General features: G+C 68.7%; 48 protein-coding genes (2 of these 48 running past the window's edge). 23 read left to right on the forward strand and 25 right to left on the reverse strand.

The annotated features are described in order from the left end of the window. Window positions 1–1,478, forward strand: the 3' portion of a protein-coding gene (gene sppA, locus EV138_RS35295; protein ID WP_133984884.1) for a signal peptide peptidase SppA. Its footprint begins 181 nt before the window's first position; 1,478 of the gene's 1,659 nt are visible here — the last part of the coding sequence; its start codon lies beyond the left edge, outside the window; it ends in the stop codon at window positions 1,476–1,478. A gap of 10 nt (window positions 1,479–1,488) precedes the next feature. Here sppA and EV138_RS35300 read toward each other — a convergent pair whose 3' ends face one another. Further along, window positions 1,489–2,226, reverse strand: coding sequence for a phytanoyl-CoA dioxygenase family protein (locus EV138_RS35300; RefSeq protein ID WP_238158592.1), 738 nt, complete (start codon window positions 2,224–2,226; stop codon window positions 1,489–1,491). A gap of 70 nt (window positions 2,227–2,296) precedes the next feature. Here EV138_RS35300 and EV138_RS35305 point away from each other — a divergent pair, with 70 nt between their 5' ends. After that, window positions 2,297–3,148 carry an AraC family transcriptional regulator gene (locus tag EV138_RS35305; RefSeq protein ID WP_133984888.1) on the forward strand — a complete coding sequence of 284 codons (852 nt, stop codon included), beginning with the start codon at window positions 2,297–2,299 and terminating at the stop codon, window positions 3,146–3,148. Here EV138_RS35305 and EV138_RS35310 read toward each other — a convergent pair. Next, window positions 3,143–3,727 (reverse strand): cob(I)yrinic acid a,c-diamide adenosyltransferase, encoded by a 585-nt coding sequence (locus EV138_RS35310; protein ID WP_133984890.1) that lies wholly within the window; start codon window positions 3,725–3,727, stop codon window positions 3,143–3,145. The genes EV138_RS35305 and EV138_RS35310 overlap by 6 nt on opposite strands. 50 nt (window positions 3,728–3,777) lie before the next feature. On the opposite strand from EV138_RS35310, the gene murA reads away from it, so the two are divergent. Together murA and fabV are read left to right on the forward strand one after the other, a co-directional pair. Then, window positions 3,778–5,064: a UDP-N-acetylglucosamine 1-carboxyvinyltransferase gene (gene murA, locus EV138_RS35315; protein WP_112239533.1), complete on the forward strand. Its 1,287-nt coding sequence runs from the start codon at window positions 3,778–3,780 to the stop codon at window positions 5,062–5,064. Between the two features lie 56 nt (window positions 5,065–5,120). Next, on the forward strand, window positions 5,121–6,299 hold the full coding sequence (gene fabV, locus EV138_RS35320; protein WP_133984893.1) for an enoyl-[acyl-carrier-protein] reductase FabV: 1,179 nt from the start codon (window positions 5,121–5,123) through the stop codon (window positions 6,297–6,299). 13 nt (window positions 6,300–6,312) lie between these two features. Here the strand turns inward: fabV and EV138_RS35325 are convergent, their stop codons facing one another. From EV138_RS35325 to EV138_RS35335, 3 genes are read right to left on the reverse strand one after another with little or no spacing between them, the layout of a single operon-like run. Continuing rightward, a complete protein-coding gene (locus EV138_RS35325) occupies window positions 6,313–8,814 on the reverse strand; it encodes a DEAD/DEAH box helicase (RefSeq protein ID WP_133984895.1) in 2,502 nt (833 codons plus the stop codon). 60 nt (window positions 8,815–8,874) lie between these two features. After that, a complete protein-coding gene (locus EV138_RS35330) occupies window positions 8,875–10,875 on the reverse strand; it encodes an RCC1 domain-containing protein (protein ID WP_133984897.1) in 2,001 nt (666 codons plus the stop codon). A 27-nt stretch (window positions 10,876–10,902) separates the two neighbouring features. Beyond that, window positions 10,903–11,517, reverse strand: a complete 615-nt coding sequence (locus EV138_RS35335) for a maleylpyruvate isomerase family mycothiol-dependent enzyme (RefSeq protein WP_133984899.1) — start codon at window positions 11,515–11,517, stop codon at window positions 10,903–10,905. 73 nt (window positions 11,518–11,590) lie between these two features. Here EV138_RS35335 and EV138_RS35340 point away from each other — a divergent pair, with 73 nt between their 5' ends. Further along, window positions 11,591–12,040, forward strand: a complete 450-nt coding sequence (locus EV138_RS35340; protein ID WP_133984901.1) for a MarR family winged helix-turn-helix transcriptional regulator — start codon at window positions 11,591–11,593, stop codon at window positions 12,038–12,040. Window positions 12,041–12,070: 30 nt separating this feature from the next. Here the strand turns inward: EV138_RS35340 and rox are convergent, their stop codons facing one another. The 4 genes from rox to EV138_RS35360 form a co-directional block, all read right to left on the reverse strand. After that, entirely contained in the window at window positions 12,071–13,507 is a 1,437-nt protein-coding gene (rox, locus tag EV138_RS35345) for a rifampin monooxygenase (RefSeq protein WP_238158624.1), read from the reverse strand. Window positions 13,508–13,801: 294 nt separating this feature from the next. Next, window positions 13,802–14,974, reverse strand: a complete 1,173-nt coding sequence (locus EV138_RS35350; protein WP_133984905.1) for a CU044_5270 family protein — start codon at window positions 14,972–14,974, stop codon at window positions 13,802–13,804. A 20-nt stretch (window positions 14,975–14,994) separates the two neighbouring features. Next, a complete protein-coding gene (locus EV138_RS35355; RefSeq protein ID WP_133984907.1) occupies window positions 14,995–15,663 on the reverse strand; it encodes an RNA polymerase sigma factor in 669 nt (222 codons plus the stop codon). A 261-nt stretch (window positions 15,664–15,924) separates the two neighbouring features. Further along, complete coding sequence (locus EV138_RS35360) at window positions 15,925–16,254, reverse strand: hypothetical protein (protein WP_133984909.1); 330 nt, start codon at window positions 16,252–16,254, stop codon at window positions 15,925–15,927. A gap of 149 nt (window positions 16,255–16,403) precedes the next feature. Here EV138_RS35360 and EV138_RS35365 point away from each other — a divergent pair, with 149 nt between their 5' ends. The 7 genes from EV138_RS35365 to EV138_RS35395 all read left to right on the forward strand — a co-directional run bounded on the left by EV138_RS35365 (window position 16,404) and on the right by EV138_RS35395 (window position 32,918). Continuing rightward, on the forward strand, window positions 16,404–16,736 hold the full coding sequence (locus EV138_RS35365) for an STAS domain-containing protein (RefSeq protein ID WP_133984911.1): 333 nt from the start codon (window positions 16,404–16,406) through the stop codon (window positions 16,734–16,736). A 94-nt stretch (window positions 16,737–16,830) separates the two neighbouring features. Further along, window positions 16,831–19,680 (forward strand): hypothetical protein, encoded by a 2,850-nt coding sequence (locus tag EV138_RS35370; protein ID WP_133984913.1) that lies wholly within the window; start codon window positions 16,831–16,833, stop codon window positions 19,678–19,680. Between the two features lie 88 nt (window positions 19,681–19,768). After that, on the forward strand, window positions 19,769–21,748 hold the full coding sequence (locus EV138_RS35375) for a protein meaA (protein WP_133984915.1): 1,980 nt from the start codon (window positions 19,769–19,771) through the stop codon (window positions 21,746–21,748). Window positions 21,749–21,789: 41 nt separating this feature from the next. Beyond that, window positions 21,790–23,676 carry a hypothetical protein gene (locus EV138_RS35380; RefSeq protein ID WP_133984917.1) on the forward strand — a complete coding sequence of 629 codons (1,887 nt, stop codon included), beginning with the start codon at window positions 21,790–21,792 and terminating at the stop codon, window positions 23,674–23,676. Between the two features lie 122 nt (window positions 23,677–23,798). After that, window positions 23,799–24,842: a LuxR C-terminal-related transcriptional regulator gene (locus tag EV138_RS35385; protein WP_166678884.1), complete on the forward strand. Its 1,044-nt coding sequence runs from the start codon at window positions 23,799–23,801 to the stop codon at window positions 24,840–24,842. Window positions 24,843–25,061: 219 nt separating this feature from the next. Further along, window positions 25,062–31,187, forward strand: coding sequence for a DNRLRE domain-containing protein (locus tag EV138_RS35390; protein ID WP_133984921.1), 6,126 nt, complete (start codon window positions 25,062–25,064; stop codon window positions 31,185–31,187). Window positions 31,188–31,265: 78 nt separating this feature from the next. Next, window positions 31,266–32,918, forward strand: a complete 1,653-nt coding sequence (locus EV138_RS35395) for a DNRLRE domain-containing protein (protein ID WP_133984923.1) — start codon at window positions 31,266–31,268, stop codon at window positions 32,916–32,918. A gap of 3 nt (window positions 32,919–32,921) precedes the next feature. On the opposite strand, the gene EV138_RS35400 is transcribed toward EV138_RS35395, so the two are convergent. From EV138_RS35400 to EV138_RS35415, 4 genes are all read right to left on the reverse strand, one after another. After that, entirely contained in the window at window positions 32,922–33,830 is a 909-nt protein-coding gene (locus EV138_RS35400; RefSeq protein WP_133984925.1) for a cyclase family protein, read from the reverse strand. Between the two features lie 42 nt (window positions 33,831–33,872). Beyond that, window positions 33,873–35,120, reverse strand: a complete 1,248-nt coding sequence (locus EV138_RS35405; protein WP_133984927.1) for a DUF2254 domain-containing protein — start codon at window positions 35,118–35,120, stop codon at window positions 33,873–33,875. A 118-nt stretch (window positions 35,121–35,238) separates the two neighbouring features. Then, window positions 35,239–35,967 carry an isocitrate lyase/PEP mutase family protein gene (locus tag EV138_RS35410; protein ID WP_238158593.1) on the reverse strand — a complete coding sequence of 243 codons (729 nt, stop codon included), beginning with the start codon at window positions 35,965–35,967 and terminating at the stop codon, window positions 35,239–35,241. Further along, the gene (locus EV138_RS35415) at window positions 35,968–36,432 is read right to left on the reverse strand and encodes a carboxymuconolactone decarboxylase family protein (protein WP_133984931.1); all 465 of its coding nucleotides are present in this window, start codon (window positions 36,430–36,432) and stop codon (window positions 35,968–35,970) included. Between the two features lie 47 nt (window positions 36,433–36,479). On the opposite strand from EV138_RS35415, the gene pdxR reads away from it, so the two are divergent. Then, on the forward strand, window positions 36,480–37,889 hold the full coding sequence (gene pdxR / locus EV138_RS35420; RefSeq protein WP_133984933.1) for a MocR-like pyridoxine biosynthesis transcription factor PdxR: 1,410 nt from the start codon (window positions 36,480–36,482) through the stop codon (window positions 37,887–37,889). On the opposite strand, the gene mmuM is transcribed toward pdxR, so the two are convergent. From mmuM to nucS, 5 genes are all read right to left on the reverse strand, one after another. Next, a complete protein-coding gene (gene mmuM, locus EV138_RS35425; protein ID WP_133984935.1) occupies window positions 37,886–38,746 on the reverse strand; it encodes a homocysteine S-methyltransferase in 861 nt (286 codons plus the stop codon). The genes pdxR and mmuM overlap by 4 nt on opposite strands. After that, the gene (locus tag EV138_RS35430) at window positions 38,746–39,672 is read right to left on the reverse strand and encodes an NAD(P)/FAD-dependent oxidoreductase (protein ID WP_133984937.1); all 927 of its coding nucleotides are present in this window, start codon (window positions 39,670–39,672) and stop codon (window positions 38,746–38,748) included. The genes mmuM and EV138_RS35430 overlap by 1 nt, the downstream gene beginning before the upstream one ends. 66 nt (window positions 39,673–39,738) lie before the next feature. Continuing rightward, entirely contained in the window at window positions 39,739–41,559 is a 1,821-nt protein-coding gene (gene glmS, locus EV138_RS35435; protein ID WP_133984939.1) for a glutamine--fructose-6-phosphate transaminase (isomerizing), read from the reverse strand. Window positions 41,560–41,593: 34 nt separating this feature from the next. Then, the gene (locus EV138_RS35440; RefSeq protein ID WP_112239576.1) at window positions 41,594–41,869 is read right to left on the reverse strand and encodes an HU family DNA-binding protein; all 276 of its coding nucleotides are present in this window, start codon (window positions 41,867–41,869) and stop codon (window positions 41,594–41,596) included. 87 nt (window positions 41,870–41,956) lie between these two features. Then, window positions 41,957–42,616 carry an endonuclease NucS gene (gene nucS / locus EV138_RS35445; RefSeq protein ID WP_133984941.1) on the reverse strand — a complete coding sequence of 220 codons (660 nt, stop codon included), beginning with the start codon at window positions 42,614–42,616 and terminating at the stop codon, window positions 41,957–41,959. A 73-nt stretch (window positions 42,617–42,689) separates the two neighbouring features. Between nucS and EV138_RS35450 the strand changes: the two genes are divergently transcribed. From EV138_RS35450 to EV138_RS35460, 3 genes are all read left to right on the forward strand, one after another. Beyond that, window positions 42,690–43,013, forward strand: coding sequence for a hypothetical protein (locus EV138_RS35450; protein WP_133984943.1), 324 nt, complete (start codon window positions 42,690–42,692; stop codon window positions 43,011–43,013). Next, a complete protein-coding gene (locus EV138_RS35455; protein WP_133984945.1) occupies window positions 43,010–43,912 on the forward strand; it encodes a class I SAM-dependent methyltransferase in 903 nt (300 codons plus the stop codon). Before EV138_RS35450 ends, EV138_RS35455 begins: the two co-directional genes overlap by 4 nt. A 64-nt stretch (window positions 43,913–43,976) precedes the next feature. Further along, window positions 43,977–45,755 carry a 3-hydroxyacyl-CoA dehydrogenase family protein gene (locus EV138_RS35460; RefSeq protein ID WP_133984947.1) on the forward strand — a complete coding sequence of 593 codons (1,779 nt, stop codon included), beginning with the start codon at window positions 43,977–43,979 and terminating at the stop codon, window positions 45,753–45,755. Between the two features lie 25 nt (window positions 45,756–45,780). Here the strand turns inward: EV138_RS35460 and EV138_RS35465 are convergent, their stop codons facing one another. Next, window positions 45,781–46,569 carry a phytanoyl-CoA dioxygenase family protein gene (locus EV138_RS35465; protein ID WP_133984949.1) on the reverse strand — a complete coding sequence of 263 codons (789 nt, stop codon included), beginning with the start codon at window positions 46,567–46,569 and terminating at the stop codon, window positions 45,781–45,783. Between the two features lie 49 nt (window positions 46,570–46,618). Between EV138_RS35465 and EV138_RS35470 the strand changes: the two genes are divergently transcribed. From EV138_RS35470 to EV138_RS35485, 4 genes are read left to right on the forward strand one after another with little or no spacing between them, the layout of a single operon-like run. Beyond that, window positions 46,619–47,434, forward strand: a complete 816-nt coding sequence (locus tag EV138_RS35470) for a helix-turn-helix domain-containing protein (RefSeq protein WP_133984951.1) — start codon at window positions 46,619–46,621, stop codon at window positions 47,432–47,434. A gap of 23 nt (window positions 47,435–47,457) precedes the next feature. Beyond that, window positions 47,458–48,318: an ABC transporter substrate-binding protein gene (locus EV138_RS35475; RefSeq protein ID WP_133984953.1), complete on the forward strand. Its 861-nt coding sequence runs from the start codon at window positions 47,458–47,460 to the stop codon at window positions 48,316–48,318. Beyond that, window positions 48,315–49,166: an amino acid ABC transporter permease gene (locus EV138_RS35480; RefSeq protein ID WP_133984955.1), complete on the forward strand. Its 852-nt coding sequence runs from the start codon at window positions 48,315–48,317 to the stop codon at window positions 49,164–49,166. Before EV138_RS35475 ends, EV138_RS35480 begins: the two co-directional genes overlap by 4 nt. Beyond that, a complete protein-coding gene (locus tag EV138_RS35485; protein WP_133984957.1) occupies window positions 49,163–49,894 on the forward strand; it encodes an amino acid ABC transporter ATP-binding protein in 732 nt (243 codons plus the stop codon). Before EV138_RS35480 ends, EV138_RS35485 begins: the two co-directional genes overlap by 4 nt. A gap of 13 nt (window positions 49,895–49,907) precedes the next feature. Here EV138_RS35485 and EV138_RS35490 read toward each other — a convergent pair whose 3' ends face one another. Both EV138_RS35490 and EV138_RS35495 read right to left on the reverse strand, forming a co-directional pair. Beyond that, window positions 49,908–50,555: a response regulator gene (locus EV138_RS35490; RefSeq protein WP_112239596.1), complete on the reverse strand. Its 648-nt coding sequence runs from the start codon at window positions 50,553–50,555 to the stop codon at window positions 49,908–49,910. Then, complete coding sequence (locus EV138_RS35495) at window positions 50,507–51,805, reverse strand: sensor histidine kinase (protein ID WP_133984959.1); 1,299 nt, start codon at window positions 51,803–51,805, stop codon at window positions 50,507–50,509. The genes EV138_RS35490 and EV138_RS35495 overlap by 49 nt, the downstream gene beginning before the upstream one ends. A gap of 239 nt (window positions 51,806–52,044) precedes the next feature. Here EV138_RS35495 and EV138_RS35500 point away from each other — a divergent pair, with 239 nt between their 5' ends. From EV138_RS35500 to EV138_RS35510, 3 genes are all read left to right on the forward strand, one after another. Further along, complete coding sequence (locus EV138_RS35500; RefSeq protein ID WP_133984961.1) at window positions 52,045–53,115, forward strand: fatty acid desaturase family protein; 1,071 nt, start codon at window positions 52,045–52,047, stop codon at window positions 53,113–53,115. Between the two features lie 115 nt (window positions 53,116–53,230). Further along, window positions 53,231–53,470 carry an Rv1322 family protein gene (locus EV138_RS35505; RefSeq protein WP_232828225.1) on the forward strand — a complete coding sequence of 80 codons (240 nt, stop codon included), beginning with the start codon at window positions 53,231–53,233 and terminating at the stop codon, window positions 53,468–53,470. Between the two features lie 54 nt (window positions 53,471–53,524). Beyond that, the gene (locus EV138_RS35510) at window positions 53,525–54,289 is read left to right on the forward strand and encodes an alpha/beta fold hydrolase (protein ID WP_133984963.1); all 765 of its coding nucleotides are present in this window, start codon (window positions 53,525–53,527) and stop codon (window positions 54,287–54,289) included. Here the strand turns inward: EV138_RS35510 and EV138_RS35515 are convergent. The 4 genes from EV138_RS35515 to EV138_RS35530 all read right to left on the reverse strand — a co-directional run. Then, window positions 54,270–54,689, reverse strand: coding sequence for an HIT family protein (locus tag EV138_RS35515; protein ID WP_133984965.1), 420 nt, complete (start codon window positions 54,687–54,689; stop codon window positions 54,270–54,272). The genes EV138_RS35510 and EV138_RS35515 overlap by 20 nt on opposite strands. Beyond that, window positions 54,689–55,654 (reverse strand): GNAT family N-acetyltransferase, encoded by a 966-nt coding sequence (locus EV138_RS35520; protein WP_238158594.1) that lies wholly within the window; start codon window positions 55,652–55,654, stop codon window positions 54,689–54,691. The genes EV138_RS35515 and EV138_RS35520 overlap by 1 nt, the downstream gene beginning before the upstream one ends. Window positions 55,655–55,721: 67 nt before the next feature. Further along, complete coding sequence (locus EV138_RS35525; protein WP_133984967.1) at window positions 55,722–57,080, reverse strand: AI-2E family transporter; 1,359 nt, start codon at window positions 57,078–57,080, stop codon at window positions 55,722–55,724. Continuing rightward, window positions 57,077–57,671: the end of a coiled-coil domain-containing protein gene (locus EV138_RS35530; protein ID WP_133984969.1), read on the reverse strand. It continues 1,088 nt past the right edge of the window; the window shows 595 of its 1,683 coding nt (coding positions 1,089–1,683); its start codon lies beyond the right edge, outside the window; the stop codon is at window positions 57,077–57,079. Before EV138_RS35530 ends, EV138_RS35525 begins: the two co-directional genes overlap by 4 nt.

Below are 57,671 nucleotides of genomic sequence, written 5' to 3' on the forward strand. Positions count from 1 at the left end.
GGTTGTCGCTTGCGCAGGTGCAGGATCTGCGCGAGGCGGTGACGGAGTTCCGTACGTCGGGGAAACCCGCTGTCGCCTGGACCGAGTCGTTCGGCGAGGTGGGCGGCGGGACCGTGCCGTACTACCTGGCCACCGCGTTCGACGAGATCTGGGTGCAGCCGTCGGGTGAGCTCGGTATCACCGGCGTTTCCGTGCAGGCGACCTTCATCAGGGGAGCGCTGGACAAGGCCGGGGTGATCCCGCAGTTCGGCAAGCGGCGGGAGTACAAGACCGCCGTGGACACCTTCACCGAGAAGGAGATGACCGGCCCCGCCCGGGAGATGGCGTCGCGGCTGGCGGAATCGGCGTACGAGCAGATCGTCGAGGGCATCGCCGTACGGCGTGGGCTGGAGCCCGCTCGCGTCCGGGAGCTCGTGGACAGCGCGCCGCTGTCGGCCGAGGCGGGTCGTGAGGCCGGGCTGGTGGACCAGCTCGGGTACCGCTCGGACGTGTACGACGCCCTTCGCAAGGAGCACGAGTTCGAGCCGCTGCTGGCCGAGCGGTACGTACGGCGTGGGCCGCGGACCCTGCAGGATGTGCGCGACAACCTGCCCTGGCCGCAGAAGCCTGTCGTAGCGGTGGTCCGGATCAGCGGCGGCATCACTGTCGGCCGCAACTCCGGTGGTGGGCCGCTGGGTGGGCCCGGCTCTGGTTCGGACACCATCGGTGCGGCTCTGCGCGCTGTGGCCGAGGACGACAAGGTGAAAGCCGTCGTACTCCGGGTCGACAGCCCAGGCGGCTCGTACGTCGCCTCTGACGCCATCCGCCACGAGGTACTGCGGTTGCGCGCCACCGGGCGCCCAGTGATCGCCTCTATGGGCAGTGTGGCCGCATCAGGCGGGTACTTCGTAGCCATGCCGGCCGATGTCGTCGTAGCTCAACCAGGCACCATCACCGGCTCTATCGGCGTGCTCTCCGGCAAAGGAGTGGTCCGGGACGCGCTGGGCCGCATCGGCATCTCACAGCAAGCCGTGTCGGAGGGTGAGAACGCCCGGATGTACTCCGCCCAGGAGGAGTTCTCCCCTGAGCAGTGGGAACGCCTCGAGGAGACCCTGGACCGCATCTACGCCGACTTCGTCGCGAAGGCGGCGCAGGACCGCGGCTTGCCCGAGGCGGAGCTGGAGGCGTTGGCGCGTGGCCGGGTTTGGACCGGTGCGGATGCCCACGCCCACAAGCTCGTCGACGAGCTGGGCGGCTTCGAACACGCTCTCCGTCTCGCCTGCGCCCGAGCCGGGCTCGATCGCGACCACATCACCGTCGCCACGGCCCCGCACCGCTCACTCCTCGACCGCCTGCGTCCACCGACCACCACCGAAGACCTGGCCGCCACCGCCAAGTCCCCGTTCAGCACCGACGGCCTGACCGCAGCCGTCTACACCGCTCTCGGGCTACCGCCGAGCGGAGCCTTGACGATGCCGCTGACCTGGCGGATCAGCTAGCGGCCAGGAGTCAGGTCGCCCACGGGCGAGGAAACTGCGGACCGTCGAGCGGAGCGCCGGGAGACAGTTCCAGCGGGTCTGTGACGACGTGCGGGGTGCCGGAGTACGTCGTGTCGGCGTCCATGTAGATGTTGATGTGGGCGAAGCGGGCGGTGTCTGTGGTGTTGGGCAGGGCCATGTGACCGGTGTAGCCGGAGTGGAAGGTGCAGTCGCCGGCGTACAGGGGGACTGTCACCCGGGGTGAGTAGCGCAGTTCCGGGGCTCGGCTGAAGAGGTCCTCTTCGTCGGCGAGGTTCTGTGGCTTCAGGTCCGTGCGCGTCTGCGAGCCCGGCAGGAACGTCATGCAGCCGCGCTCCGGCGGTACGTCGACCAGGGCGATCCACGCCGACAAGGGCAGCCGGTCTCCTGCGTGCGGCCAGTAGGGACGGTCCTGGTGGAAGTGGGTGGCCGCGTTGCTGTGCGGCTCCTTGACGAGCATCTGGTCGTGCCAGAGCCGGAGCGGGAAGCCGGCCAGTTGCTCGGCGATCTCGGCGATGCCGGGGTGGAGCGTGAGCTCCCGTAGTACCGGGTCCTGCTGCCAGACGTTGACGAGTTGGCTGAAGATGGCGTCGTGCTGGAGGCGGTCGGCGCGGTGCTGCTCGAGGTAGCCGGCGGCGCGGTCGCGGTACCGCTGCACCTCCGCCGGTGTGAGGACCGAGGGGACTCGGACGAATCCGTCTTTGCGATAGGAAGCAACGAGATCGTTCATGTCTCCAACTCTGCTGCTGACGAGCGGCTGGAGACAGGAAGATCCCGGGCAACAGTCGTACGATTCTGACATGCCGGAGACCCTGCACGAGGCGGAGCTGTTTCTCGGCGGCCCGGTCTGGGGTGGCGTGCACCGGCTGGACGTCGAGGTCGAGGCGCACGCGCACGACTTCCTCGAGCTCGCCGTCGTCGGCACGGGAACCGGCCGGCATCAGACCAGCCAGGGAGACCGGCCCGTACGCCGTGGGCAGGTGATCGTGCTCCGACCAGGAGCGTGGCACGCCTTCCGGAAATGCTCGGACCTGGTCGTCGCCAACTGCTGCATCTCGGCACAGGGTCTCAGCACCGAGTTGTCAGCCCTCCAGCAAATCCCTGTACTGCGGGACCTTCTCTGGACCGCGCCGATCGCCCGCGGACCTCACGGCCTCGCCGTGGTCCAGGTCGCTCCGGAGGCCGCGGACGACGCGATCGAGGAGATCGCCAGGCTGGAACGCGAGCTGACCCACAGACCAGGCAGCGGGCGGTTGCTCGGGCGCTTGGTGAGCGTGCTCGGCATCCTGGCTGACGGTTTGCTGGAGCAACCAGCAACCCAGGCCGTGCATCCGGCGGTGACGGCCGCTGTGGGGCACCTCCAGGCAGCGTTGGCCGAGCCGTGGCGGCTGGACGACCTAGCGGCAGCGGTGAACCTGGACCCGGCGTACCTGAGCAGGCTCTTCCGGCGGCACACCGGCCTGAGCCCGCTCGGCTTCCTCGCCCGGCTCCGAGCGGAGCGTGCGGCCACGTTGCTCGTCCAGACGACGCTGCCGGCCGCGCGCGTGGGCGCGGCAGTCGGCTGGGATGACCCGACCTATTTCGCCCGCCGCTTCCGCGCCCTGGTCGGCTCCACCCCCAGCGAGTACCGCGCCCGCACGCAGCGGCTATGACTTCCGGTCGCCGCCGGGCACCCAGAGGACGTCGCCTCCGGAGGAGAGGTTGGCGACCCGGCCGAGGATGAACAGCAGGTCCGACAGCCGGTTGAGGTACGTGATCGCGAGCAGGTTCACGGTCGGGCCGTGCGCCTCGACGGCCGCCCAGCCGGCGCGTTCGGCCCGCCTGGTCACCGTGCGGGCCACGTTCAGGTACGCCGAGCCGACCGAACCGCCGGGCAGGATGAACGAGCGCAGCTTGGTGAGGCGGTTGTTGTACTCGTCGCACCACCCTTCGAGCCGGTCGATGTACTCCTGGGTGATCCGCAGCGGCGGGTACTCCGGGTCGGGGGCGATCGGATTGCACAGGTCCGCGCCCACGTCGAACAGGTCGTTCTGGATCCGCGTCAGCAGCAGCACCAGCGAGCTGTTGAGATGGCCGGCCGCGATCGCGACGCCGATCGAGGAGTTCGCCTCGTCGACCTCGCCGTACGCCGCGAGCCGCGGATCGGTCTTGGTGGTCTTGCTCATGTCGCCCAGGCGGGTCTCGCCGGCGTCGCCGGTCCGGGTATAGATCCGCGTCAAGTTCACAGCCATGTCACGGCACTCTACGCAGGGTCGAGAAGCTGAGCCGATACAGTCAGCAGGTGGAACGGTTTCGGATCGCAGGTGAGGCACGGCTCCAGGGCACGGTCGAGGTGGCAGGCGCGAAGAACAGCGTGCTGAAGCTGATGGCGGCGGCTCTGCTGGCCGAGGGGACGACGACGCTCCGGCAGGTGCCGAGCATCCTGGACGTCACCTTCATGGCCCAGTTGCTGGACACGCTCGGCTGCTCGGTGAAGGTCGACGCGGACGCCAGTACGGCGACCATCGCGGTGCCGGGCGAGATCGGCCACCAGTGCGACTACGAGCTGGTCCGCAAGCTGCGGGCCTCGATCTCCGTGCTCGGGCCGCTGCTCGGCCGGTGCGGTCAGGCGGAGGTGGCGCTGCCCGGCGGCGACAACATCGGCTCGCGCGGGCTGAACATGCACGTCGCGGGCCTGGAGTCGATGGGCGCGAAGGTCCACATCGAGCACGGTTTCGTGATCGCCGAGGCGCCGCAGGGCCTGCACGGCGCCGAGGTGTGGCTGGACTTCCCGAGCGTCGGCGCGACCGAGACGATCATGATGGCCGCGGTGCTGGCCAAGGGCACCACGGTGATCGAGAACGCCGCCCGCGAGCCGGAGATCCAGGACATCGCCGCGATGCTGGTCGAGATGGGCGCCCAGATCGACGGCGCCGGTACGCCGCGGATCGAGGTCTCCGGCGTCGACGGGCTGCTCCAGCCGGTCGACCACGTGGTGGTCCCCGACCGGATCGTCAGTGGCAGCTGGGCGTTCGCGGCGGCGATCACCAAGGGTGACATCACCATCGCGAACGGTCACGCCGAACACCTCGAGTTGCCGCTGGACAAGCTGCACAAGGCCGGCGCCGAGATCAGCGTGCTGAACCCGGGCTTCCGGGTCGTGATGCACGACCGGCCGAAGCCTGTCGACGTGGTCACCCTGCCGTACCCGGGCTTCGCGACCGACCTGCAGGCCTTCGTGATCGCGATGAACGCGGTCAGCGACGGCGCCGCGATGGTTACCGAGAATCTGTTCGAGGGCCGGTTCACCTTCGCCCAGGAGCTCACCCGGCTCGGCGCCCAGATCCAGACCGACGGCCACCACGCCGTCGTACGGGGTGTGCCCCGGTTGTCCGGAGCGCCGGTGGTGGCCAGTGACATCCGGGCCGGCGCGGCGCTGGTGATCGCCGGACTGGCGGCCGAGGGGGAGACCCTGGTGTCGGCCGCGCACCACGTCCACCGCGGCTACACCGACTTCGCCGGGAACCTGCGCCGCCTCGGCGCCGACGTCACCGTCGAGCCCGACGACGCCGAGCTGTACTGGAACTGACCGGCGTACTTGGAAGTAGTGCCGCGGTATGACGGGCACGGGTTAGGGTCGGGCCCATGACTGACCGCCTGATCAAACCTGTCGGCCGTGGTTTCCTGTTCCTCGACTCGCACCCGGCCGGGTGCGCCCAACTGGTCCGCGACCTGGCCGGCCAGGTCGAGGCCCGTACGACGGACTCGCGGCCGGTCGCGTTGATCGTCGGCTCCAGCTCGGGGTACGGACTGGCCACGACCGTCGCCGGGCTGGCCCGGTACGGGATCAACGGCGTCGGCGTCTCCTTCGAGAAGGCGCCGACCCATCGGCGGACGGCGACCGCGGGCTGGTACCGGACCGCGGAGACCGCGGCGTATGCGGCCGAGCGCGGCAGCGAGTTCCACTTCGTCAACGCGGACGCCTTCGCGGACACGACGAAGGCGGACGTGCTCGACCTGGTCGCCGAGCGGTTCGGGGGAGTGGACTACCTGATCTACAGCGTCGCCGCGCCGCGCCGGGTCGACCCGCGCACGGACACGACGTACCAGTCGGTGATCAAGGCGGTCGGGCAGCCGGCGCGGACGAAGAGCCTCGCGTTCGAGGACGGCGAACCCGTGCTGCAGGAGGTCGCGATCGAGGTCGCGACCGACGAAGAGGTCGCCGAGACCGTGCAGGTGATGGGCGGTGAGGACTGGATCCGCTGGGTGGACGCGCTGGAGGAGCGCAAGCTGCTCAAGGACGGGTTCAGCACGGTCGCGCTGACCTACATCGGCTCGGAGCTGACCGGCCCGATCTACCGGCAGGGTTCGATCGGCGCTGCGAAGGCGCACCTGGAGAAGACGGCCGAAACGCTGCGCGAGCGCGACGGCGTACAGGCCCGTACGTCGGTCAACGGGGCCGCCGTGACGCAGGCGTCGTCCGCGATCCCCGGCATCGGGCTGTACGTGAGCGTGTTGCACAAGGTGCTCGGCGACCAGTTGCAGACCCCGATGCAGCAGTCGATCTCGTTGTGGGACCAGCTGACCGGCGCGAAGCCGCTGGACCTCGACGAGGACGGCCGCATCCGGCTGGATCGCTGGGAACTCGACCCGGCCGTGCAGGCAGCCGTGAAGGAGCAGTGGGATTCGGCGACCGTCGACAACATCGGTGAGGTCGCCGACGCCGACTGGTTCCACGCCGAGGTCCGCCGCCTCTACGGCTTCGACGTCCCCGGCGTGGACTACGACCGCGAGACCGAGGTCGACGTGGAGTGGCCCGCCTAGTGTCCTCAGGACACTAGAGCGGCTTGAAGGAGACCAGTTCGAGGACGAGGTCGCCGGCTTCGTCCGAGGCGTCCAGGTCGACGGTGGCCGTGATGCGCCAGTCGTGGTTGCCCTCGGGGTCGTCGATGATCTGCTGCACCTCCCAGTAGCCGGGATGCTCCTCGACCATGAACAGGGCCGGTCCACGAGCGGCCGGTCCTGTTCCGAGGCTGCTGTGCTCGGCGTAGTACGCCGTACCGGCTTCTGCCCAGCGGCCCGCGTCCCAGCCGGACTCCTGGTCGAGCCGGCCGAGCTCCGCCCAGCGGTGCAACGCGACGAGCTCGACCCGGCGGAACATCGCGTTGCGGACGAGGACCCGGAAAGCCCTGCTGTTCAAGGTGATCCGGCGCGGTCCGGCCGGGACCGGCGCGACGATCTGGTCGGTGGCCGGGTTGGTCAGCTCCTCCCACTCGTCGAGCAGGCTGGAGTCGGTCTGCCGGACGACCTCGCCGAGCCACTCGATCAGGTCGGTGAGGTCCTCGTTCACCTTGTCCGGCGGCACGGTCTGGCGGAGCGCCTTGTAGGTGTCGGACAGATACCGCAGTACGACGCCCTCGGAGCGCGCGAGCCCGTAGTACTGGACGAACTCGCCGAACGTCATCGCCCGCTCGAACATGTCCCGGACCACGGACTTCGGTGACAACCCGGTGTCCGCGATCCACGGGTGCGTCTGGCGGTACATGTCGAAGGTTGCCTCGAGCAACTCTTCGAGCGGCTTCGGCCAGCTGATCTCGTCGAGCAGCTCCATCCGCTCCTCGTACTCGATCCCGTCGGCCTTCATCCCTTGCACGGCCTCGCCCTTGGCGTGATGCAGTTGCGCGAGCAGGACGGCTCGCGGGTCCTCCAGGGTCGCCTCGATGATCGAGACGACGTCGAGCGCGTACGTCGGGTCCTCGGGGTCGAGCAGGTCGAGCGCGGCCAGGGCGAAGGTGGACAACGGCTGGTTGAGGCTGAAGTCCTTCTGCAGGTCGACCGTCAGTCGCAACGACCGGCCGTTCTCGTCCGGAGCGTCGAGCCGCTCGACGACGCCGGCCGTGAGCAGCGTCCGGTAGATCTGGATCGCCCGGCGGATCAGCCGGAGCTGTGCGCGCGAGTCCTCGTGGTTGTCCTGCAGCAGGTGCCGCATGCTCGCGAACGCGTCGCCGTCGCGGGCGATCACGTTCAGCAGCATCGCGTGGCTGACCCGCATCCGCGACTGCAGCGCCTCCGGCTCGGCCGCGACCAGCCGGTCGAAGGTGTCTTCGCCCCACGTGACGAACCCCTCCGGCGGCTTCTTCCGCTGCACCCGGCGCTGCTTCTTGGGGTCGTCGCCGGCCTTGGCCATCAGCCTGACGTTCTCGACGACGTGGTCGGGTGCCTGCACGACGACCGTGCCGGACGTGTCGTACCCGGCGCGGCCCGCGCGACCGGCGATCTGGTGGAACTCACGCGCCTTGAGAATCCGCTGCCGGCGTCCGTCGTACTTGCTCAGCGCCGTCAGCAGCACGGTCCGGATCGGCACGTTGATGCCGACGCCGAGGGTGTCGGTGCCGCAGATCACCTTGAGCAGACCGGCCTGAGCGAGCTGCTCGACGAGCCTTCGGTACTTCGGCAGCATGCCGGCGTGGTGGACGCCGATCCCGTGCATGATCAGGCGCTGCAGCGTCTTGCCGAAGCCCGGGCTGAACCGGAAGTGCCCGATCAGCTCCTTGATCTTGTCCTTCTCCTCCTTCGTGCAGACGTTGATGCTGGTCAGCGCCTGGGCGCGTTCCAGCGCGGACGCCTGGGTGAAGTGGACGACGTACACCGGCGCCTGATGCGTGACCAGGAGCTCGGTGAGCGTCTCGTGCAGCGGGGTGGTGACGTACTTGTAGATCAGCGGAACCGGTCGCTCGCCGGACGACACGATCGAGGTCGGCCGCCCGGTCCGGCGGTTCAGGTCGATCTTGAACCGCTCGACGTCGCCGAGGGTCGCGGACATCAGGATGAACTGCGCCTTCGGCAACTCCAGCAGCGGGACCTGCCAGGCCCAGCCGCGGTCGGGCTCGGAGTAGAAGTGGAACTCGTCCATCACCACCTGGCCGACGTCGGCCTCACTGCCTTCGCGGAGCGCGATGTTCGCCAGTACCTCGGCCGTGCAGCAGATGATCGGCGCACCGGCGTTCACCGCGGCGTCACCGGTGAGCATGCCGACCTTCTCCGCGCCGAAGATGTCGCAGAGCGCGAAGAACTTCTCCGACACCAGCGCCTTGATCGGCGCCGTGTAGAACGTCCGTACGCCGTTCGCCAGCGCGGCGAAGTGCGACCCGGTCGCCACCAGCGACTTCCCGGACCCGGTCGGCGTCGACAGGATCACGTTCGCCCCCGTCATCACCTCGATGAGCGCTTCCTCCTGCGCCGGGTACAACGAGATCCCCTGCTCACCCCCCCACGCCGCAAACGCGTCGTACAGCGCATCAGGCCCAACAGTCCCCGGCAACATCTCAGTAAGCGTCATCCCCTCCATTCTCCCGCATCCCCACCAACCCCCCGACCGGCCGGGGCTCGCGGCTGTGGATCAGCCCGGGGTCTGGTCCAGGACGACGTCGTCGAAGTTGATGGTCCAGGTTTTGGCGGCGGTGTCGCCTAGTTGGATGCGGCCGATGGGAGTGGTGCCGGTGTTGGCTTGCCAGGGGGTGCCTCGGAGGGTGCCGTTGAGGTAGAGGGACCAGGTGGTGGCGGTGCCGACCGTGCCGCAGAGTTCGAGGTTCTGCCAGGTGTTGAGGGGGACGGCGACGCCGGACGAGCGCTGGGTTCCGGCGGCGTCCGAGCGGAGCCAGAGGATGCGGTTGGTGTCGATGTAGACGCGGATGATGCCGCCGTCCGCGGCGGTCCGCAGCCGGAGCAGGTCGACGCTCGCGCCGACCGAGGTGACCCGGAACTGGGTGCTCATGCACGCGTTCGGGTAGGTGGCCCCGAGGGCGCGGTACGCCGATGCGCGGGCCGCGGCCGGATTGCCGCGGGCGCTCGGCGGGGCCGCGGCGCCTTGGGTCGCGTCGAGGGTCAGTCCGGAGTTCGTCCAGCCGGTGAAGCCGCCGGAGAAGTCGGTCGAGTAGATCGCCGAGGAGGCGTTCTGGACCGTGATCGGCGCCGATGGCCCGGCCTGCTCGCTGACGTTGCCTGCGGCATCCACCGCCGTCACCCAATACGTGTGGGTGGACGCGGCCGCGAGCCCTGTGCGCTGGTAGCTCACCGACGACGCCGAGCTGGTCACCTCCGCCACCTGATTCGTGGGGGAGTCCTCGAACAGCCGGTAGCGCAACGACGTACTGACGTCGTCCGTCGACCCCGCCCAGGTGAGGTTGATCGTCGAGCTCGAGTTGCTCACCCCGGCCGGAACCCCTGGCGCAGAAGGCGGCGTGACATCCGGCGGTCCGACCACGGCAGGTACCAGCGCGATCGTGTGATCCCGCCCCGCCGAGATGTCCGTGACCCCGGAGAGACCGCCGACCGTGACCGGGCTGGTGCGATCGACCAGGGTCCCGTCACCGAGTTGCCCGGTCGCATTCGATCCCCACGCCCGTACGACGCCGTCCGCGACGACCGCGAGGCTGTGCTGCCGACCGGCGGCGATCGTGGTCGCCCCGGTGACTCCGGCGACGGCGACGGACGTCGTACGGCGGGTCGTCGTCCCGTCTCCTAGTTGTCCGTTCGAGTTCGATCCCCAGGAGCGGACTGACCCGGAAGCCAGCCGGGCAAGGGAGTGATAGGCGCCGGCGGCAACTTCGACGACGCCGGTCAGGCCGCTCACCTGCACGGGGGACAGCCGGTTCGTCAGGGTCCCGTCGCCGACCTCTCCCTGGGAGTTGTCGCCCCAGCCCCAGACGGTTCCATCGGATCGCACCGCCAGCCCGTGGTCGCGGCCGCCGGTGATCGCCGTGATGCCCTCCAGCGAACCAACCCGCACGGGCCGCGTCCGCATGGTGGTGCTGCCGTCGCCGAGTTGGCCGGTGTCGTTCAGACCCCAGCCCCAGACCGTGCCGTCGGAGCGCAACGCGTAGCTCATGTCGCGGCCGCCCGCGATGGCGATCACGTCGGTCAGCGGGCTCACCGCGACCGGCGTTCGCTGGGCACTCGTCGTCGCGCCGTTGCCCAACTGGCCGAACGAGTTGTAGCCCCAGCCGCGCACCGTTCCGTCCGCGAGCAGCGCAAGGCTGTGGTAGTGCCCGCCCGCGATGTCGACAACGTTGCTGAGGCCACCGACCTGGACCGGTGCCAGCCGGTTCGTGGTCGTCCCGTCACCGAGCTGGCCCATCTCGTTGAAACCCCAGGTCCAGACGGTCCCGTCGGAGCGCAACGCGATGGAGTGCTCACGCCCCGCTTCGACCTCGATCACGTTGGTCAGCGAGTTGACCGCCGCCGCGGTCGGCCGAGTGGTCGTCGTTCCGTTGCCCAGCTGACCTGTCCCGTTGCCACCCCAGGTCCAGGCCGCTCCCGGATCGGCCGCCATGGCCTCGACCGGATGCAGTCCGCCCACCAACAGGCAGCCGACAGCGAAAATCCCCCAACGCAGCTTCATAGCGCGCCCCTCCCCTTGCGCACCGTTCTACCCGCGCGCCGCCCCATCCGTCCAGGGGCGGACAGGTTCCCGGCCACTCAGCAGGAGCAGCAGTTCCGCGATCGGGCCACGGATCTCGGTGCCGTCGCCAACCGACCAGTCGACGTCGGTGGCCACCAGACGAGAACCCGTCAACCGCTTGCGGGCCTTGAAGGGGAACGATTTGGCCCAGATCCGGTCGGCCGCAACCGCCGCGGCCTCGGCTGGCATCTCATGCGTGCGACCCAATGGCCGGACGATGTCCTGGGTGTGGATCAGGACATCGAGCAACGGATCGACCACCGTCGTACCGAGTGGCCGCCGGCGCGAACCGGCAAACCGACGGTACTGCGCGACGATCTCCTCACCCGTGTACCGCGCCCCGAGCCGCCGCGTCTCCTCGAACACGAACCGGTTGAAGTTGCCCCGCGCCCGGATCATCCCGGCCAGCACCGGCAGTACCCGAGCCTGTGGCGACGAGATCACGTGCGCGGCGACGTCGCGAACCGTCCAGCCCGGACAGGCAGACGGCGCCCCCCACTCCGCTTCGCTCAGCCCTTCGAGCAGGTCGGCCAAGGCGGCCCGCTCGGCGTCGACGTACCGCCAGATCTGCCCGGTCTCCATCGCTCCACCCCGAACTAGTAAGCCTCTCTGACCAAATTAGACAGTTTCTCTGACTACCCGTCAAGCTTGTCACGTGCCGGACGACGACCTGAATCTGGGATTGCTGCTGTTGATCCCCTACCGATCGATGGAGAACCGTGTCTTCGAGCGGCTGGCCGAGGCGGGCTACGACATCACGCCGGCCCAGGCCAGGGTGTTCCAGCGGATCAGCGCGACCGGCAGCCGGCTGACCGAGCTGGCCGAACAGGCGCAGGTGACCAAGCAGACGGCCGGGTTCCTGGTCGACCAACTGGAGAAGGCCGGCTACGTCCGTCGCGTCCCGGACCCGACGGACGCCCGCGCCCGGCTGGTGCAGATCGCTGACCGCGGTGCCGAGACGATCCCGCTCGCCGCCGCCGTCGTCGCCGAGATCGAGGCCGAGTGGACCGCCCATCTGGGCGCCACCCAGGCCGCCCAACTCCGGCGCGCACTCAGCAAGCTCCGCGAGATCACCGACCCGTACGCCGGCCCGGCCTCCACCTGACGAACAGCGGAGGCCGGGCGTCAGCTCGGATCAGTTCGTGGGGGTGCCGAACCACTTGGTGAGGTGGGTGAACAGGTCCGGGTTGTTGTCGCCGATCCAGGCGATGTGGCCGTCCGGGCGGAGGAGGGCCGCGGGGAAATCGAGGCCCTCACTGGCGTCGACGGTCTCGACGACGTGGTCGACGCGGTCGTCCCAGCCGTCGACGGTGAGACGGCCCGTCTGGTCGAGCAGCAGGCCGCGGCCCGCGTGCAGTTGGTCGTACAGGCGGCCGTTCTTCAGTTCGACGTTGCGCAGGCGCCGGCCGACCAGTTCGTTGTCGTCGCCGAAGTCGTAGCGGATCCCGATCGACATCACCATCTCGATCACGTACTTGTTGACGTCCTCGAAATCCATCAGCCGCGACATCAACCGGCGCATCGCCTGCGGACCCGGGGCAGGATCCATCAGCACCCCCTGCGCCAGCGTGTTGTCCAGCACCATCGCGGCCACCGGATGCCGTTCGTCGTGGTAGGTGTCCAGCAGGCTCTCCGGCGCCCAGCCGTTGACCTCGGCCGCCAGCTTCCAGCCGAGGTTGAACGCGTCCTGGACACCCAGGTTGAGCCCCTGCCCGCCCAGTGGTGGGTGCACGTGAGCCGCGTCGCCGGCCAGCAGCACCCGGCCGGACCGATACTGCTCGGCCAGCCTGGTCGCGTTACCGAACCGCGAAAGCCAGCGCGGCGAGTGCGCACCGAAGTCCGTCCCCGTGGTCACCCGCAACTGCTCCCGGAACTCCTCCATGGTGGGCGCGGTCCTGCGATCCTTGGACACCCCGGCAGCCGGTACGACGACCCGGTGCAGCCCGTCTCCCACCGGCCCCGCCCCGAAGAACAGCTGCGTCTTGCGGACCTCGGTCATGATTTCGGTCAGCGTCTCCTGGTCCACGTCCAGCTTCATCTCGCCCAGCAGGTACTCGTTGGTGGCGTCCTGCCCCGGGAAGGCGACGCCGAGCGCCTTGCGCACCGTACTGCGGCCGCCGTCGCAGCCGACGAAGTACCGCGCCTCCAATTGGTTGCCATCGGCAAGCTCTACCGTGACCGAGTCCTCGTCCTGACTCAGCCCGACCACCTCGCAGCCACGCCGCACCTCCGCTCCGACCTCGACCGCGTGCTCGGCCAGGATGCGGTCGATGATCGGCTGGAAGAGCGCCAGCGTGTACGGGAACGCCGTGTCCAGGTGCTCCGGCGGCCGCTTGCCGATCCCGGCGAAGAACCCGTACTGACCGCCGATCGGGTGCGGCGTACCGGCGGCCAGGAAGCGGTCCAGCAATCCGCGTTGGTCCATCACCTCCGCGCTGCGGGCGTGCAGCCCGAGAGCGCGGACGACCGGACTCGGCTCCGCCTCCCTCTCCAGGACCACCACCTGGACGCCGTGCAGCCGCAGTTCGGCCGCGAGCATCATGCCGGTCGGTCCGCCACCCGCAATGATCACGTCAAACAAAAGGAACCCCGATCCTTCGAATCGCAGCCGGTGATTCCGGCTACGGGCAGTGATTCTCCGGAGATTTCGGGGGTTGCGGCAAGTCCCCCCATGCGTTATACCTTGAGTAGGGAGAGGAACTGGCGAGTTCCCCTCCCTCCTTGTTTTCCGGGCTATTCCAGCCCGCAGGCCGCACTCGGTCGCCTGCCGCACCTGGTTGCCAACGGCATCTTTCGCCGTTTTTCGAAGTAATGTCCGTGACAGCTGGTACCGCTCCGCCGACCGCTCTGTGGGCCAGGGGAGTGGTTAGTGGGTTTTCTTGCTGGGTGGGGTCGGGCGTTCGTCGGTCCAGCCGGATTCGAGGACGACGGTGATGCCGGTGCCCTTACGGGCCGACTTGAATTCCGAGCTGAGCAGTCGTCCGGTGGCCGGATCGATGATGAAACTGCTGCCGGTACTGCCCATGGCCAGCGTCGGCGGGGCGCTGGGGTTCCCGCCCTTCTCGATCCAGGGCAGGTTCATGGTGATCTTCGTCCCGACGCGGCCGATCGGATCCTTGACGTGCTCCTGGAGGGTCGTGCCCGGAAGTTCCGACAGCACCCGCAGTGCGGCACCCCTCAGCCTCGGCGGCGACGGCATCTCGAACAGCAGCCGACCGGCGGCACTGAAGATGTCGTACTCGATCTCCTCCGGGCCGGCCTCGGGCCGGACGTTCCGGCTGAGAGCGGCGCGCAGCTTCGCCGGATCGGTCGGCAGCGCCTCGATCTGCTGGGCGGTCAGCGGCTTCACGTCGTTCAGGTAGTAGCCGGGCGGTACGTCGCGGAACGACATCTTGTTCACCACCGACTCGCCCGCCGCCATCGTGGTCGGCGTCTCCTCGTCCGGCAGTTGCCACGATGTCGGCGAACCCTGCGCCCGCCATTTCGCCACGTCGCCGACGGTCGCCGGCCGCGACCCCAGATCGACCCAGCCGAACCAGGACTGGACCCCGCGTTTCATCGGCATCCAGCTCTCGGTGATCTGCCGCTTCTGCAACGTGTACTTCGGATTGCCGACCTGCACGCCGCCGGTGCTGATCAGCAGGCTGCGCACCCGGAAGTACTTCCCGGCTACCAGTTCGTTCGTTTCCTGCCGTACTGCGGTGTCGAGCAGCACCTTGCTGGCGCCGGTCAACCGCGGTGCCGGCGAACCGCTGCCGGTCACCGGACCGGCGTCCGGGCCCGAGCCCGGGTCCGCGGATCGCAACAGCGGGACCGACAGTGCGGTCAGCGCCACGATCGCGGTTGTCGCGGTCACGGCGATGCCGATGCGTCCGGAGCGTACGGCCGCCCGCCATCGGTCGCGGCGGCTGCCGGTCAGCTCCGCGCGGACCAGGTCCTGGACCTGACGGCGGGCCTGCGCTGTCACCTCCGGCGAGGGGCCGGGCTGCTCAGGGAAGGCGGACCGGATCGTCTCGAACTCGTCGGTCGGATCAGCCATGATCGGTGCCCCCGGTCGGATCAGCCATGATCGGTGCCCCCGGTCGGATCGAGGTTGCCAAGACTTTCGCGGACGATCCGCCGCGCCCGCGACAGCCGCGAGCACACCGTTCCGTACTTGATCCCCAGCGCGGCCGCGACCTCGTCGTACGTGAGCTCGCCGAGCGCGACCAGCATCAGTACTTCGCGGTCCTTCGCGGACACCTTCGCCAGGGCGGCCGCGAGCCGGCGGTTCGTGGCCTGCGCCGTGACCTGGGCGGTCACCCGCTCCTCGTGCCCGGCGGCCGGAACCGGCAGCGGCAGCTTGGCGGTCGCCCGCCAGGCCCGGAGCTCGTCACGACGGTGCCGGCGGATCAGGTTGGTGGCGATGCCGTACAGCCAGGCGCGCACCACCCCGCTGCGGCGGTCGAACCGGTCGCGCTGGCGGAAGGCGATCAGGAACGTCTCCGACGAGAGGTCGTCGGCGAGGTCGGTACCGAGCCGGCGCGCGACGTACGAATGCACCTGCGGGAAGTAGCGGTCGAAGATGACCGTGAAGCGGTCGGGTTCGCGCACCGACGACTCCAGGATCCGGCCGTCCTCGTCGGCGCCGACGTCGCTTGCGGTCGTGCTGGCAGTGGTTCGCACGGTTCGGGGCGCCATCGGCCGGCCGGGCAGCGCAAGCGTCGCCAGGGCGATGTCGGGCGTCATCGGGCTCCTCACGCGGCCGGCCCGGTCGGGACCCCGCTGCTCGGGTGGTCGCGGTCCCGTGGCAGCGGCGCTGCCGGTCGGCTCACCCTGTTCTTGTCCGATGTGCCCAGCACCCTTCTCGACCCCGCCGACCGTCCGCGAGCTTGACGCGCGGGCAGAGCATCCGGATGACATCCGGGCCGGAATCGAAGCTGAGACAGCGTCGAGAGCCGCTTCAGGAAGCGTCGAGTCTCGACGCTTCAGGAAGCGTCGAGACTGTGCTCAAGAAGCGTCGAGGAAGCCGCGGGCGGCCGCTTCGTCGGCGGGCCAGACGTAGACGGACCAGCCGTCCTTGGTCCGGGCCGCGGTGGCCTTGATGCCGAGATTCTTCAACATCGTGACCTTCACCCGGGCCTCGTTGTAACTGCCGACGGTCCGGACATCGACCAACAGCCCGAAAGTGTCCCGATCGGCCGGCGAATAGTCAGTACGGCGCACCAGCGACCCGCCTTTGGGCTTGGAGAACGCCCAGCGGGTGAGCAGCACCATCACGCCGGCGAGCACGATCGCGACGATCGGGAAGAGGAAGTAGTGCTCCGCGAACACAGTCACCGTCCTCTCCGGATCCCAGGACCCTCATTCTCTCGCGAAAAGCAAGATCTCGAGACCTTGGCAACCTTTCGGGTCTCCAGGGAGTCTTTACGACTAACACGCCGGAAAGCGGCCCTCGGGGGGCCGCCCGAAGAGCGGAGGGCACGGACATGCTCGCACCGACCCACGAAGCGACCCGATACAAAGAGAACGTGGTCTACCTCTCCGGCTTTCTCGACGTGCGCTCCGTCGGTGACGTCCGCGAAGAGCTCAGCCGGTTGATCGACAACTCCGACGGCGACGTGATCGTCGACCTGGAGGCCCTCGACGCGCTCGACGCCACCGGCCTCGGCCTGCTGGTCGCCACCCACCGGCGCACCCAGCTCCTCGGCCGCCAGCTCGTCCTGCGTCATCCGGTCCCGTCGGTCGTCCGCATCCTCGCGGTCACCCGCCTGCACCGAATCCTCCACGTCGAGCGCACCCCACTCCCGATCTCCGCCTGATATCAGAACGAGAACGAAATTCGAGGCCGGACACTCTCTGTAGTAGGCTCCGCTCGATCTTGACTCACGGTAGTCAAGCTGGGGAGGGGTACTCGTGAGGATTCGTCCTGCCGTGGCGCTGCTCGGCGCCCTGGTGCTGGCTTCCGGCACTGTCGTCGTGGCCAGGCTCTCAGGCCCGGCCGAAGCCGCGTTGGCGCCGGTCGAGGGACGCCTGCTCGCGGCCGATCCGGATCCGGTGCCGCACGGGTACCAGTTCGAGTCGTCGTCCAGCGACTACTTCAGCTTCTACGCCGGGCCGTCCGAAACGAGGCAGCCACTGTGGGAGGTCCGCAGCACGGTCGACGGGTCGGTGGCCAGGACGGATTCGCCGACCGACCCGAACTGGACCGGTCAGGAGATCGCCGGACGATTGACGGTTACGCGAACGACGATCGCCGCCGGTACCCGGATCGATTTCACCGGGCTCGCCGGGGCCTCCGCTCCCGGGCCGATCACGGTTCCTGCCGGGGACACGATTCTGGCCGTGCACGAGAAGGGTGTACTGGTCCGGCACGACGACGGGGCGACGTCCGAGTTCCGCGTTCTTCGCTCGAACGGCACCACCCAGCCCGTCACCGGCCTGATCGCGCCCGACGCGTCCGCCAGGGTCACCGATCAGGACGGTGACACCCTGCTGCTGCAGCGCAGCGACTACCTCGACACCGTCGACATCACGACCGCGGTCGCCACCCCGATCGTGCAGACCGGGCTGGCCCTCCCGTGGGCCGCGCTGACACCGAACCGGATCGTCTGGGAGACCTCGGCCGGCGGTTCGGGTCATCAGCTGACCTGGAAGCACCGCGACGGTTCCGCGGGCGGCAGCGTCACGGTGCCGGACTCCGAGGACCTGACCACCTTCGGGGACGACGTGGCCGTGCTGCGCATACCGGCCGACGGTACCTCTCTGCGGCGCCGGATCGTGCCGGTCCGGCTGGCCACCGGGCAAGTGGAGAATCCCGTCATCGACGACGTGGCCGCGGCCCGTGCGCTCGCCGACGGCCGGCTGATGCTGGCCCGGACCGACGCCGTGATCGCGCTGAAGCCCGACCTGACCCAGGTGAAACTGGCGGATGTCGCGGCTCCTGGTCTGGGTGTCGGTGGTCTGGCCGTGTCCGGCGGCCGGGTGCTGAACGGCTTCGAGGACGGCACGATCCGTGAGACGACTCTGACCGCCGACAAGTGGATTCCGTCGACTGCTCCCAAGTCGAGCACCGGTCAGCAGCTTCAGCTCGGCGGTGGCACCTTGCTCAACCAAGGCGACCTGGTGGTGAGTTGGGCAGGCGGCCAGCGGGCGCTGAACAAGAACGGCTACGCCGAGCTGGGCCGGGGCGGCGACCTGCTCTCCTACGTGTCTTACGACGACCAGAGCACCGCGTCGATCCAGAATCCACGGACCGGTGCACAGCTTGCCGCCCGACCGACTGCCCGCTTGCTGGCGATGGACGGGACCTGGGTCTGGCAGGGTCCCGACCCGGTGACTCGCGCCCTGACAGGTACCGACCTGTCGACCGGCAAGTCGAAGACCGTGCCGTCCACAGTGCCTTGTCCAGCGGGCTCGTTCGCGGTCGCCGGGCGCTGGGCTCTGGTCAACTGCGATGTGCATCAGCAGTACGTCGTCGATCTCCTCGGCGTCGTGGCCGATTACCGGCTGCCCGATGACGCCCCTGCGGCGAACTTGCTGCCGGCGCTCGGGGACGGCTTCGTCGCGCGGTTCCGGTTCACCCCGGACAGCGCGGGCGTCGACATCCCCGAGTTGCTGGTGACCGATCTGAACTCGCCGGCGCATCCGGAGCGAGTCGTCGGCCCGCTCCGGGGACGGGCCTGGCCGCCCGGGGCCAGCTTCGCGCTCGACGACGAGGCTGCACGGATCGTCTACGCCGACCCGGAATCCAGGGTTCGGGTCGCGACCGTGGACTGGCTAGCAGCGCCCCCTCCGGTCCAGACGGATCTGACGGCTCCCACCCTCACCTCCTCGACGGCGGGTCCGCGGATCGCGCCGACGCGGACGCTCAACTACTCCTACGCCTTCACCGACGCGGGCACCGGCGTCGCGTCGTACGACGTGCGCTTCCAGCAGCGGGCTCGCGGCGCCACGCAGTACGGCGCCTGGCAGCAGCCGGCCGGGTGGCAGAAGATCACCGGTACGAAGGTCACGATGACCGCGGCGACAGGGGTCGACACCTGTTTCCAGGTCCGCGCCCGGGACAAGGCGGCGAACACCAGCGGATGGTCCACGTCTGCTTGCTCAACGGTCGACTTCACGGTGCCGAGGCTGTCGTCGGCGACCACCGGCGGCCGGATCCTGCTGACAACTCCGATCCGCTTCAGCTATGCCTTCACCGACGACCACACAGTGGCGTCGTACGACGTGGCCTATCGCACGGCCACTGCCGGCAGGACGTTCGGGGCGTGGGTGTATCCGTCCGGCTGGCAGGGGATCGCGTCGACTTCGGTCACCACGACTCCGCCGATCGGCGCGGACACCTGCCTGATGGTCCGGGCCAGGGACGGGGCGGGCAACGTGAGTGCCTGGTCCGCCTCGGTCTGTTCCGCCTTACCGCAGGACGATCGCGCCTTCACAGCCAAGGGATCGGTCAGCAGGACGACGTACGCCGGTGCGTACCGGACCACGTTGTCGCGGTTGGGGGCGTCGGGCGCCTCGCTCGGCAAGGACGGCGAGTCCGGCAACCGGATCGCGGTCACAGTGCTCGCCGGTCCGAGCCAGGGTGCCGTGGACGTGACCTTCGCGGGCCGCCGGATCGGCCGAGTGTCCTTGGCCGCCAGTACCTGGTCACGGAAGGTCGTCTACCTGCCGGTGACGTCCTGGATCACGGGCCGCGTCGTCGTGACGTCGGTGTCGAGCCTGCCCTCCAACATCGACGGTGTCGCGCTGCTGCGGTTCTGAAGGTCGGCAGCGGTTGTGATGTAGGCCGCTGGTGACACCAGTCACGAGTGGCGGACTCACAAGGGCACAGAGTCCTACTCTCGGGTACATGACGACTGAGAAGGACCGCCCCTGGGTGATGCGGACCTACGCCGGGCACTCGTCGGCGGTGGAGTCGAACGCGCTGTTCCGGCGCAACCTGGCCAAGGGGCAGACCGGGCTCTCGGTCGCCTTCGACCTGCCGACCCAGACCGGGTACGACGCGGATCACCCGTTGGCCAAGGGCGAGGTCGGCAAGGTCGGCGTACCGGTGGCGCACCTGGGTGACGTGCGGGCGTTGTTCGACCAGATCCCGCTCGCGCGGATGAACACGTCGATGACGATCAACGCGACCGCGATGTGGCTGCTCGCGCTCTACCAGGTCGCCGCGCAGGAGCAGGGCGCGCTGCCCGACGAGCTGACCGGGACGACGCAGAACGACATCGTCAAGGAGTACCTGTCCCGCGGTACGTATGCCTTCCCGCCGGACGCGTCGCTGCGGTTGTCGACCGACCTGATCGCCTACACGGTCTCGAACGTGCCGAAGTGGAACCCGATCAACATCTGCAGCTACCACCTCCAGGAGGCGGGCGCGACGCCGGTGCAGGAGTTGGCGTTCGCGCTGTCGACGGCGATCGCGGTACTGGATCGGGTTCGCGACGGCGGCCAGGTGCCGGCCGACCGGTTCGGCGAGGTGGTGCAGCGGATCTCGTTCTTCGTCAACGCGGGCGTGCGGTTCATCGAGGAGACCTGCAAGATGCGCGCGTTCGTCCGGCTCTGGGACGACGTCTGCCTCAACCGGTACGGCGTGACGGATGCGAAGGCGCGCCGCCTTCGGTACGGCGTACAGGTCAACTCGCTCGGGCTCACCGAGGCGCAGCCCGAGAACAACGTGCAGCGGATCGTGCTGGAGATGCTCGGCGTGACGCTGTCCAAGAACGCGCGGGCCCGGGCTGTGCAGTTGCCGGCCTGGAACGAGGCGCTCGGTCTACCGCGGCCGTGGGACCAGCAGTGGTCGCTGCGAATGCAGCAGGTGCTTGCGTATGAGTCGGACCTGCTCGAGTACGACGACATCTTCGACGGCTCGCACGTGATCGAGGCGAAGGTCGACGAACTGGTCGCCGGGGCGCAGGAGGAGATCGACCGGGTCCAGGCGATGGGTGGTGCCGTCGTCGCGGTGGAGAGCGGGTACCTCAAGCAGGCACTGGTCGCGTCCCATGCCGAGCGGCGGCAGCGGATCGAGTCGGGCGAGCAGATCGTCGTCGGCGTGAACAAGTTCGAGAACACCGAACCGTCGCCGCTGACCGAGAACCTCGAGACCGCGATCCAGACGGTCGATCCGGCGGCCGAGAGTGCCGCGCTGTCGTCCTTGACCGAGTGGCGTGAGCAGCGCGACGACGAGGCGGTCGAGGAAGCGCTGGCGTCCTTGCGCGAGGCCGCGAAGGGCACCGACAACCTGATGCCGGCCACCCTGCGATGTGTCCGCGCGGGTGCGACGACGGGGGAGTGGGCCGGCGTACTGCGGGAGGTCTTCGGCGAGTACCGCGCACCCACCGGCGTCTCCGGTTCCGTCGGTACGTCGAGCGGCGGCGAGGCGATCGCCGCGGTCCGGGCGAAGGTGGCCGCGACGTCGGAAGAGCTCGGCGGACGGCTGCGCCTCCTGGTCGGCAAGCCCGGCCTCGACGGGCATTCGAACGGTGCCGAGCAGGTCGCCGTACGGGCCCGTGACGTCGGGTTCGAGGTGATCTACCAGGGCATCCGGTTGACGCCCGAGCAGATCGTCGCGGCCGCGGTCGCCGAGGACGTGCACTGCGTGGGCTTGTCGATCCTGTCCGGCTCGCACATGGAACTCGTGCCGCAGGTCGTCACAGGCCTCCGCGAAGCCGGCCTCGAGGACGTGCCGGTGGTCGTCGGCGGCATCGTCCCCGACGGTGACGCGCGAGCACTCCTCGGCTCCGGCGTCGCCGCCGTCTACACCCCCAAGGACTACGACCTCACCGGCATGATGTCCAACGTCGTCGACGTCATCCGCCAGGCCAACCACCTCTGACCTCGGCGGCCCGAGCCCTGTCCGGCCGTTAGGTTGGGGGGATGGGGCAGACGTTCGCGTTCGGGGCCGGGTCGGTGGAGTTGACGGAGGACGGGGCCGTCGCGGCCGTGGTTCATCCGGTGCGCGGGTGCTCGGTGCTGCTCGAGGACGGGGTGCTGCACGACCCGACGCGGTACTGGGGCAAGGGGTTCGTGATCACCGATCGCGGCAGTCATCGCTGGGATGCGCCGGTAAGTCAGCGCTGGCGGTCGGCCGGGATCGATCTGCTGTACCAACTGGGCGACCTGGAATTGCGAGTGGGCCGGCGGTTCGGCGACGTGTGGACCGAGACGTACGAAGTACGGAATGTCTCGGCTGAGTCCGTTGCTGTCGGGTCCTTGGCTGTCAGTACGCCGTGGCGCGACGTCTACGAGTCGAGCCGGGAGAGCCTTCGGAAGGCGGTCCATGCGCATGTCTGGACCGGTGGCGCGGACTCGTGGATCTGGGCGACGCCGATGGACGGCAGCGGCCCCGGGCTCGGCCTGCAGCTCACCGAGGGTGAGTTGTGGGCGTACTCGGTCGAGTCCCGCGACGGCGGGATCGGCAGCAACAGCAGGGGACACCTCTACCTGCACGTCACCGATCACTTCCGCGCGCCGCACGCGATGGGTGGTCAACCGCAGCTCGTACTCCGGCCAGGCGACTCCTACCGTTGGACCTGGCAACTCGGCTGGCACGACAGCCTGGCCGACTTCCACGCCACCCGGCAACCGTTGCTGACAGCAACCGAATTGGTGGCCGAAGTGGGCGAGACGCTGTCGGTACAGTTGGCCGACGGGGTGACCGGTCCGTCGTCGGTCACCTCCGCGGTACCCGGTACGCAGTACGTCGAAGTCAGTGACGGCAAGGTGAGCTCGCGGATCCAGGTGCTGTTCCATCAGCCGCTGCGGGAGCTGGTCGAGTCGCGGCTGCGGTTCGTGCTCGACAGACAACGGCCGGCAGAGCGAGGCGACAGCCGGCGGTTCTCCTTCCTGCCGTACGACAACGAGACCGGGCTGACCGTGTTGTCGGGCGCGTGGCGCGACTGGTCGGACGGACGGGAGCGCATCGGTACCGCTTTGCTCCTGCAGGAGGCGCGCGATCGCGGCTGGGGAGACCGCGCCGAGCTCGACGAAGCGCTGACGGGGTACGAGCAGTTCGTGCTGGAGCACCTGGTGGCAGGGGACGGCACTGTTGCCGACGACAGCCTGCACGAGAGCCCGACGCGGCTCTACAACTTCCCCTGGTTCGCCCGGTTCTTCCTCGGCCAGGGCGACCGCGACCGCGCAGTACAGGTCATCGATCGGTACTACGAACTCGGCGGCGACCACTATCTGGCGTTCGACCTCGGCCCGTTGCTCCTGGCATTGTCGGAACACTCGCCACGCATGCTGGAGCACCTGGACCGGCATGCGCGGAGCTTTCTGGAGTACGGCGACGATCTGCCGCCCCATGAGGTGAACTACGAGCAGTCGATGGTCGCTCCGCTACTGGAACTGTTGGTCGCAGCACATCAAGCAGGCTTGGTCGATCGCGCCGAACTGGATCGGCGGCTGCCCTGGCTGACGGCGTTCGCCGCCGACCAACCCGACGTACGGCTGCGTCATATCCCGGTCCGGCACTGGGACGGCTACTGGTTCGGGCTGCTCCGGCTCTGGGGTGACGTGTTTCCGCACTACTGGTCGGTGCTCAGTGCAGCCGTCTACCTGTCCTGGCCGTCGGATGAACTCGCGCCGATCGGGCGCGCGATCCTGCGCGCCAATCTGGTCAACTTCTTCCCGGACGGCTCGGCCACCTGCGCTTTCGTCTACCCGAGCGCGGTCAACGGCCGTCCCGCTCACGTCGCCGACCCGCTGGCCAACGACCAGGATTGGGCGCTGGTGTACGCGCTGCGCTTCGGGCTGACCTGACCGACGGCTGATCATTTGGCGCTGTCATGAAAGTAACTGCCAGATCGTTGTCCAATGGTAGCTTCTTCACCTCGGGACTGTGTGCCACCAGTTGGTGGCTGACTGTGGTGGGGGTCGCCGTGGTGGTCAATCTGAGTCTGCGCCATCGGATCCAGCAGCAAGAACTGTCCGAACACGAGAAACTCTTCCGCGAACTGCTCCCCGGCCCGGTCGCCGACTCGTACTTCGAACTGCTCGAGCTGGGCCAGCGCGAGATCACCGAGCACACCGGGCCGGTTCAGGAAGGGATCGACCAGGAACTGGTCACCCGCCGGCTCGCCTATCTGCATCGCTCCGAAGGGTCGATGACGTTGCGACCGATCGATCCGCTGATCGCGACCACCGGCCTGCTGACCCAGGTGCAACGGGAGCTGGGCAGGCATCAGGACCGGCTGCTGCAGGGATACGTCGCGGCCGCCGAGCTGCATCAGCGCCAGCTGCACATCAAGCAGCCCGGCGAGGTCCCGTCGGTCCTTGCCCAGTTGCTGACCGACCCCGATGAGATCGCCGAGCGCTGGACGACCTCGATCCACACGGTGCAGTGCACCTACCGGTCCATCGCAGTCCACGATCCCACCCAGACCGCGCCCATCCTGCCGTCACCGCTGGCCAGTCACTGCGACTCCATGCATTTCCGCGAGCTGTGCACGCCGGAGTTCCTCGCCGATCCGTGCGGCAACGATGCCATCCGGGCCGCGATCGATGCCGGAATCGAGGTCCGTACCGCGCAGACGCTGCCGGCCAGGATGATCATCGTGGACGACCACTTCGCGTTGATCGGGCTGGTCCCGGTCGGCGACAGCGGTGCGCTCCTGGTCCGGTCGTCGGTACTGATCGCCGCGCTCACGCAGTACTACGACCAGATCTGGGCAACCGCCACTCCGGTCGTGCTGCCCGGGGCGGAGCAGGCATCGCGGACCAGGCAGGCGGTCGGGAACCTGGGCCGCACCGAGCGGGAGGTGCTGACCCTGCTCGTGCACGGACTCAAGGACGAGGCGATAGCACGGCACCTGAGCCTCAGCGTCCGGACGGTACGCCGGCACATCGCCACGGTGATGGACTTCGTCGACGCCCCGACCCGGTTCGCCGCGGGCGCCGCCGCCCAACGACTCGGCCTGCTCGGCTGAGGTCTCGGCCGGTTGGGGTCTCGGCCGGTTGGGGTCTTGGCCGGTTGGGGAACTTGTCCACTTTTGCCCTGTCGGGCCGCGAGCGCAGCCTCCACCCTGGTGATTCCCGCCCCTTCCGCCCCTGAGGTTCCCGTCCACGTCCGTCCCCTCTCATCGCGCGGCCCCCCGCGCGATGTACTTCGACGTGCGCGGGAGCGGGCTTCGCAGAGAGGTCACCCCATGTCCTATCCGAGATCACGCCTGCTGAGTGGCTATCCGGCCACTCGGCCGGTGCGCTGGCTCAGCGCCGGGCTGGGCCTGGCACTGGTTGCCGGCCTGTTGTCCGGTCCACCCGAGGCAGCCGCCGCCGAAGACAGCACCGCCGATGCCGCCGATATTCAGCAGACCGCCCCCGACCTACCGCTGGAGCGCCCCGACGAGGCCTCCGCGGTGATCACCGCAAGAACCACCGGCAAGCCGGTGGTGATCAGCGGCAAGACCACCGAGACGACGCAGTACCGCGCGTTGCCGTCCGGCAAGATCGAGGCGACCGTCGCCGCCGGGCCGGTCCGGATGCGCGACGAGGACGGCGACTGGATCGACGTCGACGTGTCGCTGGTCCGTCTACCCGACGGCACCATCGAGCCCAAGGCGCATCCGTACGGACTGAAGCTGTCCGGCCCGGCCGGCAAGGGCGACCACGAGCTCGTCGCATTAGGTGCTGAAGGCAACCGTTCGGTGCTGGGCTGGGCCGGCCCGCTGCCGGCCCCCGAGATCGACGGCACCATCGCGACGTACCGCGAAGTCAGGCCCGGCGTGGACCTGGTCGTCGAGGCGACCCGCACCGGCTACCAGCAGCACCTGCTGGTGAAGAACCGCGCGGCAGCCGCGCAGGTGAAGCAGCTCCGGATGCCGTGGAAGGTGGACGGGCTGACCGCGAAGTCGGACGGGAAGGGTGGCCTCGCGGTCCGCAAGGGCGGCGAAAGCTTCGACGTACCAGCGCCGTTGATGTGGGACTCGTCGGTCGACAAGGCGTCGGGGGAGCACACTCGCCGGGCACCGGTCGGCCTCGGGCTGGCGCGGAACGCGGTACTGCTCACGCCGGACGCCAAGTTCCTGAGTGACCCGAAGACTGTCTATCCGGTGACGATCGACCCGTCGCAGAGCTCGGGCGCGAGCTTCGACGCGTTCGTGCAGAACACCTACTCCAGCGACCAGTCCGCGGCGACCGAGCTGAAGCTGGGCAGCTACGACGGCGGTTCCACCCGGGCCAAGTCGTATCTGCGGTTCGACAACCAGAACTGGCTCTGGGACAAGCAGATCCAGGCCGCCACCCTGAACCTGTGGGAAACCCACTCGTACTCGTGCGCGACGGCGGGCTGGGAGGCGTGGCGCACCGCCGACGTGACGAACGCCGCCCGCTGGACCGCGCAGCCGGCCGAGCTGGAGAAGGTCGGTACATCGACGCAGACAAAGGGCTTCTCGAGCTCCTGCGCCGCCGGCTGGGTGACGATCCCGGTGACTGCCGCCTTCCAGTACACGGCCACCAACCACGCGGCCAAGACCAACATCGGGATCAAGGCGACCAGCGAGACCAACAGCGCCGGCTGGAAGCGGTTCGCCTCGCGCGAGGCCGCGGCCAACCCGCCGTCGGTGACGATCACCTACCAGACCAAGACCGCGGTGAACGCGCAGACGACCGCCCCCGCGACGGTCTGCGGTACCGGCGCTGCGCGTCCCTACATCTCGACCAAGACGCCTCAGTTGCGGGCACAGATCAGCGACGGTCTCGGCGCCGCGGTGTACGGCAACTTCGAGTGGCAGCCGATCGGAGGAATCACTACCGCCGCTACCGAAGGACCCGGTGCGTCCGGCGCCTGGCTGGGCACCACCATCCCCGCCGGCGCTTTCGTCGAGGGCGGCAGCTATGCCTGGCGCGTCCAGGGCACTGACGGTACGACGCCTGGTGCGTGGTCGCCTTGGTGCGAGTTCACCGTCGACACGGTCGCGCCCGCATCCGCACCGACTGTCTCATCCACGACGTACCCAGTGGGTCAGTGGTCAGGGGGAGCCGGCACGGCCGGGACCTTCACCTTCGGCGCCGCGGGTGCCGGCGATGTCGTGGCTTACGAGTACGGCGTCGACACCAACCCGCCGGACCAGGTGGTGAACGCAGCCACTCCTGGCGCGTCCACGAGCATCAGCATCACCCCGACCGCGGACGGACCGCACACGTTGTGGGTGCGCACCCGGGACCGAGCGGGCAACCGGTCGCCGCTGACGGCGTACGAGTTCTCTGTCGGTGGTGGCGCTGTGATCGCGCCGAAGAACGGTGATGTCAGCGCGGCCAAGACGGCGATCGTCGGCGCGGGCCGCAGTACTGCGACCGGTGTCACCTACCAATGGCGTCGCGGCGACACCGATGCCTGGGTGACGATCCCGGCCGCTCACGTGCAGGTTGCCGCTGGTGGTGGCGCAGTGACCTGGCCGCTGGTGACCAGCGGCAACGGACAGTTCCCGAAGCTGAACTGGAACCTGGAAGCCACGCTGGCAGCGGTCGACGCACAGTCGGTCCCACGGGACGGCCCGGTGCAGATCCGGGGCAACTTCACCGGTGGCACGGCCGCGTCGTCTGGCGCGGTGAAGCTCACCTTCGACCGCAACCTCGCGACGGCCGCCACTGACGAGGTCGGTCCGGGTGAGGTCAACCTGCTGACCGGCAACTACACCCTGTCCGACACCGATGTGTCGGTCGACTCCTACGGCAGCGATCTGACCGTCAGCCGGACCTACAACAGCCGCCAGTCGGCCGGCACCGACAACTCGAACATGTTCGGGCCAGGCAGGATCTCCGGCGCGGTCGTGGACGAGGCAGACACGCCGTACACGTCTCTCGATGTCTTCGGAACGCTGGTCCAGGTCGGCACACCGGATGGCGACACGGTCGGCTTCACGGCTCGCGACGGTGTCAACTTCGACCCCGAGGTGGGGCAGGAGACGCTGAAGCTCAGCTACGCCAGCGCGACCGACTCGTACAAGCTCACCGACGAGCAGGGCTCGATCGTGACGTTCGGCCGGGTGACGGGAACGTCGGCGGGTCACTACTACCCGACTGCCACCACGTTGCCGGGCAGCAACCAGGTCACCACTTTCACCTGGGAGAAGGTGACGATCGGCGGCGCCGAGGTGGTGCGGCCGATCCGCATGCTGGCGCCGATTCCGGACGGGGTCAGCTGCCCGACGATGGCCCGCGGCTGGGCACTCAACTTCACCTACGCCACGGCAACCACGGCCACCGGGACCACTGAGGCGACGCTTGGCGACTACCTCGGGCGGGTCAAGGAAATCTCCTTCACTGCTTGGGATCCCGACCTTGCCACGCCGGCCATGCGGACAGTGCCGGTCTCGCGGTACAGCTACGACAACACCGGGCGACTGCGTGCCAGTTGGGATCCGCGGCTGGACTCCGGCGCCACCCATGTCGGCGACAGCTACAGCTACCAGGCCGACGGTGTGCTGTCGACTATCAAGCCGGCGGGGCAGGAGCCCTGGCAGCTGAGCTACACCACGCTGCCCAACGACCCCGCCATCGGCCGGCTCAGCAAGGTGTCCCGTTCCGCTCTGACCGCGGGCACCGCTGTCGAAACCGTTGTCTACAAGGTTCCTCTGTCCGGAGCGGGCGCACCGAACGACCTGTCTCCGGGCCAGACCAAGCGGTGGGGTCAGGCAGAAGCTCCGACCGACGCCGCTGCCGTCTTCCCACCCGACCAGGTTCCCAGTGGCAACCCGGCCACTGGCGCATTGCCGTCGAACTGGGAGCGGGCAACTGTCACCTACCTCGACGCCAACGGCCAAGAGGTCAACAAGGCGACACCGGGCGGCAACATCACCACCAACTGGTACGACGGTTTCGGCAACTCCGTTCGCACGTTGACCGCGGAGAACCGCAACCGGGCTCTGAACCAGTCGCAGTCGAACGACGATGCCGCAGAGCAGACCTTGGCGCAGGCGTACTCCACCGTGAGCACCTACTCGCGGGACGGAGAACGACTCGAGACGACGCTGGCGCCTGAGACTGAGGTCCGCCTCAGTACCGGCGCCACGGTCAGAGGCAGGCACCTGACCCGCAACACCTACGACCAGGGCGCGCCCACCACTGGCGGTCCGTTCAACCTGGTCACCACCACGGAGTCGCAGGTCCGGCTCTGGGGCGCGGACGGTACCGCGGTCGAGGCAGATCGCCGGGTCACGACCACGGGGTACAACTGGACCCTGCGGATGCCGACCGTGACGACCAACGACCCAGGTGGCCTCGCCCAGACAGTTCGGACCACGCTGGACCCGGTCACCGGTCTCGAAACCTCGGAGACCCAGGTAGCCGGCGGTACGACCACCAACACCCCGGCCACGCAGAAGACGATCTACTACCGGGCCACCGCCGGATCGGGGTACAGCGAGTGCGACCTGCGACCGGAGTGGGCGAACCTGACCTGCCGTCTCCAGCCAGGTGGCCAAGCGGCCACTGGTCCTGAGCTGCCGGTCAAGGTGCAGACGTACGACATGTTCAACCAGCAACGGGTCCTGGTCGAGAAGACCAGCGCCGGGACACTGCGGACCAGCACCACGAAGTACGACGCAGCCGGCCGGATCGCAGAGATCGGCCTGACCGCGGCAGCGAGCCTCGGTACGCCGGTGCCGACCCAGCGCAACGTGTACGACCCGCTCAACGGCAACCTGCTGCGGTCCCAGTCCGTGACCTCCGCGGGCGCCGTCACCGCCGAGATCATCCGTACCTACGACACGCTCGGCCGGATCACCTCCTACCAGGATGCCGACGGCAACCTTTCGATCACGACGTACGACCTGTTCGGCCGGCCGGCAACAAGCTCGGACGGTAAGGCCACCCGCACCTACGGGTACGACTTCCGCGGGCTGCTCACCTCGGTGAACGACAGCCAGACCGGCACCTACACCGGTAGCTACAACGGCGACGGGCAACTCATCAGTGAGACCTGGCCCAACGGGGTCAAGGTCGACACCCGGTACGACGAAGCCGGCGAGGAGGCCGGCATCACCTACAGCAAGCCCGGGTGTGCCTCCGGCGACTGCACGTTGTTCAGCGAGTCGCTGACCGGGACAGCACACGGCCAGACGGCCAGGCGCGTCTCCACCCTGTCCAGCCAGCTGTATCACCAGGACGGGGCCGGTCGGGTCACGTCGGTGGAGGAGACGGTTGGCGAGAAGTGCGTGACCCGGACCTACGGGTTCAGCACTGCAACCGACAGGACGAGTAGCGCCGAGTACGGCCCGGCTGCCGACGGCAGTTGTCAGTCGACCACCCCGGCGTCCACACGGACCTGGACCTACGACACGGCGAACCGGGTGACCTCCGCCGGCTACGTCTACGACGCTCTCGGCCGCACCACGACAGTGCCGGCGATCGACACGGGAGCACCCGCGGCCGGCGACGTGACGGCCACCTACCACGCGGACGACCTGGTCGACACGGTGACGCAGGGCGGTCGCACGACGGACTACACGATCGACGTCACCGGTGAGCGGGTCCGGTCCTGGACCGACAACTCCACCGGCGAAGTGGTGACCAACGTCCAGCACTACGACGAGGACTCGGACTCGCCGGCCTGGACCCAGGAAGGCGTGAGCCGGTTCACGCGGGTCGTCGCCGGACTGTCCGGGATGACCGCGATCGTCGACAGCGACAGTGGTGCACCGGACTGGCAGATCGCCGATCTGTCCGGTGACATCGTGGCCACGATTCACAGCGGTGACGAAGGTTTGTCCAGCACGAGCGAAGCCGATGAGTACGGTCAGCTGGGCGACTCCGAAGCTGTCGGGAAGCAGCGGTACGGCTGGCTCGGTACGCAACAACGGGCCGCGGACGCGCCGTCTGGGATCGTCTTGATGGGTGTCCGGCTCTATAACCCGGCCACCGGGCGCTTCCTGCAGACGGACCCGATCTACGGCGCCAGCTGCAACGCGTACGAGTACACCTGCGCCGATCCGGTGGACAAGGTCGACCTGGACGGCAAGTGGCCGTGCTGGAGCAAGAAGTGCCTGCTCAAGGCAGCCGCGAAGAAGCTGAAGGCGCTGAAGAAGAAGATCAGGAAGAACAAGTACGTGCGGTGGGTCTGGCGCAAGGTCGTCAAGAACAAGTACGTGCGGGCCTGTGCCAAGGGTGCCGGTCTGTCGATGCTGAGGAAATCGTTCTGGGCCAAGTTCAGGCGACTCCCGTACAAGGTCGGCCGCTGGGGCGCGCAAGGGTGTGCGTTCGGCGTCGTCAAGCTCTACGTCTGGCAGAAGGTCAGGCAGTGGAGGCCGAAGTACCCCTTCCCGCACACGTGGTGACGTCGGGTTGATCCACTGATCGTGTCCCGGGCGGCCCTCGCGACCGCCCGGGACACGTTGTCCAGAAAGGTTCTGCGCATGTCCCCTGATCCCCGCCCCCTGCGTTCCCGCTCGGCGCGCTGGCTGTCGGCAGGCGTCGTCTTGGTGTCGATCGCCAGTCTGCTCCCCGCATCCGCCAAGGTGGTCGAGAAGGCCGCGCTGGACCCTTCGGGCGAAGCCGCAGCCGTCGCCACGGCCAGAGCGACCGGCAAGCCGGTGCTGATCACGAGCAAGACGACCGAGACCACGGAGTACCGCGCGCTGCCGTCCGGCCTCATCGAGGCGACCGTCGCTGGTGGGCCGGTCCGGATGCGCGGCGCGAACGACTCGTGGGTCGCCGTCGATGTCTCACTGGTCCGGCAGGCGGACGGTTCGGTCATTTCGAAGGCTCATCCTTACGGGCTCAAGCTGTCCGGGCCCGCTGGCTCGGGTGATCACAATCTTGTCGAGCTCGGTGCGCCCGGGCGACGTTCGACACTTGGCTGGTCCGGTCGGCTGCCGGCGCCGGAGATCGACGGGACCACAGCGACCTATCGTGAGGTGAAGCCGGGAGTCGACCTGGTCGTCGAGGCGACTCGCACCGGCTACGAGCAGCACCTGGTGGTGAAGAACCGGCAGGCAGCAGTACAGCTCAAGCAGTTCAGGATGCCTTGGAAGGTTGACGGTCCGGCCACATCACCGGCTTCGGTGATGTGGGACTCGACCGTGGATCGGGCGTCCGGTGAGCATCTCCGGAGGGCACCCGTGAAGCTTGCCCTAGGCAAGGATGCGTTGGTGCTGACCCCCGACGCGTCGTTCCTGACCGACCCGAAGACCGTCTACCCGGTCACGATCGACCCGTCGCAGAGCTCGGGTGCGAACTTCGACGCGTTCGTGCAGTCCAGTTACAGCACCGACCAGTCGGCCGCGACCGAACTGAAGATCGGCACGTACGACTCCGGTGCCAACAAGGCGAGGTCGTATCTGCGGTTCGACAACCAGGACTGGCTGTGGGACAAGCAGATCCAGGCCGCCACCTTGAGCTTGTGGGAGCACTACTCGTACTCCTGCACAGCCAGGGGATGGGTGGCCTACCGGGTCGCCGACGTGACGAACACGGCCCGTTGGACGAACCGGCCCGCGCAGTACGAGCAGGTCGGAACCTCGACCCAGACCAAGGGCTGGTCCAGCTCGTGCGGCGGCGGCTGGGTGACGATGCCGGTCACCGCGGCCTTCCAGTACACGGCCGCGCATCGGTTGAGTAGGACCAACATCGGGATCAGCGCGGCGAGCGAGACCGACAACTACGGCTGGAAGCGGTTCAACTCCCGCGAGGGCGCCAACCCGCCGTCGGTGACGATCACCTATCAGACCAAGACCTCGGTGGACGCCCAGGCGACCGCACCGGACACCGCTTGCGTCACCGGCGCGGACCGGCCGGCCATGTCGACCCTGAATCCACAGTTGCGGGCACAGATCAGCGACACCCAGGGCGCCCAGGTGTACGCCGTCTTCGAGTGGAAGGTGGTCGGCGGAGTCACCAGCAACACCGCGACCGAAGGCCCTGGCGCCTCCGGCTCCTGGCTCGGCACGACCATTCCCGACGACGCTTTCACCGAAGGCAGCAGCTACGCCTGGCGAGTCCAGGGCACCGACGGTACAACGCCTGGAGAGTGGTCGAACTGGTGCGAGTTCACGGTGATCACCATGTAGGTCTCAGCCGATCGTTGCGAACGCTCGCACAGGGAACGTGGCGAGACCCGCGATGCGCGGCGGCGTAGCGGTAAAGGTCGCACCGGTCGGTGGCACCTCGTCCAGGTTGGTGAGATGCTCGACGATCGGCAGCCCGGCGCCGAGCAGCAACGTGTGCGCCGGGCGCGTGCCGTCGGTCATGTCGTCGATGTTGGCCGCATCGATCCCGACCAGCGCCGCCCCCTGGCCGATCAGGAACTCCGCGCCGTCCCTGGTCAGGAAGTGCGCATCCTCGACGTACTGCGGAGTCCCGAACCGCGCGTCATCGCCGGTGTGCAACAACACCGCCTTGCCGCGTACGTCGTACGCCGCCAGGGCATTCGCGTTGATCCCGAGCCGGCCGCTGTCCGTGAGTCGAACGACGACGGCCGGCAGGCCGACCAGCCGATCGAGCGAAAACCCGGTGAGGTCATGCCCATCGGGGTAGCGATGGTTCGGGCTGTCCAGATACGTCCCCGTATTGGCCACCATCGAGATCCGCCCGATCTCGAACTCCGTCCCCTCCGCATAGATCTCCCGCGACGCCTCCCGACTGAGATGCTCAGTCAACTCCGGCCCCGGCAGATTCGGCAACGTCACCATGCCGTCGCGAATCACATGACTGAGCTCGACGTACCGCGCCCCGCCGCCTTCCGCCACCGCCCGATCCGCCGGCCCACCCCGAGTCCCCTTGTGCGGCGCCTCCACGATCTCCAGGTTGTCCAGGACCACCTCGCCGGCCATCAACAACCCCAGCGATCCGAGAAACAACTCCCCGACCTCCCGAGCCGTCACCTCCGCCGAGGGCACATCGACAAGGAACCCCTGCACCTGCAGGCCACCGCCATTGGTGAAGGTCACAGCAGCATCGAAACGCGCGCGATACGAACTCATACCCGCATCCTCGCCCATCACGTGCAGTCCGCGGTACAGGTGTCAGCGGTGGTCGGAGGCCAGATCCGGGCCGGATCCGAAGCCCTGGACGTCCGCTACAGCGGACGCGTCGGACGCCGCGCCGTCGAGTCTGTCCAGTTGGCGGTCCAGCAGTTCGAGTTGCCGGCGCAGCGCGGTACGCCGTTCTTCCGGCGCGACCGCGATCAGGTTCTGCAGTGCCGAACGGACCCGTCGGGTGATCTTCGGAGTCTCCACGCCGGCTCGCTGGATCTCCTCCAAGCCCAGCCGGACGTACCCGTCCCAGTCGAGGGTGCGTTCGATCAGGCGTACCTTTCCCGTCGCGTCGCGGTACCGGCCGTCGGGGAGTTCACGGCGGGCGAGTTGCCGCAAGCCGTCCTCGATCCGGTCGACGGCCTGAATCGCCGTCGTGGGATCGCTGCCCATGCTGCGGAGCGCGATCTCGACCAGCTTGGTGAGCGCGAACGCGGGATCGTTATGATGAGTCCGCTCGGACCCGAGCAGGATCGAACGCCGGATCCTGTCGTGATCGACCGCGGCTCCGGTACCGCGAACCCGGACGAGCGGGCCGTCCAGCGGCACGAAGTCGCCCATCATCGGCACCAGTTCGAGCTCGACGTCGGCCTGCTGGGCGAGCTCGACCAGCCGATGCTCGTCGACCTGCACGACCACCCCGGGGTCCTCGGACCGGACCACGTTGTCCGCAGCTGGGGCATCCGTGCCCGCCAAGGGCGGAAACTTGGCGACTTCGCGACGCAGATTGCCGCCGACCAGCTCGATCAGGCCGGAGGCGCGCAGCGCCCGGCCCGATCGGCTGATGTAGAGGACCAGCACAGCCAGGCTCAAGAGCATCAGCAGGTAGCCGATGAGCACGGTCAGGCCAGGGACGCGACCCTTCTCGTCGTCAACGCCGCGGGCCGCGACGAAGGCGTACGCCGCAGCTCCGCCGAACAGACCCATGCTGAGCTTGTTCCCCCGGTCGCGCAGCAGGGTCGGCACGATCCGCGGCGAGAACTGCTGCATCGCCAACTGCACGGCCAGCGTCATGATCGTCAGGATCAACGTCATCAGCGTGAGCAACGACGACACGATCGTCGTGAGCAACGCCTGCGCGGCAGCCGGCGTACCGGTGAGGCTGGTGGGAATCAGCGAATAGTCGTAGTGCCGGTCGATGCGCTCGGTGATGATCGCGAGCACGACAGCTGCGACGACACAGCCCATGGGGACGACCCACAGGTTCCGGTCGAGAAACACCCGCGCCCGCTGCCGCACGACCCACCACCTCCAAGGCTCCCCAGGCCTGTACCCCGATCGACCATCGATACCACCGAAAGGTCTCCCGCCCCTCACCCCCCACCGGGGTGGGGTGGGTGAGCGACGGGCGTTGTGCTCAGCTGAGGGTGGGGAGGAGGGCGCGGAGGGCGTTGGTGGTGTGGTTGTGGAGGCTGGTGCCGTAGGAGATTCGGGTGGCGCCGGCGGCGAGTAGGGCTGCGGCTGTGGGGCCGGTAGGGGTGGCGTGGGCGTTGAGGGGGCCGCCGATCTCGGTGGCCAGGTGGGGGAGGGTGTCGACGGGGGCCATGATCGGGTAGATGCAGTCGGCGCCGGCTCGGCGGTAGGCGCGGCCCCGGGTGATGGCGTCGGTGACGTCGCCGGAGTGCAGGAAGTTGTCCACGCGGGCGTTGATGACGAGGTCGGCGCCGGCGGCGGCCCGTACGGCGTTGAGGTACTCCGACTGCTGCGCCGGGTCCACGAGGGCGCCGCCGACGGAGTCCTCCAGGTTGCAGCCGACCGCGCCGGTTTCGAGCAGGCGCTCGGCGAATTCCTTCGGCGCGAGGCCGTAGCCGGCTTCCATGTCGGCGGTCACCGGTACGCCGACCGCGCGGACGATTCGCGCGACGGCCTCGAACATCTCGGCCGGCGGGGTCAACTGGCCGTCGTCGTACCCGAGAACGCGGGCGACCGCTCCGCTGCTGGTGGCGATCGCCGGGTAGCCCGCCTCGGCGATCGTCCGGGCACTCACCGGGTCCCAGGCGTTCGGCAGGATGAGTGGATCCGGGCCGTGGTGCAACGCCCGGAAGAGTTCGGCCTTGGTCGGTGCGTTGTTCATCGAAGTCGTCATTCAGCTGGGGTCGTAGTGGCCGGGCTCGAGGCGGCAGGTGACGCCGATGCGGTTCCAGGCGTTGATGGTGATGATCAGGCCGATCAGCTGGGCCAGTTCCTTGTCGTCGAAGGCCGCGGCGGCGACGGCGTACACGTCGTCGGGGACGTGGTCGACGCTGATCAGCGTGATCGCCTCGGTGAGGGCGAGCGCTGCCTGCTCCTGCTCGCTGTAGAACTTGCGGGCCTCGCGCCACGCGCCGACCAGGTGCAGCCGCTGCTCGGAGTCGCCGGCGTGCTTGGCGTCGAGCGTGTGCATGTCGAGGCAGTAGGCGCACCCGTTCAGCTGCGAAGCGCGGATCCGGACCAGGTCGGCCAGGCGCGGGTCGAGGCCGGTGGCGGACTGGGCGTCCAGGTCGATCATGGCCTGGTAGAAGTCGGGGGCAAGGGAGGCGACCTTGACGCGTCGCTGTGTCGATGTGCTCATGACGACAACGCTAGGCGCAGATCGGCCCAGGTGTATGGTCCACTTCCATGGAGGATCAAAGGGCCAATTCGGTCGACGCAGCCCCCGGTACCGGCGCCGATCTGCATCTCGATCTGGCCAACCGCCGCGGCCGGGCCGACCTGGTCGAGGCACTGCACGAGTCGATCCGGACCGGCAGACTTCCGGCCGGGACCAGACTCCCCTCGTCGCGTTCACTCGCCAAGGACCTCGGCATCGCGCGCAACACGGTCGCCGACGCCTACGGCCAACTGGTCGCCGAGGGCTGGCTCACCGCCCGCCAAGGCTCGGGCACCGTCGTCGCCGGTCGCGCCCCCACCTTGGCCGGCACGGCCAAGAAGGTCCCGCCGAGGCCGGCCCCGACGCAGTTCCGGTACGACCTGACACCCGGCTCGCCGGATGTCTCCACCTTCCCGCGCACCGAATGGCTCGCCGCGGCTCGCAAAGCGTTGCCCTCGGCACCTAACGACGCCTTCGGGTACGGCGATCCGCGCGGTCGCGCCGAACTCCGCGAGAAACTCGCCGACTACCTCGCCCGGGCCCGCGGCGTACGGGCTGATCCGGAGCGGATCATGATCTGCTCCGGCTACATCCAAGCGCTGAACCTGCTGAGCGACGTACTCCGGGTGCAAGGCGCGACGACGATGTCGGTGGAGGAGTTCGGGTACGACCTGCACTGGGACGTGATCCGGTCCCGCGGGCTCGAACCCGTGCCGGTCCCGGTCGACGAGTACGGCGTACGCGCGGACCTGCTGACCGGCCAAGCCGCGTTCCTCACCCCGGCGCACCAGATGCCGACCGGCGTGCCACTCGCGCCGGACCGGCGAGCCGCGGTGATCGAATGGGCGCGCGAGACCGGCGCGCTGCTGATCGAGGACGACTACGACGGCGAGTTCCGCTACGACCGCCAACCGGTCGGCGCCTTGCAGGCCCTGGATCCCGAACGGGTCGTCTACACCGGTACGGCGAGCAAGAGCCTCGCGCCAGCACTCCGCCTGGCCTGGATGGTGCTGCCCGATCACCTGATGGAGCCGGTCCTCGCGGCCAAGCGGACCACCGATCTCCTCACCGCGACCCTCGATCAGCTGGTCCTCGCCGAATTCATTGCCTCCGGCCACTACGACCGGCACGTCCGGCGCTCGCGGCTGCACTACCGCCGGCGCCGCGACAGGCTGGTCGAGTTGCTCGCCGTCCGGGCGCCGGGCGTCAAGGTGGCCGGGATCTCGGCCGGCCTGCACGTGCTCCTCGACGTACCGGGTCAGGCGGCCGAGATGGTCGAGCGCGCGGCCAGGCAAGGGCTCGCGATCGCCGCCCTCGACCGGTATCGCTTCGTCCCCGATCCCGACGACCGGCAGGCGGTCATCGTCGGCTACGGCACCCCGCCCGACCACGCCTACAGCGGCGCCCTCGACCTGCTCTGTCAGGTCCTCGCCGTCTAGCCGAGCGTGCGTGCGAGAGCGCGGATGTCGTCCGGTCCCACCCGGCAACAGCCGCCGACGTACTCCGCGCCGGCGGCGGCCCAGGCGGGTGCCAACGACGTCGAGTCCGAGGCGTCACCGGTCCAGCGCCGCCCGCCCGCATCCCATCCTTCGCCGCTGTTGGGGTAGGCGACGACCGGCTTCCCGCTCACAGCGGCCGCGAGTTCGACCGCTTGCTGCACGTCCTCCGGTGCGCAACAGTTGATGCCGACAGCAACAACATTCGTACTGCGAACAGCGAACGCCTCCTCGAGTGGCTGCCCAGCACGAGTCCGGCCACCGGCCACGGAGTACGAAACCCAAGCAGGGAAGGCGATCTCGTCGATCAGCTCGACCAGCACCTCCGCTTCCTCGACGTCCGGGATCGTCTCGACGGCCAGCAGATCAGGGCCTGCGGCAACCAGTAGCTCCAGCCGCGGCCGATGGAAATCGCGGAGGAACGCCTTGCCCACGCCGTACCGCCCCCGGTACTCCGACCCGTCGGCGAGCACCGCGCCGTACGGGCCGACCGATGCCGCCACGAATCGCTGGCGCCCGTCGACCGCCAACTCGTCGCGGACCTGCCGGGCGATGGTCACGCTGGACGTGATCAACCGCTCGGCCTCGTCGCGCGGTACGCCGGCCTTGGCGAAGCCCGAGACGCTCGCCTGGTAGCTCGCCGTCGTCGCGAAGGTGGCGCCGGCTTCGTAGTACGCGCGATGGACGGCGGCGATCTCACCCGGCGCATCCCTCAACAACCGCGCCGACCAGAGCTCGTCGGACAGATCGTGGCCGCGATCCTCCAGGGCGTTCGACATCCCGCCGTCGAGAATGCGCATCAGCCTTGCCGAACCAGGTCGAGTACTTCGTCGGCGCACCCCCACGAGAGCGTGACACCCGAGCCGCCGTGGCCGTAGCAGTGGATCACCCGCTCGCCGCTCGCCGTACGAACTGCTTCACACCGTACTGCGGGGCGCGCCGGGCGAAGTCCGACTCGGTGCCGGAGCACCTTCGCCTTGCGGAGTTGGGGAACGAACGCGGAGGCGCGATCCAGAATCGCGGTCGCCGTCTTCGGGTCGACGGCCAGATTCCAGCTGTCCGGCTGGCTGGTCCCACCGACGACGATGTCCTTGCCGCGCGGGAAGACGTAGACGAGGTCTCGCGGACCCTCGTCGGCCATCAGCCATTCGGTGAGACCGAACTGCTCGACGGTCAGCACCTGGCCGCGAACCGGTGTGACGGTCGGATCGCCTGCCGTCAGCCGCGCCCCGAGACCGGTGCAGTTGACGACGAGGTCGGCGTCGGTCGGCAGACCGGACAAGGCCGCTCGGGTCAGCGTTCCGCCGGCGGCTTCGAGGCGTTTCACCAAGTAGGGAAGGTAGCTCGGCATCTCGATAACGGGTGCTGTGAACGACCAGCCGTCCTTGAACCCAGGGGGCGGCGAACCGACCCGGCGCAGGTCCGTGAGCACGTCCGTCCAGACCGGATCAGGAGTCACCGCATGTTTGAACTCCTGCCCGTGCCGCAACCGCACGGACGGCTCGTTCTCGGCCAGCTTGGTGAACTCCTGGTAGGACGCCCGCGCCCAGCCGGCGACGCGATCCACCGGAGCCGACAGATACGGATAGCAGATCGCGCCCGCCACAGCCGACGTGGTCTCCAACGGAAGGTCCCGGGCCAGCACGGCCACCTCGTACCCCGACTCGGCCAGCCTGATGGCACAGCTCAGCCCGATCACGCCGGCACCCACCACGATCACGCGCATGCCCGCATTGTGTCCCGCCAGGCCGCGAGCCGCCACCACAGCAGGTGACGGCTCGCGTCCCGCCGATTACTCGACGGTGACGGACTTGGCGAGGTTGCGGGGCTTGTCCACGTCGTGGCCGAGGGCGACCGAGGCGTGGTACGCGAGGAGCTGGAGCGGGATCGTGAGCAGGATCGGGTCCAGCTCGGGCTCGTTCTTGGGGACCCGGATGATGGCGGCCGCGCCGTCCGGTACGTCGACCGACGCGTGCGTCACGACGTACAGCGGGCCGGAGCGGGCGGCGATCTCGTGCAGGGCGCCGATGTTGCGGTCGAGGAGCTCGTCGTCGGGGACGATCGCGACCGTCGGTACGTCCGGAGAGATCAGGGCCAGCGGGCCGTGCTTCAGCTCCGACGTCTGGTACGCCTCCGCGTGCCGGTACGAGATCTCCTTGAGCTTCTGCGCGCCCTCACGAGCGACGGGGTAGCCACGCGTCCGGCCGACGAAGAAGATGCTCTCGTGCTGGGCGAGCCGGCCCGCGATCGACGCCAGTTCCTGCTCGGTGTCGACGATCGCCTGGATCTGCGCGGGAAGCTTCTTCAGCCCCTCGATCAGCCGGCGTCCGTCGGCGGGGGAGACGTCCCGGATCCGGCCGAGGTGGATGCCGAGCATCGCGAACGCCACGGCCATGTTGGTCAGCGCCTTCGTCGACGCGACCGAGACCTCGGGGCCGGCGTGCAGGTAGACGCCGCCGTCGACCTCGCGCGCGATGCTGGAACCGACCGCGTTGACCAGACCGATCACCCGGCCGCCCTTGCGCTTGAGTTCCTGGACAGCCACCAGCGTGTCCAGGGTCTCGCCGGACTGGCTGACCGCGACGTACAAGGTGTCCCGCTCGACGACCGGGTTGCGGTAGCGGAACTCCGACGCGGGCTCGGCGTCGGCGGGGATCCGGGCCACTTCCTCGATGAACTGCGCGCCGAGCTGGCCCGCGTAGTACGCCGAACCGCAGCCGAGGATCTTCACCCGCTTGATCTCGCGGGCCTCCCGGGCGTCCATGTTCAGGCCACCGAGGTGAACGGTGTGGAAGCGCTCGTCGAGCCGGCCGCGGGTCGCGCGCTGGACCGCCTCGGGCTGCTCGTGGATCTCCTTGACCATGAAGTGCTCGTGCGCGCCGCGCTCGTACTCGTCGGCGGTCCACTCGACCGTCTTCTCGGTCTTGGTGGTGGCCCGGGCGTCCTGGGTGAAGGTGCGGTAGCCGTCGGCGCGGACGGTGGCGAGCTCGCCGTCGTCCAGGTACACGACCTGCCGGGTGTAGCGGATCAGCGCGGCCGCGTCGGACGCGACGTGCATCTCGCCGTCGCCGACGCCGAGGATCAGCGGGCTGCCGTTGCGGGCGACCACGATCCGGTCCGGGAAGTCCAGGTCGATCACGGCGATGCCGTAGGTGCCTTCGAGCCGGCGCAGTGCGGCCAGCACCTTCTCCTCGAGCGTGTCGCCCTCGGCCTGCTCGATCAGGTGCGCGAGGACCTCGGTGTCGGTCTCCGAGCGCAGCTTGACGCCGGACTCCTCCAGCTGGGCGCGCAGGACGCCGGCGTTGTCGAAGATGCCGTTGTGGACGACCGCGATCCGCTCGTTGCCGCTCACGTGCGGGTGGGCGTTGTCCTTGCTCGGACCGCCGTGGGTGGCCCACCGGGTGTGCCCGATGCCGAGCTTGCCGCCGAACCGCTTCGGCAGCGACGCCTCGAGCTCGCGCACCCGGCCCGCGTCCTTGTGCACTCGCAGCTCGCTGGAGCCGACCACCGCGACACCGGCCGAGTCGTAACCGCGGTACTCCAGCCTGGCGAGTCCGTCGACCAGGATGGGCGCGGCCGGCTTCGTACCGACGTACCCGACGATTCCGCACATGGTGGGTGGTCCTTTCGTTGGGGGCAGGGCGGCGTCAGCCGTAGACGATCCGTCGCAGCTGACGCGTGGAGAGTTCGGGAGAGCGGACCGGCCAGTGCCGGAGCTCGATGCCGAGGCGGGCGAAGATCTCGTCGTTGCGAGCGCCGTAGGTCTGCAGTTCGCGGTGCCGGCGCCGGACGTACTCCTCGGTGGTCTCGGTGAAGTAGGCCAGGACGTCCGCGACCACGCGCCGGGCATCCTCGGGCGTCAGGCCGGTGGTCCGGCTGACCTGCTCGACCAGCTCGTCACTCGGGACGCCTACCTCGGTCATCACGCGCCTACTCTGCAGCCGATCCAGGCCAAAAGCAAAGGATCTGCCCGAAATCGGGCAGAACAGCGGCAGTAAGAAAGGGAGGCTTCAGAACAGGCGCAGGACGTCGGATTCCATCCCGCGGAGGGCGTCGTAGTCGACGGTGACGCACTCCAGGCCGCGGTCCGTGGCCAGGAACTGGGCCTGCGGCTTGATCAGCTGGGCCGCGAAGATGCCCCGGACGGGTGCGAGCAACGGGTCGCGGTTGAGCAGTTCGACGTACCGGGTGAGCTGCTCGACGCCGTCGATCTCGCCGCGGCGCTTGATCTCGACGGCCACGTGCTTGCCGTCGGCGTCGCGGCAGAGCAGGTCGACCGGGCCGATCGCGGTCGGGTACTCACGCCGTACCAGTGTGAAACCGTCGCCGAAGGTGGTCACGTGCTCGGCCAGCAGTTCCTGCAGATGCGCCTCGACGCCGTCCTTGATCAGCCCCGGATCCAGACCCAGCTCGTACGACGTGTCGCTGAGCACCTTCTCGAACGTGATCCGCAGTTCCTCGCCGGCCTTGTTGGTGACGCTCCAGACGCCTTCCTCCTCCGTCAGCTTGCACGGGGGAGACATCCAGTTCAGCGGCTTGTACGAACCGCCGTCGGCGTGGATCAGGACGGAGCCGTCCGCCTTGACCATCAGCAGCCGCGGCGCCATCGGGAGATGGGCGGTCAGCCGGCCGGAGTAGTCCACGGAGCAATGAGCAATCACCAGGCGCACGAGAAAGCACCGTAGTGCACTCGTCACGACGACGCGCTGGCGGCGTGCCGGGTCCGGGTGGCACGCTGCTGGGATGAAGCCGAAGATCAGCCTGAAAGCCCGGCTCGCGTACGACGACGTGGCCAAGGGACTGGCCGACGCGGGGGTCGTGCAGGGATCCATGTTCGGGATGCCGTGCCTGAAGATCGAGAAGAAGATGCTCGGCGGGCTGTACGGCGACGCGATGACCTTCAAACTGCCGCCCGAGCCGCGCGAGGAGGCGCTCGCGCTCACCGGCGCCGAGCACTTCGACCCGGGGATGGGCCGGCCGATGAAGGAATGGGTCGTGATTCCACTGGAGCACAGCGAGAGCTGGCCGAAGTACGCCGAGCTGGCACTGGAGTTCGTCAGCAAATGAACCTGATGTGCCCCGCACGACTCATCCTGGTCCCCGACGAGTTGCCGGTCGAGGTGCCGACGGGTGAACGCGTTGCGGCGGTCTATGCGAGCCCTGCGGGCGAGGCAACCGCAGCACGCTGGGCCGCAGAGTTGGGCGTGCGGCTGACGGTCGACCCGGAGTTGACCGCGGGCGAGGCGCTGCGCGACATCGCCGACGTGCACCGCGGCGAGACGGTCGTTGTGGTCGTACCCGGGCTCGACCTCGGGCTGGCGATCCCGACCGACCATCGGCTGGTGATCGAGCACACCGGCGACGGCTGGTCCGTGCTGCCCAGCGACAACGAGGTGACCTTGGCGGCGTACGAGCAGGCGGCGGACAAGTTTCGCGACACGCTGCCGCACGGGCGGAGTGAGGTGATGGACCGCTGGTTCGACCGGATCGGCGCGGCGGTCCCGCCCGGCGCGAGCGTGCTCGAGCTCGGCAGCGGGACCGGCGAGGACGCGGTGGCGCTGGAGGAACGCGGTTATCGCGTACGGCGTACTGACGCGGCGGGCTCGTTCGTCGAGATGATCCGGTCCGACGGCTATCCGGCGGACCGGTTGAACGCGCTCACCGACGACTTCGGCGGCCCGTACGACCTGATCTTCGCCGACGCCGTCTTCCTGCACTTCGACCGCGCCGAACTCACGACCGTACTGCGAAAAGCTCGTCGCGCGGCCGCCTGCTTGGCCTTCACCACCCGCGAGGGTGAAGGCGGCGAGTGGTCGACCCGATTCCTCGACCTGCCCAGACGCTTCAACTCCTGGCAGGAGCAGCCCCTGCGCGAGCTGCTGACCGAGACAGGCTGGACCGTCACCCACCTCGAGCGGCACCAGACCCGCCCCGGCAGCAACTGGTTCTTCATCCTGGCGGTGTGAGGTTGCCCTCGGTCGTGATGTGGCTCATGTGCGGACCAGTGTGGCGACTGGCACACTTCGAGCCATGGCTCGTGACTTGAAGACGGTGGGAGTGGTCGGTCTCGGCACGATGGGTGCCGGTATCGCGGAGGTGTTCGCCCGGCACGGGCTGAGCGTGGTCGGGGTGGAACGCGACGAGCAGGCGGTCGAGCGCGGCCGCGGGCACATCCAGCACTCCACCGACCGGGCCGTGAAGCGCGGCAAGCTGTCCGTCGAGGACCAGCAGGCGCTGTTCGACCGGGTCACCTTCGCCACCGAACTGGAGGCGCTGGCCGGCTGCGACCTGGTGATCGAGGCGGTCGTCGAGCGGCTCGACCTGAAGCGGGAGATCTTCTCCGCGCTGGACAAGATCGTCGGCGAGGACGCGATCCTCGCCACCAACACCTCCTCGCTGTCGGTCACCGAGATCTCCGTGGCCACCCAGCGGCCGCGCCGGGTGGTCGGGATGCACTTCTTCAACCCGGCTCCCGTGCAGGAGTTCGTCGAGGTGATCAAGACCGTCGTCACCGAACCCGACGTGGTCGACGACGTCTCCGAGCTCGCGCGCCGGCTGGACAAGGTTCCCGTGGTCGCCGCCGACCGTGCCGGGTTCATCGCGAACGCGCTGCTGTTCGGCTATTTGAACCACGCCGTCTCGATGGTGGAGTCGCGCTACGCGACCCGCGAGGACGTCGACGCCGCGATGCGGCTCGGCTGTGGCTACCCGATGGGGCCGCTGGCCCTGCTCGACCTGATCGGCCTCGACACGGCGTACGAGATCCTCGACACGATGTACAAGCAGGGGCGGAACCGGCTGCACGCGCCGGCCCCGATCCTCAAGCAGATGGTGACCGCGGGCCTGCTCGGCCGCAAGACCGGGCGCGGCTTCTACACCTACGAGGCGCCGGACTCACCGGTCGTCGTGGACGACGACCTGACCCCGACCCGCGCCGAGGACACCGCTCCGGTGCGCCGCGTGCAGCAGATCGGCGTGGTCGGCTCGGGCACGATGGCCGTCGGCATCATCGAGGTCTGCGCCAAGGCCGGGTACGACGTCCTGTACGTCGCGCGCGGCACCGAGAAGGTCGACCGGGTCCGGGCCGGGCTGGAACGCTCGCTGGAGAAGGGCGTCCAGCGCGGCAAGCTGTCCTCGGAGGATCGCGACGCCGCGCTGCGGCGGATCACCGGCAGCGCGCGCCTCGACGACCTCGCCACGGCCGACCTGGTGATCGAGGCCGTGGTCGAGGAGCTCAGCGTGAAGCAGGCGCTGTTCGAGACGTTCGACGAGATCTGCAAGCCGGGCGCGATCCTGGCCACCACGACCTCCAGCCTGCCGGTGATCGACCTGGCGGTGGCGACCAAGCGGCCCACCGACGTGGTCGGCTTGCACTTCTTCAACCCCGCGCCGGTGATGCAACTGGTCGAGGTGGTCAGCACGGTCAGTACTGCGCCCGAGGTGGCGGACGCTGTCGCCGCGGTGGCCGTTGCCGCCGGCAAGCATCCGGTGCGGTGCGGCGACCGGGCCGGGTTCATCGTGAACGCGCTGCTCTTCCCGTACCTGAACGACGCGGTCCGGATGCTCGAGGCCCACTACGCCGGTGTCGACGACATCGACGCCGCGATGAAGCTCGGCTGCCGCCTGCCGATGGGCCCGTTCGAACTCCTCGACGTGGTCGGCCTGGACGTCGCCCTGGCGATCCAGCGCACCTTGTACCTGGAGTTCCGCGAGCCCGGCTTCGCCCCCGCCCCTCTGCTGGAGCACCTCGTCACCGCCGGCTACCTCGGCCGCAAAACCGCCCGCGGCTTCCGCGACTACGCCAAGTGAGCCGGTAGCCCGTGGAAGACGCTGCTCACGGCTCCATGGTGGCGTAGTCGCCGCAGGGGCCGCCGCCGATGGCTTCGGTGAGGTGGGTGGTTTGTCGGTCGGGGCGGACCAGTGGGTTGTAGAAGGCCGCGATCTCGGTGCTCGCTTCGGGGATGTAGTGGAAGATCAGTGAGCGGCGGAAGCGGTCCGCGGTCGTGTTGGGCCGGGAGCCGTGGACGACACTGCCGTGGAAGAACAGCACGTCGCCCGCCTTCATCCGCGTCTGCACCTTGGACAGACCGTCAGGAATCGGTACTTCGACGTCGGTGAAGGACTCGGTGAGGTCGGCCTCCTCCGGGCAGACCAGTTCGATCCGGTGCGACCCCGGTACGACGGCCAGTCCGCCGTTGTCCGCGTCGACGTCGTCCACCGCGATCCAGGCGGCCAGACAGGTCTCGGGATGGGCGCGCAGGAACGTGTTGTCCTGGTGCATCGCCTGTCCGCGGGCGCCCGGCGGCTTGAAGTAGAACATCGACTGGGCGCCGAGCGCCGGGCCGATCAAGGTGGTGACCACATTGAGGATCCGGCTGTCGAGCATCAGTTCCAGCGCGAGCCGGCCGGCCTCGACCTCGGTCCGGCGATGCGGGTGGACGAAGCGCGGGTAGCGGGCCAGCGGGTCGTCGGCCGGTACGCCGTCGTCGATCGCCAGCGAGTGGTCGACGGCAACTTGTTCCATATAGGCGGTCTTGAGCTGCTCGATCTCGGCCGGGCCGAGCAGCCCGGGGACCTGGACGATGCCGTCGCGTTCGTACACCTGTTCGACAGTGCTTGTCATGTCTTCAGTCTGCAGACATCAAGCTGTTGACTGGATAGCCTATCGAGCTGTGAACCTTCGAGATCCTGCTGAGTCCTACACACCGACGGTACGCCGGTTGCTGGCCGGCGAGTTCGACGAGCGGGCCGGCTACGCGACCTACCGGTCGCGAGGGACCACCGACTTCCTGCTGACCCAGACACTCGGGGGACGAGGGCGGTACGGCGTACCGGGTGGTCGGGACGTGCTGACCGACGCGGGGGTCACCACGCTGGTGCGGCCGGGCACCTTGCACGATTACGGTGTCGAACCGGAGTACAGGCAGTGGCATTTTCTCTTCGTGCACTTCCATTCCAAGCCCGACTGGCTGCCGTTGCTGGATTGGCCGGAGGTTGCCCCGGGCATCCATCAGCTTCGGGCCGGTGAGCAGGCTTTCGATCGGATCACCGAGAACCTGCACGCCTGCGTCCGCTACCAGGACAGCGTGCTGCCGCAGGGCGAACTGCTCAGCGTCAACGCCCTCGAAGCCGCCCTGCTGTGGTGCGACACCCAGAATCCGTCGGCCGCCCAGATCGACGACCGCCTGCTCCGCGCGATCGAGCTGGTCGACCGCGACCTGCGCGCCGACCTGGACGTCGCCGTCCTGGCCCGGGCCGCGAACCTCTCCGTCTCCCGCTTCGCCCATCTCTTCCGCGAACAACTCGGCGTCACCCCGCAGCGCTTCGTCGAACGCCGCCGCCTCGACGCCGCCTGCCGCCTCCTCGAGCTCACCACCCGCCCGGTCGCCACCATCGCCGCCGAGGTCGGCTTCACCAACCCGCTGTACTTCTCCACCCGCTTCCGCCAGCACACCGGCCTCCCCCCGACCACCTACCGCCGCCGCTGAGCCGCTGCCTCTACGCTCTAGCCATGAATTCACGTTCTGGCCTGGCCGCGCTGGCCGTGCTCGCTGTTGTCGGACTCGCCGCCTGTGCCCCGGAGGACAACGCCGGCGGTGGGGCCACCACCCCGCCCGCCGCCGATGCCTGCAGCAAGGACCAACTGGCGGTCAAGTCCGCCGGAACCCTGACGGTCGCGACGGACAAGCCGGCGTACGAGCCGTGGTTCTCGGCGAACGACCCGGCCAACGGCAAGGGCTACGAGTCGGCCGTGACGTACGCCGTGGCGAAGAAGCTCGGCTTCGAGGCCGCCAATGTGAAGTGGCAGACCGTGCAGTTCAACGCCGCCTTCGCGCCCGGTCCGAAGAACTTCGACTTCGACGTGAACCAGGTGTCGATCTCGGAGGACCGCCGCAAGGCCGTCGACTTCTCCACCGGGTACTACGACGTCCGGCAGACCGTGATCACCACGGCCGGCAGCAAGATCGCGAACGCCAAGTCGATCGCGGACCTCGCCGACGCCAAGCTCGGCGCCCAGGTCGGCACGACGAGCTACACCGCCTTGCGCGACGTCATCAAGCCGAAGCAGAAGCCCGGGGTCTACGACAGCAACGACCTCGCCGTCCAGGCACTGAAGAACAAGCAGCTCGACGGGATCGTGGTCGACCTGCCGACCGGCTTCTACATGACCGCGGCGCAGCTCGACAACGGCAAGATCGTCGGGCAGCTTCCGGCCGGCGGGCAGGCCGAGCAGTTCGGGTTCGTGCTGGAGAAGGGGTCGAAGCTGACGGCGTGTGTCTCGCAGGCCGTGGACGCGCTGCGTGCTGACGGCACGCTGACCCGCCTGCAGGACCAGTTCCTGACCGCGGAAGGCGCGCCGGAACTCTCGTGAGCGACTGGCAGCCGTCCGCTCTCCAGCAGGAACGGATCGCGTACCGGCGCAGCCGGGCCCGGCGGTCGACCGCGATCGCCGGGATCAGTTCCGTAGTACTGGTCGTGCTCGTCGCGGTCGGGGTCGGCTCGACGCCGGGCTGGCCGCGGGTGCGCGAGACGTTCTTCAATGTCCATCGCGGCTGGGAGGCGTTGCCGGTCGTCGCGCAGGGGCTGTGGCTGAACGTCCGGGTGATGCTGATCTGCGCTGTGCTGATCGTGATCCTCGGGATGACGCTGGCGATCATGCGTACCTTGCGCGGGCCGATCTTCTTCCCGTTGCGGGTGTTCGCCGCCGCCTACACCGACGTGTTCCGCGGGCTGCCGTTGCTGCTGGTGATCTTTCTGCTCGGCTTCGGAGTCCCGGCGCTGCAGTTGCGCGGTTTGCCGAACCAGGCGGTGATCTGGGGTGGCGCGGCGCTGGTGCTCACCTACTCGTCGTACGTCGCGGAGGTGTTCCGCGCGGGCATCGAGTCGGTGCATCCCTCCCAACGAGCGGCGGCGCGGTCGCTCGGCTTGTCGTACCGGCAGACCCTGCGCTTCGTAGTACTGCCGCAAGCCGTACGGCGAGTGCTGCCGCCGTTGCTGAACGACTTCGTCTCGCTGCAGAAGGACTCGGGTCTGATCGCCGTCCTCGGGGTCATCGACGCGATCCGGGCGGCGCAACTCGAAACCGCCGAGGACTTCAACTTCACCCCGTACGTCGTGGCGGGGCTGCTGTTCGTCGCGCTGACGATCCCGCTGACCCGGCTGACCGACTGGGTCGCCCGGCGGCAGGGTTGGTACGGCGGCGGGGGAGGTGTGGTGTGAGCCTGCTGTCCATCCGCGAGGTGCGGAAATCCTTCGGGTCGAATGTGGTGCTCGATCGCTTCAGTCTGGAGGTCGAGGCGGGGGAGTGCGTCGTACTGATCGGCGCGTCCGGATCCGGCAAGTCGACCCTGCTCCGCTGCGTCAACCTGCTGGAGACCGTCGACGACGGCGTGATCGAGCTGGACGGCTACGACATCACCGACCCCCGCGTCGACGCCGACGGGGTCCGCTCGGGCATCGGCATCGTCTTCCAGGCCTACAACCTCTTTCCGCACCTGACGGTCCTCGACAACGTGACACTCGCCCCGATCCGCGTCCACGGCGTACCGCGTGACGTCGCTCGCACCCGCGGCCTCGAAATGCTCGACCGGGTCGGCCTGGCTGCCAAGGCGACCGCACGCCCCGACGAGCTCTCCGGCGGTCAGCAACAACGAGCCGCCATCGCGCGGGCCCTGGTCAACTCGCCCAAACTCATGCTCCTCGACGAAGTCACCTCCGCCCTCGACCCCGAACTCGTCGGCGAAGTCCTCGACCTGCTCCGCGAACTCAAGACCGACGGCATGACCATGCTCCTCTGCACCCACGAAATGGCCTTCGCCCGAGACGTAGCCGACCAGGTCTGCTTCCTCGACAACGGCCGCCTCCTCGAATCCGGCCCCCCATCCCAGGTCCTGGAAAACCCGACCGAACCCCGCACCCAGGAATTCCTCCGCCGGATCCGCCTGTAGCCGACCGCGGCCGTCAGCGCGACGACAGGTAGGTGAGGACGGCCATCACGCGGCGGTTGTCGTCTTCTGAGGGTGGGAGGTCGAGTTTGGCGAAGATGTTGTTGGTGTGTTTGGAGACGGCCTTCTCGGTGACGAAGAGGGCGGCGGCGATGGCGGCGTTGGAGCGGCCTTCGGCCATCAGGCCGAGGACCTCGGACTCGCGCGGGGTGAGCCGGCTGATCGGTTCGTCGCGGGTGTTGCGGGCCAGCAGTTGGCCGATGACGTCGGGGTCCATCGCGGTACCGCCGCCGGCGACCCGGCGTACCGAGTCGAGGAAGTCGGCGACGTTGGAGACCCGGTCCTTCAGCAGGTAACCGACCGCGCCGCCGCCGCCGGTGAGGAGCTCGCGGGCGTAGAGCTGTTCGACGTACTGCGACAGCACGAGGATCGGCAGGTTCGGGACCTGGCGGCGGGCCTCGATGGCGGCCTTCAGGCCCTCGTCGGTGAAGGTCGGGGGCAGCCGGACGTCGACAACGGCCACGTCCGGCCGGTGCTCGACGAGCGCCGGGACCAGCCGGGGACCGTTGTCGACGGCTTCCACGACCTGGAAGTCGTGGGCTTCGAGCAGGCGGATCAAGCCGTCCCGGAGGAGGGCGTGATCTTCAGCGATGACGACTCGCAAGGCAACTCCATGATCACGGTGGTCGGCCCGCCGGTCGGGCTGGCCACGGTCAACGTACCGTCGAAGGCGTTCAGCCGCCGCTCGATTCCGTGTAAACCGCCGCCGGGCCGTACCGTCGCGCCGCCCACCCCGTCGTCGCCGACGAGGATGTGCAGCCGTTCGGACTCGTGCGTGATCTGGATCCAGGCCGTCGTCGCGGCCGAGTGCTTGACGATGTTGGCCAGCGCCTCGGCGACCGCGAAGTACGCCGCGGACTCCACCGGCGCCGGCGGCCGGCCCGGCAGTTCGATGGTGACGTCGACCTTGAACGGGCAGGTCAGCGCGAGCGCCTTCACCGCGCCTTCCAGTCCCCGGTCGGCCAGCACCGGCGGGTGGATGCCGCGAACGAGGTCGCGCAGCTCCGACAGCGCCGTACTCGCCGACTCGCGCGCCTCGGTCAGCAACGCGGCGGCCTGCGCCGGGTCACGGCTGACCATCTCCTCCGCCATGCCGAGGTTCATGCTCAGTGCGGCCAGCCGGGCCTGCGCCCCGTCGTGCAGGTCGCGCTCGATCCGGCGCAGCTCGGCCGCCTGGGTGTCGACGGTCTCGGCGCGGGACTCGGACAGCTCGCGGACCCGGATCGCCAGCTTGGCGCTCTCGGTCGGCCCGAGCAGCGACCGGCCGAGGGCGGCGTCGGCCTTGAGTAGCCGCTCGCCGACGGCGTACCAGATCAGAAACGCGACCAGGCCGAGCGGCACCATCCCGAAGCTCTGCCAGAAACTGAGCGTGATCAGGCCGCCGAACGGCTCGTCGAACACCCCGTGCGGCGTCACGCCGACCAGCAGCGGATAGATCAGGTAGAAGGCAGTGGTGAAGAAGAAGACCGCGGACACCAGCGTCAGGACGAACCCGACGACGGCGTTGGCCAGCAGCCAGGCGATGTCGCGCCAGGTGGCCGGGTCGCTCAGCGTCGTGCGCAACCACATCAGGATGCCGGGCAGCGGGGGCTTCTTGTACGGGCGGGGGATCTCGGTGCCGGTGATGGCCCCGAACAACGTCCGGTGGCAGTTCGCGAACCAGCGGACGCAGGGCACGAACACCAGCAGCAGCGGGATGCCGACCCAGACCGCGATCAGCGGTACGGCGACCACGTTGAGCACGAAGAAGGCGATGCCCAGCTCGGCCAGGACGGCCAGGAACAAGGCGATGAACGGTTGCGCCAGGCGCGGGAACCGCATCGGCGCCTGGGGCGGCGCTTGGGTCATCGTCATCGCTCTTCTCCCGTGCAGTGCTGTCTCGACCAGGGTGCCGGAGACCCGGCTCCACCATCATGACGGAGCGTCAGCTCTTCCTCAGTGGTGCTAGGTCCACTCTCTCCCGGGGTCCCTCCACCCACGCCGTACTGGTGCCAGGACCGCTGTTTTCGTGTCGCGTCGCGCCCAGGCTGGATGGCGTACGCTGGCCGAGGCTGTTCGCCTAGGCCTCCCACCGCTCTGAGATGAGGACCCTGATGGCACAGCCCGTCACTGCTTCCGCCCGCCCGAATCCCGGTCCACGTACCGGTACGAAGGGCAGCGATTTCGCTCCGTTGCTGCGTGAGGTCAGAGAAGCCGGGCTGCTCGAGCGCCGAACGGCGTCGTACGTGATCGCGATCACCCTGAACGTGGCGCTGCTGGCGGCGACCTGGGCCGGCATCATCCTGCTCGGCAACTCGTGGCTGCAACTGCTGCTCGCCGTACCGCTGGCGATTTTCACCACCAGGGCAGCGTTCTTCGGCCACGACGCCGGCCACCAGCAGATCAGCAAGTCGCGCAAGTGGCACGACTGGCTCGGCATGCTGCACGGGGACTTCCTGTGCGGGATGAGCTACGGCTGGTGGAACGACAAGCACAACCGGCACCACGCGAACCCGAACCACACCGACAAGGACCCCGACGTCGGCGAGGGCGTGCTGGTCTGGACGCTCGAGCAGGCCGAGGGCCGGACCGGTCTGCACGGCTGGCTGAGCCGCAACCAGGCCAAGATCTTCTTCCCGCTGCTCACCCTCGAAGGCCTGAACCTCAAGGTGTCGAGCGTGATCTTCCTGATCGGCAAGCGCCGCACCCGTGAGGCCCGGATCGAACTCGGCCTGATGGCCGCCCACCTGGTCCTGTACTTCGGGGCGCTCTTCCTCATCATGTCTCCCGGCAAGGCGATCGCCTTCGCCGCGCTGCACCACGCGCTCTTCGGCCTGCACCTCGGCAGCGTGTTCGCGCCGAACCACAAGGGCATGGAGATGCCCGACGACGACACCAACTGGGGACACCTGGAGAAGCAGGTGCTGACGTCCCGCAACGTGCAGGGCGGCCTGGTCGTCGACTGGCTGATGGGCGGACTGAACTACCAGATCGAGCACCACCTGTTCCCGAGCATGCCGCGGGCGAACCTGCGCTTCGCCCAGCCGATCGTGCAGTCGTACTGCGAACGCATCGGGATGCCGTATCTGAGCACCGGCGTACTCGAGTCGTACCGGATGGGCCTGTCGCACATGCACGACGTCGGCAAGGACCTCCGCGCCGAACACGCCGCCCGCGGCATCTGAGCCGTCCGGGCGGGTGTGATCCGGCCCTCTGGTCGCGGCGGATAGGCTCGCTGCTGTGTCGCCCCGGAAGAGAAGACCCTCGAAACACACGCGGCCGGTCAGCGACCGTCCGTTGATGGGCGGTCACCAACTCCGGGAGTCGCACGCCGACGGCGACTGGATCGTTCGGCAGGTGTCGGGATCCGCGTCGACCAAGGCGTACCGCTGCCCCGGGTGCGATCAGCAGATCCTGCCGGCCACCCCGCACGTGGTGGTCTGGCCGGAGAACCCGAGTCTGCTCGCGGCGATCGGCGGCGGGCAGTCGCTGGACGAGCGGCGGCACTGGCACACGGCTTGCTGGCAACGCCGTCGGTGAAGGTTTGTCGGTCTTGATGGTTCGGTTGGTTCGGTCGGTTCGAGGAAGGTGTCGATGAAGCTCCCGGTCACGGCGTACGGCGAGAGTGGTTCACCGGTCGTGGTGATGCACGGTCTGTTCGGCTCCGGCCGGAACTGGATGACGGCCGCTCGCCGGCTGGCGTCCGCGCATCGGGTGTACGCGCTCGACCTGCGCAACCACGGGACTTCGCCGCACGTCGACACGATGAGCTACCCGGAGATGGCCGCGGACGTCCAGGAGACGATCGCGGACCTGGGCACCGGGCCGGTCGCGTTGATCGGGCACTCGATGGGTGGCAAGACCGCGATGGTCACCGCGCTGCAGTATCCCGAGGTCGTCGAGCGGCTGATCGTCGTCGACGCGGCGCCGGTGACGTACCCGCCGGCCTTCGTCGAGTACGCCAAGGCGATGCGCTCCGCCGATCTCTCGAACGTCCACCGTCGCGCCGACGTGGAAGCCCAGTTGGTCGACGCCGTCGACTCACCCGGCACCCGCGCTTTCCTGCTCCAGAACCTGATCCTCGACACCGAAGGCGCCCGCTGGCGCCCGAACCTCCCGGTCATCGAAGCCGCCCTGCCCCAGATCTCCGGCTGGCCTGAAGACCTCACCGGCTCGTTCGACGGACCGACTCTCTTCGTCTACGGCGGCAAGTCCGACTACGTCCAACAGGACCACCGCGCCACCATCGCCGCCTACTTCCCGACCGCCCAGTACGCCGAAATCCCCGAGGCCGGCCACTGGGTCCACGCCGAACGCCTCGACGATTTCCTCACCACCATCACCCCGTTCCTGCCCTGAGCCTGTGGTGGGTCTCGTCCAGGGTCTCGCGAGCCTTGGAGTCAGCGGTCCAGTCGGTGAGCTGACTGTCGCCGGTGGGCCGGGGGAGCAGGTGGAAGTGCAGGTGGAAGACGGTCTGGCCGGCTGCGGCGCCGTTGGCCTGCAGGACACTGATGCCGTCGGCATCCAATCGCGTGGAGAGCAGCCGCGCCGTGTTCTGGAGCGCGGGGCCGATCGACGCGATGGTCTCGGCGGCGCCTTCGTCGGTGAGGTCGCGAACGTGGCGGCGGGGGACCACCAGGGTGTGGCCGGTCCGTAGCGGATTGATGTCGAGAAACGCGCAGGCGTCGTCGTCCTCGTAGACGAATCTGGCGGATGCCCGGCCAGCGGTGATGGCGCAGAAGATGCAGGACTCGCTCATCACTGCTCTCCGTCGATAGACAAAGGGAATTGGTGCCAGCCGCCGAGGTCGGTGCGGCCGGCGGTGAGGGCGGCGGTGAGGGCGCCTTGGTTGTTGGCGTGGATGGTGCCGAGCAGGAAGGTCAGTTGGTTGCGGGCGTGGAGGGCGCGGGCGAGCAGGGTGGTGAGGTGGGGGCCGTAGCCTTGTCCGCGGTAGTCGGGGGTGAGGATGATGTCCTGGACGATGTACGCCGGGAGGCCGAGATTCTGACCCTCGGGTGAGGCCGCGATGTAGCCGGCCCAGGTGCCGTCGACCAGCACGTCGAAGAGCAGCCCGTCCTCGACGGTGCTCTCCAGCTTGTCCCGGCTTTGCAACTGCGCCTGCTCAGAGTGCTCCGGATGCGCCGCATCGACTGCCGCGTACGCCGCCTGCGCGTGCTCGTAGTTCGCCAGGGACGTCGCCTCGACCAGCGTCAGCTCCTCGGGCACCCGCTCGCCCGCACGCCGCAGTACGTCGAGGGGACCGGCGAGGAACCGCTTGTCCGGAAGACATCCCGGGAAGGACCCGATCGGCTTCGAACTCCAAAGCCGCAGGTACTTCGGGTCGAGTGAACCGAAGTACTCCGAGGCCGCGCTCGCCGCCGGCCGCACATCTCCGGGCTGCAACGGACGACTGAGGGCCGAGGCATCGACGAACGGCTTGGCCGGGTCACCGCCCTCGTACCGCATGCTGAGCATCACCTGCTGATCGGCCGCGATCCGGACCCACTGGTTGAACATGAGCTCGATCGGCCGGCCCGGAGCGAACCGCTCGGTGCGGAGCGCCGCGATCTCCCGATCCGTCAGCAACTCGACGTCGAGTTCGTGCTGCTCGGTCAGCAGGTCGAGCCGCAGTTCGTCGTCGACCCACTCCCGACTCACCGGATGCTGAGCGGGCAAGCTGAACCCGGCCAGGTGCCTGGCGGTCGGCAGTGCAGGATTCGTCACCTGCTGAGGAAACGCGACCGCCCCGCAACCGTCAATCACATTTCCGGCTGCGGGGCGGGCCGGCGGTTCAGGAAGCGTCGGCCTTTCGGACCCACACCTCGCGGATGATCAGCAGCACGGCCGCGGCCGTCGGGATCGCCAGCAGCGCGCCCACCACGCCGAGCAGCGCGCCACCCAGCAGTGCGGCGATCACCGTCACCGCGCCCGGGATGTCGACGGCGCGGCGCATGATCCGCGGCGCGACGACGTAGTTCTCGATCTGCTGGTAGATCACGCCGTACGCCAGGCAGAAGACGCCGGTCCACAGGCCGTCGGTCAGACCGATCAGCGTGATGATCACGCAGCCGATCAGACCACCGACCATCGGGATGAAGTCGGTGAAGACGACCACGATCGCCAGCGCCACGGCGTACTGGCCGAGGCCGACGATCTCCAGGAACACGAACGCGAAGAACCCGGCGGTGATCGCGACCAGGAACTGACCGCTGACGTATCCGCCGACGCGGCCGAGCACCTCGTCGCCGAGGATCGACACCCGCGGCCGCCGGCTGGCCGGGACCAGGCTGTACGCCGCCTTCTTGACGGTCGGCAGCGAGGCGAGGAAATACAGCGTCAGGATCAGCACGGTGAACGCCGAGAACAGCGCGTTCGCGACCACCTTGCCGACACCGAGGACACCGCCGAAGGCCTTCTGGGCCAGCGCCGGGTCCTGGATGTAGTCCTTGGCCTTGTCGATGAAGTGGTACTTCGTGTCGAGGTCGGTCAGCGTCTTGGACTTGGTCAGCAGGTCGAGCCAGTCCGGCGCGTTGGTGATCAGCCCGTTGATCTGGTCCGTCACCACCGGCACGATCGCGAAACCGACCCCCGCGAACGCTGCCAGCACCAGCAGGAACACCACGCCGACCGACAGTCCGCGCTTCAGCCCGCGCCGCATGAACCACTCGACCAGCGGGTTCAGGCCGACCGCGATGAACATGGAGACGATCAGCAGGATCAGCACCGACTTGGCCTGACCGAGCGCGTGCCACAGACCCCACGCGACCAGCACGCCGAGCGCGGCGAAGAAGCCGAAGACGAACGGGTTCGACCGGCGCAGCGGCGGACCGGGTGCGCCCATCCCCTCCGAGGGGTGCCGCTCCTCGATCAGCAGTTCGCCGACCAGGCTGTCCGCTTCCTCGGCATCGGCCTGCACGCGATCGGCGTCCGCATCGGCGCGGTCGGCGTCGGCATCGGCAGAGCGGGCAGCGACCTTGGCCTTCGCGGCGGAGTCCTCCGCCAGCTCGGCGGACGTCTCAGCCTCCTCGGCGGACTTCCCGGCGTCGTCGGCCGCGGCCTCAGCCTCGGCCGCCGCGGCCTTCGCCTCCCTGGTCGCGGCCTCGATCGCCGCGATGTTACCGACCGACGTGTCGTCGCCGGGTGGCGTCACCTGTCGTCCTTCGCGGCCTTGGCGTCACCCTCGTCCGCCACCTTGCCGGCGGCCTCGGAGCTCTTGCTCGACACCTCGGCGTCAAGCGCGTCGTCGAGCTCGATCTCCGCATCGCCGTCGGTGTCGGCCTTCGCGTCGGCGCCGGTCTTCGCCGTCTTCGCGTCGACCTCTGACTTCTTGCCGTCCGCCCGGTCGTCGAGCCGGAACTCGTCGATCCGGGTCGCATCGCGCGGCTCTTCGGACCGCGCCGCCTCGAGCGTCGACACGTCGACCCGCAGACCGGTGTCGATCCGGGTCTCGTCGACCCGAGCACCACCCGCGTCTGCCCCGGTGAAGGGGCTGTTCCCGCGGTACGGGCTGCCGGTCGACGTCGTACCGAACCCGGTCGGCGCCTCCTTGGCCGATGAACCGCCGTACGAGCTGTCGCTCGACGACGCTCCGCCGTACGAGTTGTCGTCGCCGGTGCTGCTCGGCGCGGAGTACGAACCGATGTTGGGGTACGACGGGGTGTCGGTGGACGGTGCGCTGAACGGGCTCCCGGTGCGACCGAACGGGCTGTCGGTGCTGCTGTTCGACGGTGCCGCCGGAGTG

It is taken from the genome of Kribbella voronezhensis (assembly GCF_004365175.1).
GTDB lineage: Bacteria > Actinomycetota > Actinomycetes > Propionibacteriales > Kribbellaceae > Kribbella > Kribbella voronezhensis.

Coding starts and splice junctions, on each gene's coding strand:
- EV138_RS35380 (WP_133984917.1), top strand. CDS start 21,790: ATGGGGCAGACGTTCGCGTTCGGGGCCGGGTCGGTGGAGTTGACGGAG.
- EV138_RS35475 (WP_133984953.1), top strand. CDS start 47,458: ATGAATTCACGTTCTGGCCTGGCCGCGCTGGCCGTGCTCGCTGTTGTC.
- EV138_RS35415 (WP_133984931.1), bottom strand. CDS start 36,432: ATGAGCACATCGACACAGCGACGCGTCAAGGTCGCCTCCCTTGCCCCC.
- EV138_RS35400 (WP_133984925.1), bottom strand. CDS start 33,830: ATGAGTTCGTATCGCGCGCGTTTCGATGCTGCTGTGACCTTCACCAAT.
- EV138_RS35500 (WP_133984961.1), top strand. CDS start 52,045: ATGGCACAGCCCGTCACTGCTTCCGCCCGCCCGAATCCCGGTCCACGT.
- EV138_RS35450 (WP_133984943.1), top strand. CDS start 42,690: ATGAAGCCGAAGATCAGCCTGAAAGCCCGGCTCGCGTACGACGACGTG.
- EV138_RS35355 (WP_133984907.1), bottom strand. CDS start 15,663: ATGACGCCCGACATCGCCCTGGCGACGCTTGCGCTGCCCGGCCGGCCG.
- EV138_RS35410 (WP_238158593.1), bottom strand. CDS start 35,967: ATGACGACTTCGATGAACAACGCACCGACCAAGGCCGAACTCTTCCGG.
- EV138_RS35430 (WP_133984937.1), bottom strand. CDS start 39,672: ATGCGCGTGATCGTGGTGGGTGCCGGCGTGATCGGGCTGAGCTGTGCC.
- EV138_RS35395 (WP_133984923.1), top strand. CDS start 31,266: ATGTCCCCTGATCCCCGCCCCCTGCGTTCCCGCTCGGCGCGCTGGCTG.
- EV138_RS35310 (WP_133984890.1), bottom strand. CDS start 3,727: ATGGCTGTGAACTTGACGCGGATCTATACCCGGACCGGCGACGCCGGC.
- EV138_RS35505 (WP_232828225.1), top strand. CDS start 53,231: ATGGGCGGTCACCAACTCCGGGAGTCGCACGCCGACGGCGACTGGATC.
- EV138_RS35440 (WP_112239576.1), bottom strand. CDS start 41,869: ATGACCGAGGTAGGCGTCCCGAGTGACGAGCTGGTCGAGCAGGTCAGC.
- EV138_RS35330 (WP_133984897.1), bottom strand. CDS start 10,875: ATGAAGCTGCGTTGGGGGATTTTCGCTGTCGGCTGCCTGTTGGTGGGC.
- EV138_RS35495 (WP_133984959.1), bottom strand. CDS start 51,805: ATGACGATGACCCAAGCGCCGCCCCAGGCGCCGATGCGGTTCCCGCGC.
- EV138_RS35325 (WP_133984895.1), bottom strand. CDS start 8,814: ATGACGCTTACTGAGATGTTGCCGGGGACTGTTGGGCCTGATGCGCTG.
- EV138_RS35390 (WP_133984921.1), top strand. CDS start 25,062: ATGTCCTATCCGAGATCACGCCTGCTGAGTGGCTATCCGGCCACTCGG.
- EV138_RS35375 (WP_133984915.1), top strand. CDS start 19,769: ATGACGACTGAGAAGGACCGCCCCTGGGTGATGCGGACCTACGCCGGG.
- EV138_RS35300 (WP_238158592.1), bottom strand. CDS start 2,226: ATGAACGATCTCGTTGCTTCCTATCGCAAAGACGGATTCGTCCGAGTC.
- EV138_RS35510 (WP_133984963.1), top strand. CDS start 53,525: ATGAAGCTCCCGGTCACGGCGTACGGCGAGAGTGGTTCACCGGTCGTG.
- mmuM (WP_133984935.1), bottom strand. CDS start 38,746: ATGCGCATTCTCGACGGCGGGATGTCGAACGCCCTGGAGGATCGCGGC.
- EV138_RS35455 (WP_133984945.1), top strand. CDS start 43,010: ATGAACCTGATGTGCCCCGCACGACTCATCCTGGTCCCCGACGAGTTG.
- EV138_RS35365 (WP_133984911.1), top strand. CDS start 16,404: ATGCTCGCACCGACCCACGAAGCGACCCGATACAAAGAGAACGTGGTC.
- fabV (WP_133984893.1), top strand. CDS start 5,121: ATGACTGACCGCCTGATCAAACCTGTCGGCCGTGGTTTCCTGTTCCTC.
- EV138_RS35465 (WP_133984949.1), bottom strand. CDS start 46,569: ATGACAAGCACTGTCGAACAGGTGTACGAACGCGACGGCATCGTCCAG.
- EV138_RS35515 (WP_133984965.1), bottom strand. CDS start 54,689: ATGAGCGAGTCCTGCATCTTCTGCGCCATCACCGCTGGCCGGGCATCC.
- pdxR (WP_133984933.1), top strand. CDS start 36,480: ATGGAGGATCAAAGGGCCAATTCGGTCGACGCAGCCCCCGGTACCGGC.
- EV138_RS35460 (WP_133984947.1), top strand. CDS start 43,977: ATGGCTCGTGACTTGAAGACGGTGGGAGTGGTCGGTCTCGGCACGATG.
- EV138_RS35350 (WP_133984905.1), bottom strand. CDS start 14,974: ATGGCTGATCCGACCGACGAGTTCGAGACGATCCGGTCCGCCTTCCCT.
- EV138_RS35305 (WP_133984888.1), top strand. CDS start 2,297: ATGCCGGAGACCCTGCACGAGGCGGAGCTGTTTCTCGGCGGCCCGGTC.
- glmS (WP_133984939.1), bottom strand. CDS start 41,559: ATGTGCGGAATCGTCGGGTACGTCGGTACGAAGCCGGCCGCGCCCATC.
- EV138_RS35335 (WP_133984899.1), bottom strand. CDS start 11,517: ATGGAGACCGGGCAGATCTGGCGGTACGTCGACGCCGAGCGGGCCGCC.